This is a genomic window from Nocardia ignorata NBRC 108230 (assembly GCF_001612905.1).
GTDB classification, from domain to species: domain Bacteria; phylum Actinomycetota; class Actinomycetes; order Mycobacteriales; family Mycobacteriaceae; genus Nocardia; species Nocardia ignorata.
On the sequence record NZ_BDBI01000047.1, the window covers coordinates 1 to 55,979 of the forward strand.

Annotated in this window: 60 protein-coding genes (1 of these 60 running past the window's edge); 38 read left to right on the plus strand and 22 right to left on the minus strand. The window is 68.4% G+C overall.

From position 1 onward, the window contains the following. The first annotated feature begins 67 nt into the window (after window positions 1–67). Both nucS and NI2_RS30670 read left to right on the plus strand, forming a co-directional pair. Window positions 68–817: an endonuclease NucS gene (gene nucS, locus NI2_RS30665; protein WP_067498208.1), complete on the plus strand. Its 750-nt coding sequence runs from the start codon at window positions 68–70 to the stop codon at window positions 815–817. 11 nt (window positions 818–828) lie between these two features. Further along, window positions 829–1,122 carry an Rv1322 family protein gene (locus NI2_RS30670; protein ID WP_067498212.1) on the plus strand — a complete coding sequence of 98 codons (294 nt, stop codon included), beginning with the start codon at window positions 829–831 and terminating at the stop codon, window positions 1,120–1,122. 97 nt (window positions 1,123–1,219) lie between these two features. On the opposite strand, the gene NI2_RS30675 is transcribed toward NI2_RS30670, so the two are convergent. Further along, complete coding sequence (locus tag NI2_RS30675) at window positions 1,220–2,224, minus strand: coiled-coil domain-containing protein (protein ID WP_067498215.1); 1,005 nt, start codon at window positions 2,222–2,224, stop codon at window positions 1,220–1,222. 86 nt (window positions 2,225–2,310) lie between these two features. Continuing rightward, entirely contained in the window at window positions 2,311–2,772 is a 462-nt protein-coding gene (gene mce, locus NI2_RS30680; RefSeq protein WP_067498218.1) for a methylmalonyl-CoA epimerase, read from the minus strand. An 89-nt stretch (window positions 2,773–2,861) separates the two neighbouring features. Between mce and NI2_RS30685 the strand changes: the two genes are divergently transcribed. The 3 genes from NI2_RS30685 to NI2_RS30695 all read left to right on the plus strand — a co-directional run bounded on the left by NI2_RS30685 (window position 2,862) and on the right by NI2_RS30695 (window position 5,419). Continuing rightward, complete coding sequence (locus NI2_RS30685) at window positions 2,862–4,046, plus strand: acetyl-CoA C-acetyltransferase (RefSeq protein ID WP_067498221.1); 1,185 nt, start codon at window positions 2,862–2,864, stop codon at window positions 4,044–4,046. A gap of 91 nt (window positions 4,047–4,137) precedes the next feature. Then, a complete protein-coding gene (locus NI2_RS30690) occupies window positions 4,138–4,503 on the plus strand; it encodes a DUF3817 domain-containing protein (protein ID WP_067498224.1) in 366 nt (121 codons plus the stop codon). A gap of 61 nt (window positions 4,504–4,564) precedes the next feature. Next, window positions 4,565–5,419, plus strand: a complete 855-nt coding sequence (locus NI2_RS30695) for a tetratricopeptide repeat protein (protein ID WP_067498226.1) — start codon at window positions 4,565–4,567, stop codon at window positions 5,417–5,419. A 71-nt stretch (window positions 5,420–5,490) separates the two neighbouring features. Here the strand turns inward: NI2_RS30695 and glgB are convergent, their stop codons facing one another. Genes glgB through NI2_RS30710 form a run of 3 tightly spaced genes read right to left on the minus strand, consistent with a single transcriptional unit; the run spans window position 5,491 to window position 10,291 of the window. Then, entirely contained in the window at window positions 5,491–7,647 is a 2,157-nt protein-coding gene (gene glgB / locus NI2_RS30700) for a 1,4-alpha-glucan branching protein GlgB (RefSeq protein WP_067498229.1), read from the minus strand. Then, window positions 7,648–9,648, minus strand: a complete 2,001-nt coding sequence (locus NI2_RS30705; protein WP_067498232.1) for an alpha-1,4-glucan--maltose-1-phosphate maltosyltransferase — start codon at window positions 9,646–9,648, stop codon at window positions 7,648–7,650. A gap of 52 nt (window positions 9,649–9,700) precedes the next feature. Then, a complete protein-coding gene (locus NI2_RS30710; protein ID WP_067498235.1) occupies window positions 9,701–10,291 on the minus strand; it encodes a TetR/AcrR family transcriptional regulator in 591 nt (196 codons plus the stop codon). 77 nt (window positions 10,292–10,368) lie between these two features. On the opposite strand from NI2_RS30710, the gene NI2_RS30715 reads away from it, so the two are divergent. The 6 genes from NI2_RS30715 (at window position 10,369) to NI2_RS30740 (ending at window position 17,304) form a co-directional block, all read left to right on the plus strand. Then, complete coding sequence (locus tag NI2_RS30715) at window positions 10,369–10,809, plus strand: VOC family protein (RefSeq protein ID WP_067498380.1); 441 nt, start codon at window positions 10,369–10,371, stop codon at window positions 10,807–10,809. 245 nt (window positions 10,810–11,054) lie between these two features. After that, window positions 11,055–13,625, plus strand: coding sequence for an alpha-glucan family phosphorylase (glgP, locus tag NI2_RS30720; protein ID WP_067498238.1), 2,571 nt, complete (start codon window positions 11,055–11,057; stop codon window positions 13,623–13,625). A gap of 98 nt (window positions 13,626–13,723) precedes the next feature. Next, entirely contained in the window at window positions 13,724–15,085 is a 1,362-nt protein-coding gene (locus NI2_RS30725) for an NCS2 family permease (protein ID WP_067498241.1), read from the plus strand. A 65-nt stretch (window positions 15,086–15,150) separates the two neighbouring features. Next, entirely contained in the window at window positions 15,151–15,564 is a 414-nt protein-coding gene (locus tag NI2_RS30730; protein ID WP_067498245.1) for an MTB12 C-terminal domain-containing protein, read from the plus strand. 186 nt (window positions 15,565–15,750) lie between these two features. Beyond that, window positions 15,751–16,305, plus strand: coding sequence for a DoxX family protein (locus NI2_RS30735; protein WP_067498248.1), 555 nt, complete (start codon window positions 15,751–15,753; stop codon window positions 16,303–16,305). Between the two features lie 186 nt (window positions 16,306–16,491). Beyond that, window positions 16,492–17,304: a hypothetical protein gene (locus NI2_RS30740; protein WP_067498252.1), complete on the plus strand. Its 813-nt coding sequence runs from the start codon at window positions 16,492–16,494 to the stop codon at window positions 17,302–17,304. Here the strand turns inward: NI2_RS30740 and NI2_RS30745 are convergent. From NI2_RS30745 to NI2_RS30770, 6 genes are all read right to left on the minus strand, one after another. Continuing rightward, window positions 17,275–18,579 (minus strand): glycosyltransferase 87 family protein, encoded by a 1,305-nt coding sequence (locus tag NI2_RS30745; RefSeq protein WP_243750145.1) that lies wholly within the window; start codon window positions 18,577–18,579, stop codon window positions 17,275–17,277. The two genes, NI2_RS30740 and NI2_RS30745, sit on opposite strands and share 30 nt — an antisense overlap. 125 nt (window positions 18,580–18,704) lie before the next feature. Next, a complete protein-coding gene (locus tag NI2_RS30750; RefSeq protein ID WP_067498254.1) occupies window positions 18,705–19,403 on the minus strand; it encodes a hypothetical protein in 699 nt (232 codons plus the stop codon). Between the two features lie 93 nt (window positions 19,404–19,496). Beyond that, the gene (locus tag NI2_RS30755) at window positions 19,497–21,542 is read right to left on the minus strand and encodes an ATP-dependent DNA helicase (RefSeq protein ID WP_067498257.1); all 2,046 of its coding nucleotides are present in this window, start codon (window positions 21,540–21,542) and stop codon (window positions 19,497–19,499) included. Window positions 21,543–21,597: 55 nt separating this feature from the next. After that, window positions 21,598–22,134 (minus strand): DMP19 family protein, encoded by a 537-nt coding sequence (locus tag NI2_RS30760; protein ID WP_067498260.1) that lies wholly within the window; start codon window positions 22,132–22,134, stop codon window positions 21,598–21,600. 9 nt (window positions 22,135–22,143) lie between these two features. Further along, the gene (locus tag NI2_RS30765; RefSeq protein WP_157104702.1) at window positions 22,144–22,707 is read right to left on the minus strand and encodes a nicotinamidase; all 564 of its coding nucleotides are present in this window, start codon (window positions 22,705–22,707) and stop codon (window positions 22,144–22,146) included. Between the two features lie 57 nt (window positions 22,708–22,764). After that, window positions 22,765–24,096: a nicotinate phosphoribosyltransferase gene (locus tag NI2_RS30770; protein ID WP_067498266.1), complete on the minus strand. Its 1,332-nt coding sequence runs from the start codon at window positions 24,094–24,096 to the stop codon at window positions 22,765–22,767. A 43-nt stretch (window positions 24,097–24,139) separates the two neighbouring features. Here NI2_RS30770 and clpS point away from each other — a divergent pair, with 43 nt between their 5' ends. The 10 genes from clpS to rdgB all read left to right on the plus strand — a co-directional run bounded on the left by clpS (window position 24,140) and on the right by rdgB (window position 31,037). Further along, window positions 24,140–24,490: an ATP-dependent Clp protease adapter ClpS gene (clpS, locus tag NI2_RS30775; RefSeq protein ID WP_067498269.1), complete on the plus strand. Its 351-nt coding sequence runs from the start codon at window positions 24,140–24,142 to the stop codon at window positions 24,488–24,490. Between the two features lie 19 nt (window positions 24,491–24,509). Then, the gene (gene aosR, locus NI2_RS30780) at window positions 24,510–25,079 is read left to right on the plus strand and encodes an oxidative stress transcriptional regulator AosR (protein ID WP_067498272.1); all 570 of its coding nucleotides are present in this window, start codon (window positions 24,510–24,512) and stop codon (window positions 25,077–25,079) included. Continuing rightward, window positions 25,079–26,125 (plus strand): P1 family peptidase, encoded by a 1,047-nt coding sequence (locus NI2_RS30785; protein ID WP_067498275.1) that lies wholly within the window; start codon window positions 25,079–25,081, stop codon window positions 26,123–26,125. Before aosR ends, NI2_RS30785 begins: the two co-directional genes overlap by 1 nt. Before the next feature lie 90 nt (window positions 26,126–26,215). Then, window positions 26,216–26,635, plus strand: coding sequence for a M67 family metallopeptidase (locus NI2_RS30790; RefSeq protein WP_067498278.1), 420 nt, complete (start codon window positions 26,216–26,218; stop codon window positions 26,633–26,635). 36 nt (window positions 26,636–26,671) lie between these two features. Beyond that, window positions 26,672–26,947: a MoaD/ThiS family protein gene (locus tag NI2_RS30795; protein ID WP_067498283.1), complete on the plus strand. Its 276-nt coding sequence runs from the start codon at window positions 26,672–26,674 to the stop codon at window positions 26,945–26,947. Window positions 26,948–26,951: 4 nt separating this feature from the next. Further along, on the plus strand, window positions 26,952–27,914 hold the full coding sequence (locus NI2_RS30800) for a PLP-dependent cysteine synthase family protein (RefSeq protein ID WP_067498286.1): 963 nt from the start codon (window positions 26,952–26,954) through the stop codon (window positions 27,912–27,914). A gap of 142 nt (window positions 27,915–28,056) precedes the next feature. Beyond that, a complete protein-coding gene (locus NI2_RS30805; RefSeq protein WP_084477013.1) occupies window positions 28,057–28,761 on the plus strand; it encodes a rhomboid family intramembrane serine protease in 705 nt (234 codons plus the stop codon). Between the two features lie 69 nt (window positions 28,762–28,830). Continuing rightward, on the plus strand, window positions 28,831–29,595 hold the full coding sequence (locus NI2_RS30810; RefSeq protein WP_067498289.1) for a cyclic nucleotide-degrading phosphodiesterase: 765 nt from the start codon (window positions 28,831–28,833) through the stop codon (window positions 29,593–29,595). Window positions 29,596–29,664: 69 nt separating this feature from the next. Further along, the gene (gene rph, locus NI2_RS30815; protein ID WP_067498292.1) at window positions 29,665–30,429 is read left to right on the plus strand and encodes a ribonuclease PH; all 765 of its coding nucleotides are present in this window, start codon (window positions 29,665–29,667) and stop codon (window positions 30,427–30,429) included. 2 nt (window positions 30,430–30,431) lie between these two features. Further along, a complete protein-coding gene (rdgB, locus tag NI2_RS30820; protein ID WP_067498295.1) occupies window positions 30,432–31,037 on the plus strand; it encodes an RdgB/HAM1 family non-canonical purine NTP pyrophosphatase in 606 nt (201 codons plus the stop codon). A gap of 83 nt (window positions 31,038–31,120) precedes the next feature. Here the strand turns inward: rdgB and NI2_RS30825 are convergent, their stop codons facing one another. The 3 genes from NI2_RS30825 to NI2_RS30835 form a co-directional block, all read right to left on the minus strand. Then, on the minus strand, window positions 31,121–31,495 hold the full coding sequence (locus NI2_RS30825; RefSeq protein ID WP_084477015.1) for a DUF3817 domain-containing protein: 375 nt from the start codon (window positions 31,493–31,495) through the stop codon (window positions 31,121–31,123). Further along, window positions 31,492–31,920, minus strand: coding sequence for a transcriptional regulator (locus tag NI2_RS30830; protein ID WP_084477017.1), 429 nt, complete (start codon window positions 31,918–31,920; stop codon window positions 31,492–31,494). Before NI2_RS30830 ends, NI2_RS30825 begins: the two co-directional genes overlap by 4 nt. A 73-nt stretch (window positions 31,921–31,993) precedes the next feature. After that, window positions 31,994–32,950 carry a GlxA family transcriptional regulator gene (locus NI2_RS30835; RefSeq protein WP_067498398.1) on the minus strand — a complete coding sequence of 319 codons (957 nt, stop codon included), beginning with the start codon at window positions 32,948–32,950 and terminating at the stop codon, window positions 31,994–31,996. Between the two features lie 106 nt (window positions 32,951–33,056). On the opposite strand from NI2_RS30835, the gene NI2_RS30840 reads away from it, so the two are divergent. Continuing rightward, on the plus strand, window positions 33,057–33,995 hold the full coding sequence (locus tag NI2_RS30840; protein ID WP_067498299.1) for an NADP-dependent oxidoreductase: 939 nt from the start codon (window positions 33,057–33,059) through the stop codon (window positions 33,993–33,995). Here NI2_RS30840 and NI2_RS30845 read toward each other — a convergent pair. Both NI2_RS30845 and NI2_RS30850 read right to left on the minus strand, forming a co-directional pair. Further along, window positions 33,983–34,858: an oxidoreductase gene (locus tag NI2_RS30845; protein WP_067498302.1), complete on the minus strand. Its 876-nt coding sequence runs from the start codon at window positions 34,856–34,858 to the stop codon at window positions 33,983–33,985. The two genes, NI2_RS30840 and NI2_RS30845, sit on opposite strands and share 13 nt — an antisense overlap. A 39-nt stretch (window positions 34,859–34,897) precedes the next feature. Further along, window positions 34,898–35,818, minus strand: a complete 921-nt coding sequence (locus tag NI2_RS30850; protein WP_067498305.1) for a sigma-70 family RNA polymerase sigma factor — start codon at window positions 35,816–35,818, stop codon at window positions 34,898–34,900. Window positions 35,819–35,930: 112 nt separating this feature from the next. Between NI2_RS30850 and NI2_RS30855 the strand changes: the two genes are divergently transcribed. The 4 genes from NI2_RS30855 (at window position 35,931) to NI2_RS30870 (ending at window position 40,718) form a co-directional block, all read left to right on the plus strand. Then, window positions 35,931–36,563, plus strand: a complete 633-nt coding sequence (locus NI2_RS30855) for a TetR/AcrR family transcriptional regulator (protein WP_067498309.1) — start codon at window positions 35,931–35,933, stop codon at window positions 36,561–36,563. Between the two features lie 68 nt (window positions 36,564–36,631). Beyond that, a complete protein-coding gene (locus NI2_RS30860; RefSeq protein ID WP_243750146.1) occupies window positions 36,632–38,671 on the plus strand; it encodes an MDR family MFS transporter in 2,040 nt (679 codons plus the stop codon). A 59-nt stretch (window positions 38,672–38,730) separates the two neighbouring features. Further along, window positions 38,731–39,360: a PadR family transcriptional regulator gene (locus tag NI2_RS30865; RefSeq protein ID WP_067498402.1), complete on the plus strand. Its 630-nt coding sequence runs from the start codon at window positions 38,731–38,733 to the stop codon at window positions 39,358–39,360. A gap of 149 nt (window positions 39,361–39,509) precedes the next feature. Continuing rightward, window positions 39,510–40,718 carry an FAD-dependent monooxygenase gene (locus tag NI2_RS30870; RefSeq protein ID WP_067498316.1) on the plus strand — a complete coding sequence of 403 codons (1,209 nt, stop codon included), beginning with the start codon at window positions 39,510–39,512 and terminating at the stop codon, window positions 40,716–40,718. 21 nt (window positions 40,719–40,739) lie between these two features. On the opposite strand, the gene NI2_RS30875 is transcribed toward NI2_RS30870, so the two are convergent. Next, complete coding sequence (locus NI2_RS30875; protein ID WP_067498322.1) at window positions 40,740–41,531, minus strand: helix-turn-helix domain-containing protein; 792 nt, start codon at window positions 41,529–41,531, stop codon at window positions 40,740–40,742. A gap of 132 nt (window positions 41,532–41,663) precedes the next feature. Here NI2_RS30875 and NI2_RS30880 point away from each other — a divergent pair, with 132 nt between their 5' ends. Continuing rightward, window positions 41,664–42,089 carry a hypothetical protein gene (locus tag NI2_RS30880; RefSeq protein ID WP_067498325.1) on the plus strand — a complete coding sequence of 142 codons (426 nt, stop codon included), beginning with the start codon at window positions 41,664–41,666 and terminating at the stop codon, window positions 42,087–42,089. 8 nt (window positions 42,090–42,097) lie between these two features. Here the strand turns inward: NI2_RS30880 and NI2_RS30885 are convergent, their stop codons facing one another. The 5 genes from NI2_RS30885 to NI2_RS30905 form a co-directional block, all read right to left on the minus strand. Beyond that, complete coding sequence (locus NI2_RS30885; protein WP_067498328.1) at window positions 42,098–42,838, minus strand: ABC transporter permease; 741 nt, start codon at window positions 42,836–42,838, stop codon at window positions 42,098–42,100. Between the two features lie 36 nt (window positions 42,839–42,874). After that, entirely contained in the window at window positions 42,875–43,561 is a 687-nt protein-coding gene (locus NI2_RS30890; protein ID WP_084477021.1) for a phosphatase PAP2 family protein, read from the minus strand. 25 nt (window positions 43,562–43,586) lie between these two features. Then, window positions 43,587–43,811: a hypothetical protein gene (locus tag NI2_RS30895; RefSeq protein ID WP_084477023.1), complete on the minus strand. Its 225-nt coding sequence runs from the start codon at window positions 43,809–43,811 to the stop codon at window positions 43,587–43,589. Between the two features lie 35 nt (window positions 43,812–43,846). Beyond that, window positions 43,847–44,632, minus strand: coding sequence for an HNH endonuclease family protein (locus NI2_RS30900; RefSeq protein ID WP_067498334.1), 786 nt, complete (start codon window positions 44,630–44,632; stop codon window positions 43,847–43,849). Window positions 44,633–44,781: 149 nt separating this feature from the next. After that, window positions 44,782–45,438 (minus strand): phosphate signaling complex PhoU family protein, encoded by a 657-nt coding sequence (locus NI2_RS30905; protein WP_067498337.1) that lies wholly within the window; start codon window positions 45,436–45,438, stop codon window positions 44,782–44,784. A gap of 103 nt (window positions 45,439–45,541) precedes the next feature. Here NI2_RS30905 and NI2_RS30910 point away from each other — a divergent pair, with 103 nt between their 5' ends. The 11 genes from NI2_RS30910 to NI2_RS30960 form a co-directional block, all read left to right on the plus strand. After that, the gene (locus NI2_RS30910) at window positions 45,542–46,636 is read left to right on the plus strand and encodes a calcium:cation antiporter (RefSeq protein WP_208115428.1); all 1,095 of its coding nucleotides are present in this window, start codon (window positions 45,542–45,544) and stop codon (window positions 46,634–46,636) included. A gap of 198 nt (window positions 46,637–46,834) precedes the next feature. Continuing rightward, window positions 46,835–47,680 carry an MlaE family ABC transporter permease gene (locus NI2_RS30915; protein ID WP_067498343.1) on the plus strand — a complete coding sequence of 282 codons (846 nt, stop codon included), beginning with the start codon at window positions 46,835–46,837 and terminating at the stop codon, window positions 47,678–47,680. Beyond that, window positions 47,680–48,546, plus strand: coding sequence for an MlaE family ABC transporter permease (locus NI2_RS30920; RefSeq protein WP_067498346.1), 867 nt, complete (start codon window positions 47,680–47,682; stop codon window positions 48,544–48,546). Before NI2_RS30915 ends, NI2_RS30920 begins: the two co-directional genes overlap by 1 nt. A gap of 4 nt (window positions 48,547–48,550) precedes the next feature. Further along, window positions 48,551–49,582 (plus strand): MlaD family protein, encoded by a 1,032-nt coding sequence (locus NI2_RS30925; protein WP_243750147.1) that lies wholly within the window; start codon window positions 48,551–48,553, stop codon window positions 49,580–49,582. Next, window positions 49,582–50,586, plus strand: a complete 1,005-nt coding sequence (locus NI2_RS30930; protein ID WP_067498351.1) for an MlaD family protein — start codon at window positions 49,582–49,584, stop codon at window positions 50,584–50,586. The genes NI2_RS30925 and NI2_RS30930 overlap by 1 nt, the downstream gene beginning before the upstream one ends. Continuing rightward, window positions 50,574–51,581: an MlaD family protein gene (locus NI2_RS30935; RefSeq protein ID WP_067498353.1), complete on the plus strand. Its 1,008-nt coding sequence runs from the start codon at window positions 50,574–50,576 to the stop codon at window positions 51,579–51,581. The genes NI2_RS30930 and NI2_RS30935 overlap by 13 nt, the downstream gene beginning before the upstream one ends. Continuing rightward, window positions 51,581–52,669, plus strand: coding sequence for an MlaD family protein (locus NI2_RS30940; RefSeq protein WP_067498406.1), 1,089 nt, complete (start codon window positions 51,581–51,583; stop codon window positions 52,667–52,669). Before NI2_RS30935 ends, NI2_RS30940 begins: the two co-directional genes overlap by 1 nt. Before the next feature lie 29 nt (window positions 52,670–52,698). Beyond that, window positions 52,699–53,718 carry an MlaD family protein gene (locus NI2_RS30945; protein ID WP_084477029.1) on the plus strand — a complete coding sequence of 340 codons (1,020 nt, stop codon included), beginning with the start codon at window positions 52,699–52,701 and terminating at the stop codon, window positions 53,716–53,718. Then, window positions 53,715–54,668, plus strand: a complete 954-nt coding sequence (locus NI2_RS30950) for an MlaD family protein (RefSeq protein WP_067498359.1) — start codon at window positions 53,715–53,717, stop codon at window positions 54,666–54,668. Before NI2_RS30945 ends, NI2_RS30950 begins: the two co-directional genes overlap by 4 nt. A 131-nt stretch (window positions 54,669–54,799) precedes the next feature. Next, window positions 54,800–55,414 carry a hypothetical protein gene (locus tag NI2_RS30955; RefSeq protein ID WP_067498368.1) on the plus strand — a complete coding sequence of 205 codons (615 nt, stop codon included), beginning with the start codon at window positions 54,800–54,802 and terminating at the stop codon, window positions 55,412–55,414. Window positions 55,415–55,476: 62 nt separating this feature from the next. Next, a protein-coding gene (locus tag NI2_RS30960; RefSeq protein WP_067498370.1) for a Na+/H+ antiporter crosses the window boundary here: on the plus strand, window positions 55,477–55,979 show its start. It continues 1,069 nt past the right edge of the window; 503 of the gene's 1,572 nt are visible here — the first part of the coding sequence; its start codon is at window positions 55,477–55,479; its stop codon lies beyond the right edge, outside the window.

Sequence of the window (55,979 nt, forward strand, 5' to 3'; positions counted from 1 at the left end):
AAAGAGGCCCTCCAGCCACGCTGGAGGGCCTTTTTGCGTTCTCCGGAGCGTCCCCTAGAGTGGCCGGGTGCGCCTTGTCATTGCTCGTTGCCAGGTCGATTACGTCGGTCGGCTGACCGCTCACCTCCCGATGGCCCGCAGGCTCTTGCTCATCAAGGCCGACGGTTCGGTGCTGGTGCATTCCGACGGCGGCTCGTACAAGCCGCTCAACTGGATGAGCCCGCCGTGCTGGCTCCAGGAGCGCGACGTCGCCTCGCTGAACCCGCCGGCGGAACTGCCCGAGGGTGTGCGTCCGCTGCGCGAGGAGCCCATGCAGGCACCCGAGAACAACTTCAAGGCCCTATGGGTGGTGACCAACAAGGCCGGCGAGGAACTGCGCATCGCGATCGAGGAGATCGAGCACGATTCCTCGCACGAGCTCGGTATCGATCCCGGCCTCGTGAAGGACGGTGTGGAGGCGCACCTGCAGGAGCTGCTCGCCGAGCATGTCACCAAGCTCGGGGAGGGGTACACCCTGGTGCGCCGCGAGTACATGACCGCGATCGGCCCCGTCGATCTGCTCTGCCGCGACGCCGACGGCGCGACGGTCGCGGTGGAGATCAAGCGCCGCGGCGATATCGACGGCGTCGAACAGCTCACCCGCTACCTGGAACTGCTCAACCGCGACCCGCTGCTCGCGCCGGTGCGCGGAGTGTTCGCGGCCCAGCAGATCAAGCCGCAGGCGAAGACACTCGCCGAGGACCGGGGGATCCGTTGCCTCACGCTCGATTACGACGAGCTGCGTGGCACCGAGAGCAACGTTTTCCGGTTGTTCTAGGAAGCAGTGCCATGCCGCGTCGTAAACCGCGCCAGGAACGCCGTAGCGGCCCGCCGCCGCTCGGTGACGTGTACGGGCGCACCGAGGAGGGACCGGGCGGCGACGAGATCTATGTCGTGCGAACCGTTCTCGGTGCGCGTGCCGTGAAGACCTATCGCTGCCCGGGCTGCGACCACGAGATCGCGCCGGGGGTGGCCCATATCGTCGCGTGGGCCGTCGAGGGCGGTGAGGACGACCGTAGGCACTGGCATCAGGGTTGCTGGAACGGCAGGCGCACACGGGGCATCACGCGCCGCTGGTCCTGAACCAGGCCGAGACGCCGAAAACCGGAGGCCACCTCGATGATTCGAGGTGGCCTCCGGTTTTCCAGGTGTAGACGTGTCGTCGCAGAGTCCGACAGGGTCAGTTGACGTCGGCGCTCTCGCGGTCCTCGTCGACGATGTCCTCGTCGGAGACCTCCGGGATGGCCTTGTTCTGGCGCGAGCCCGAGACGGACTTGTTGTTGCCATTGTTGTTGTTGCTGATCGACTTACGCTCGGGAGCGCCGTCGAGCAGTTCGCTCTCACGGTTGACCGCCGCCAGCATGGCGGGCACCGAGTCGAGCTGACCGCGGATACCGAGCAGCTGGGCCAGGACCCGGCCGCGCAGCACGCGCATCTCCTCGGCCAGTTCCTTCGCGTGCGCGATCTTGCGCTCGGAGGTCTGGGTGGCGGAGCTGATGAGGCGGTTGGCCTCGTCGGTCGCGTCCTTGATCCGCTGGGCGGCCTCGGCGCGGCTGGTGGCCTCGAGCTCCTCCATGGCACGAGTCAGCTTGGTGCGCCGATCGTTCATGGTGGCCTCGAAGTCCTGCTGGGTGGCCTTGCGCTTGGCCTCGGCCTCCTTGGCGAGACGCTCGGCCTCGGCCTGGGCGGCCTCGATGATCTTGGTCGACTCGGTGCGCGCCTTCGCGAGGGTCTGCTCGAACTCGATCTCGAGCGCCTCGCGCTTCTCCTTGGTCTCCGCGAGCAGCGACTCGTACTTGCCACGCATCTCGGTGGCCTGCTGCTCGGCGATCGACACCATCTCGGCAGCCTCGGCCTGGGCCAGTGCGCGAACCTCGGACGCTTCGTCCGAGGCCAGGCGCAGCATGCGCGAGATACGGTCGGACATACCTTCGGCGGTGGTCGGCGGCACGGAGAGCCGGTCGACCTCCTTGCGGAGCTCGTCGATCTCGTCCCGGGCGTCTTCCAGCTGGGCGGCGAGATTGCGGGCCTGCGCGGCGGCAGCATCCCGGTCGGTGGCGGTGACGCGAAGCTCCGCGTCGAAGCGGTCGAAGTAGTTGCGCACCTCGTCTTGCGCATAACCCTTGCGCACAACGGTGAAGGGCAGTGCAACGAAGCGATTGCGATCGGACTCAGGTGACGACATGGCACACAAAATACAGCCTCGAGCGACACGATGGAGACTCGACCGGGAATGTGATCTCGCCGAGATTTCCCGGTCCGACCGGCCTACTAGTGCGTAACATGCGGGTTCGGCTCCACGAGCTCGATCAGCACACCCCCAGCATCCTTCGGATGGACGAAATTGATGCGAGAATCAGCGGTTCCGTGTCGAGGGGCCTCGTACAGCAAACGCAGCCCACGCTCGCGCAGGAAGCCCGAAACGGCCTCGATATCGGTGACCCGGTAGGCCAGCTGCTGCAGTCCCGGGCCGCTGCGGTCGATGAACTTGGCGATGGTCGACTCGGGCGTGAGCGGGGCCAGCAATTGCAGGGCGGTCGCGCGGTCGGCGGCGGCCGGGCACGACAGCATCGCCTCGACGACGCCCTGGGCCTCGTTCACCTCGCGGTGGGTCTCGACCATGCCGAGGTTGTCGGTGTACCAGGCCACCGCGGTGTCCAGGTCGGGCACGGCGATGCCCACATGGTCGACGGCGATGACGTAGTCGGCGGGGATGAAGTTCGCATTGGTCACCCCACGAAGCTAGCGCTACCTGCGTACCAGCCGCCGGTCCGCAGGGGTTACCGTTGAGTACAGGTTCGAACTATGAATGCGAGGCTTGCGTGACCACTTCTGTCATCGTGTCCGGTGCGCGTACCCCGGTCGGGCGGCTGCTTGGCGGTCTGAAGGACTTCAAGGCCTCGGATCTGGCCGGTGTGGCCATCAAGGCCGCCCTGGAGAAGGGTGGCGTCGCGCCCGAGCAGGTCCAGTACGTGATCCTCGGCCAAGTGCTGCAGGCCGGTGCGGGGCAGCTGCCCGCGCGCCAGGCCGCCATCGCCGCGGGTATCCCGATGGACGTGCCGTCGGTGCTCGTCAACAAGGTCTGCCTGTCCGGCATCAACGCGATCGCCTTGGCGGATCAGCTGATTCGCGCCGGTGAGCACGAGATCATCGTGGCCGGCGGTATGGAGTCGATGAGCCAGACCCCGCACCTGCTGCCCAAGAGCCGCGAGGGCTTCAAGTACGGCAATACCACCCTCGTCGACCACATGGCCTACGACGGCCTGCACGACGTCATCACCGATCAGGCGATGGGTCTGCTCACCGAGGACCGCAACGACCTCGACAAGGTGAGCCGCGAGGAGCAGGACGCGTTCGCCGCCGCCTCGCACCAGCGTGCCGCGGCCGCGTGGAAGAACGGTGTGTTCGAGGGCGAGGTCGTGCCGGTGGCCGTGCCGCAGCGCAAGGGCGACCCGGTGTACGTCACCGAGGACGAGGGCATCCGCGCCGACACCACCGTCGAGTCGCTCGGCAAGCTGCGTCCGGCCTTCCGCAAGGACGGCACCGTCACCGCGGGCACCGCCTCGCAGATCTCCGACGGTGCGGCCGCGGTGGTCGTGATGAGCAAGGCGAAGGCCGAGGAGCTCGGGCTCGAGTGGATCGCGGAGATCGGTGCCTCGGGTCAGGTCGCCGGACCGGATTCGACCCTGCAGGACCAGCCGGCCAACGCGATCCTCGCAGCCTGCGCGAAGGAGGGCATCACGCCCGCCGACCTGGATCTGATCGAGATCAACGAGGCGTTCGCCGCCGTCGGTGTCTCCTCGACCAGGAAGCTCGGCTACGACCCGGAGAAGGTGAACGTCAACGGCGGCGCCATCTCCATCGGTCACCCGCTCGGCATGTCGGGCGCCCGGATCCTGCTGCACCTGGCGCTGGAACTGAAGCGTCGCGGTGGTGGCGTGGGTGCTGCCGCGCTGTGCGGTGGCGGCGGTCAGGGTGACGCCCTGATCATCCGCGTGCCTGCCTGATATTTCGACGCGACCGGCCCCGGTGAATTCCGGGGCCGGTTGTGACGGGTGCAACTACACGGTGTCGTAGGTCATGCTGCACAATGGGCGCATGGGTTTCTTTGATCTGCGGTCTGTCGCGAGTCGGTTTCGGTTCTTCGCGGTGCTCGAGGCCATTTCCTGGGTCGGTCTGCTGCTCGGAATGGCGTTCAAGTACCTGCCCGAGGAGGGCAACGAGATCGGTGTGAAGATCTTCGGTCCGGTGCACGGTGGCATCTTCGTGCTGTTCGTGCTGACCGCGCTGCTCACCGCCCGCGAGCTGAACTGGAACTGGAAGACCACCGTCCTGGCGCTCGCCTCGAGCATCCCGCCGCTGTTCACCGTGATCTTCGAGGCCTGGGCCGTGCGCACGGGCAAGCTCGGTGAGCTGAGTGCGAACAGCAAGGGCGCCGCGGCTGCCACCTCCAGCGCTTCGTGACAAACTGGAAACCGTGACTCGACCCGCTTCCCGTCGTCCTTCGCCCGCCGTCGCCGCTGCCATGTCAGGGGCGGTGGATCTGTCCGGTCTCAAGCAGCCTGCCGCCGCTCCGGGTGGCGCGGGCGCGCCGGGTGACCATTCGGTCACCGAGGCCGACTTCGAGACCAAGGTCATCCGACGCTCGATGCAGGTGCCCGTGGTTGTCGCGCTGTACTCGCAGCGCAGCCCGGGCAGCGTCGAGCTGGTCCGCACCCTGGAACGGCTCAATGCCGACGACCGCGGTGCGTGGGATCTGGCCGCCATCGAGGCCGAAGCCAATATGAACATCGTCCAGGCGCTGCGGGTGCAGGGCATTCCGACGGTGATCGCGGTGGCCGGTGGGCAGCCGCTGGCCGACTTCGAAGGCGCTCAGCCCGAACCGCAGGTGCGTCAGTGGCTCGACGCGGTCGTCGAGGCGACCGCGGGCAAACTCGAGGGCAACGGCGCGCAGGCCGAACCCGAGAACGACGACCCGCGCTTCGTGGCCGCCGAGAACGCGCTCGCCGAGGGTGACATCGCCGGTGCCGAAGCCGCCTACGAGGCCGTCCTCGCCGAGGAGCCGAACAATGCCGAGGCCAAGGCGGCGCTGCGGCAGCTGAAGTTCCTGACCAGGGCCCAGCAGATCGACCCGGGCGTGGTCGCCACCGCAGACGCCGATCCGGGCAATCTGGATGCCGCCCTCGACGCCGCCGATGTGGAACTGCTCGAGCAGCGTCCCGAGGCCGCGTTCGACCGGATCATCGCCGTCGTCAAGCGCACCGCGGGCGACGACCGTGACCGGGCCCGCACCCGCCTGCTCGAACTCTTCGAATTGTTCGATCAGGCAGAGCCTTTCGTGATCGCCGCGCGTCGCAAACTGGCCGCCGCGCTGTACTGACGCCCATCGACCACGGGCCGCCCGGCAGTATGCCTGGGCGGCTCGTCGCATATCCGGTCGCGGGAGCGGCCTCAGGCGGGCGCGCTCAGCCAGAGGGCGCTGTGGGGAGCCAGGCGCACGGTGGCCGAGGCGGGGTGGCCGTGCCAGGGGGTGCCCTCGGCCGTGACGGCACCGAGGTTGCCGATACCCGAACCGCCGTATCCGGTGGCGTCGGTGTTGAGGATCTCCGACCAGGAACCCGTGTGCGGCAAGCCGATCCGGTAGTTCTCGTGGGTGGCGCCGGAGAAGTTGAACACGCACGCGACCGCGCTGCCGTCACTGCCCCAGCGCAGGAACGCGAAGACGTTGGCGGCGCTGTCGTCGGCCTCGATCCAGGCGTGCCCGCCGGGGGTGGTGTCCTGCGACCACAGCGCCGGATGCGCCACGTAGGTGCGGTTGAGATCGGCGACCATGGTCGAAATCCCCTGGTGCAGTGGGTTTTCCAGTTCGTACCAGTCGAGGCCGCGATCGTTGTCCCATTCGCGGAACTGGCCGAATTCCTGGCCCATGAACAGCAGTTGTTTGCCGGGGTGCGACCACATGTAGGCGAGCAGGGCGCGCACGCCGCTCGCCTTGGCGAAATCGTCGCCGGGCATGCGCGTCCACAGCGTGCCCTTGCCGTGCACGACCTCGTCGTGACTGATCGGCAGCAGGTAGTTCTCGCTCCAGGCGTAGACGAGCGAGAACGTCATCTCGTTGTGGTGCCAGGCGCGGTGGATGGGGTCGCGGCCCAGATAGCCGAGAGTGTCGTGCATCCAGCCCATGTTCCACTTCATGGTGAAACCGAGGCCGCCCACGTCGGTGCCGCGAGTGACGCCGGGCCAGGTGGTGGATTCCTCGGCGATGGTCACCACGCCGGGGTGGGCGCCGTGCACGGTGTCGTTGAGTTCCTGCAGGAAGTCGACGGCTTCCAGGTTCTCGCGCCCGCCGTAGATGTTCGGTTCCCAGCCGCCCGCCGGACGTGAGTAGTCCAGGTACAGCATCGAGGCGACGGCGTCGACGCGCAGGCCGTCGATGTGGAATTCCTCGATCCAGAAGGTGGCGTTGGCGACGAGGAAGTTGCGTACCTCGTTGCGGCCGAAGTCGAAAACGTAAGTGCCCCAGTCGAGTTGTTCGCCACGGCGCGGGTCGGGGTGTTCGTAGAGCGGGGTGCCGTCGAAGCGGGCAAGCGCCCACTCGTCGCGCGGGAAATGGGCCGGCACCCAATCGAGCAGCACACCGATGCCCGCGTTGTGCAAGTGGTCGACGAAGTAGCGGAAGTCGTCGGGGGTGCCGAAACGCGAGGTCGGCGCGTAGTAGGAGGTGACCTGGTAGCCCCAGGAACCGCCGAAGGGATGCTCGGCCACCGGCAGCAACTCGACATGGGTGAAACCCGCTGCCCGGACGTATTCCGCCAGCTGCTCGGCGAGTCCGCGATAGTTCAGGCCGGGGCGCCAGGAGCCGAGGTGCACCTCGTAGACGCTCATCGGGGAGCGGATCGCATCGGTACTCGCGCGCCGGTCCAGCCAGGCGCTGTCGCCCCAGATGTGGTCGGCGCGGGCCACGACCGACGCGGTGGCGGGTGGCACCTCGGTAGCGAAGGCGAGCGGGTCGGCGTGGTCGACCACGCGACCGTCGGCGCCGTGCACCCGGTACTTGTAGCGCGTGCCCGGACCGACACCGGGAACGAAGACCTCCCACACCCCGGAAGTGCCGAGCGCGCGCATCGGCGCCGATTGCCCACCCCAGTGGTCGAAGTCGCCGAATACCGTGACGCCCCGCGCGTTCGGTGCCCACACCGCGAACGAGGTGCCGTCGACATCGCCGTCGAGAGTGGTGTAGTGGCGGGGATGCGCGCCGAGTACCTCCCAGAGCCGGGTGTGCCTGCCCTCGCCGATGAGATGCAGGTCGAACTCGCCGACGGTCGGCAGGAAGCGGTAGCCGTCGGCGGTGACGACCGTCGGGCCGCCGGGGTATTCGGTGCGCACCCGGTAGTCGTCGATCCGGGGGTACGGCAGGACGGCCGCGAAGATGCCGTGCCCCAACGACTTCAGCCGGTGTTCGGCGCCGCCGACGAGGACGGTTACCGTGTCGGCGTGCGGGCGCAGCACGCGCACGGCGGTGCCGTCGGCGTGGGGATGGGAGCCGAGAACGGTGTGCGGGTCGGGATGGGTACCCGCCGCCAGCAGCATCAGATCGCGGCGCTTCATCTAGAAGCTCCGCCGGAAGGCGAGGGCCGCACGGGCTTCGGCGGGCACCGCGGGCAGGGCGATGATGTGGGCGACCGCGCGTGCCGGGTCGAGCCGCACCCAGTTGCGCTGGCCCCAGTGGTATTCCTCGCCGCTCACCTCGTCGAACACCACCGGGTGGTCGTGCCATTCGCGCCCGATCGCCGGCATGTCCAGGCTGACGTGACCGTCCTCGGCGGCGTAGGGGTTGAGGTTGACGATCACCAGCACCGCGTCGCCGCTGACCGGATCGAATTTCGAGTAGGCGATCAGCGCGTCGTTGTCGACGTGGTGGAAATGGATGCAGCGCAACTGTTGCAGCGCGGGGTGATTGCGGCGGATCTCGTTGAGTCGGGTGAGCCACGGTTCCAGCGACTCCCCACGATCCAGGGCGCCGGCGAAGTCGCGCGGACGCAGTTCGTACTTCTCCGAGTTCAGGTATTCCTCGCTGCCCGGGCGCACGGCCTCGTGCTCGAACAGCTCGTAGCCCGAATACACGCCCCAGGTGGGGCTGAGGGTGGCGGCGAGGGCGGCGCGCAGGGCGAACATGCCGGGGCCGCCGTGTTGCAGGCTCTCGTGCAGGATGTCGGGGGTGTTCACGAACAGGTTGGGCCGGGCCTCGTCGGCCTTGGCGGCCAGTTCGTAGCCGAACTCGGTGAGTTCCCACTTGTGCACGCGCCAGGTGAAATACGTGTAGGACTGTGTGAATCCGCGCCTGGCCAGGCCGTATAGGCGCGCCGGACGGGTGAAGGCCTCGGAAAGGAAGATCACGTCGGGGTCGGTGCGGCGCACCTGCGCGATCAGCCACTCCCAGAAGTCGGCTGGCTTGGTGTGCGGGTTGTCGACACGGAAGATGCTGACGCCTAACGCGATCCAGTGGCGCACCACTCGCAGCACCTCGGCGTAGATGCCGTCGGGGTCGTTGTCGAAATTGACCGGGTAGATGTCCTGGTACTTCTTGGGCGGGTTCTCCGCGAAGGCGATGGTCCCGTCGGGCAGGGTGGTGAACCACTCCGGATGCTCGGTGACCCAGGGGTGGTCGGGGGCGCATTGGAGGGCCAGATCGAGGGCCACTTCGAGGCCGAGTTCGGTTGCCCTGGCTACGAACTCGGTGAAATCTGCCTCGGTGCCGAGGTCGGGGTGGATGGCGTCGTGACCGCCGTCGGCCGAGCCGATGGCCCAGGGTGAGCCGACATCGCCGGGCTCGGTGGTCAGGGAGTTGTTGCGGCCCTTGCGGTTCACCGTTCCGATGGGGTGGATCGGTGGCAGGTAGACCACGTCGAAGCCCATGCCCGCGATGCGGGGCAGGTCGCGGGCGGCCGTGGCGAAAGTGCCGTGCACCGGGTTGCCCTCGGCGTCGCGGCCACCGGTCGAGCGGGGGAAGAACTCGTACCACGAACCGACGAGGGCCCGACGGCGTTCGGCGAGTACCGAGAATTGCTGACCGCGCGTGACCATCTCCCGCAACGGGGTGGCCCGCAGGATCTCGGCGACTTCCTCGGTGAAGGCAGGCGCCACGCGCGCCGGCAGTTGTTCCTCGCTGCGCAGGGCGTTCGCGACGGCGTGCAGCCGCTCGAACTGCCGCTTCGGCACCGCCTGGGCGGCGCGCTCGAACAGGCGGGCGCCGATCTCGAGGTCGTTGGCGAGATCGGCGGCCGACTGACCGACCGACAGCTTCGCCTCGACCGCCGAGCGCCAGGTGGCGATGGGATCGCTCCAGCCCTCGACCCGGTAGGTCCACACGCCGGGCACGTTGGGGGTGAACACCGCGTTGAACACATCGGGTTCGTAGTCGGGCGTCATCCGGATGCGGGTGACGCGCGAGGATCCGGGCGCGCGCACGGCCAGGCTCGCGGCAACCGCGTCGTGGCCTTCCCGCCAGACGACTACCCGAACGGGAAAGACCTCGCCGACCACGGCTTTGGCCGGGCGGCCGCCTGCGATGGACGGGGCAATGTCATCGATGGCAATCCGGCCGCTCACCCATGCCAAGGTACTGCACACCGCGCCCGATCGCCGGGACGAGCGCGCCAGGTCAGGGCAGGGGCGTGCGCAGACCGGCCAGGAGGCGGTCGAGGGCGGCGAGGGCGTCGGGGAGGGAGCCGGGATTGGTGGCCAGCCAGAGGGCTGCCTCGTTCATGGCGCCGGAGAGCAGATGGGTGAGCGGGGTGACCGGCTGCGGTGGCAGCGTGCCCGCGTCGACGAGGGTTTGCAGCGCCTCACCCAGGTGGCGGGCGGAATTGGCCTCGTCGAGGGCGCGCCACTCGTGCCAGCCGAGTACCGCTGGGGCGTCGACGAGCATGATGCGCTGGATGTGCGGGTCGGCGCAGGCGCGCAGGAACGCCGCGCAGCCGGTGGTGAGCTGGGTCCAGGGGTCGGGTTCGGCGTCGGCGGCGGCCGCCACCTGCTCGCCGACCTCCTGCTGCACCTGCGCGAGGACGGCCTTGAACAGGTCGGCTTTGCTCTCGAAGTGGTGATACAGCGCGCCTTTGGTGACACCAGCTGCGGTGACGATCTCCGAGAGGCCGACTGCCGCATAGCCTTTCGCGGAGAACAGCTCCCTGCTCACCCGCACCAGCAGGCGTCTGGTCTCCTCGCGCTGCTGCGCCCGTGCCGTCGAAACCATCGCCGTCCTCCCATTGACCTACCACCGGTATGTGAACTAGCCTACGACATACCAACGGTATGTGAAAGGTGAACACCATGCGGCTCAGCAGCTGTTACCCCGTCCTCGCCACCAGTCGAATCGCAGAATCGCGCGACTTCTACACCACCTGGTTCGGCTTCGAGATCACCTTCGAAGCCGACTGGTACGTGAGCCTGCGCCGCCCCGGCCGCGACGGCGAACCGACCTGCGAACTGGCCCTCCTCGATCCAACCCACCCCACCGTTCCCGCCGGCTACGGCAAACCCGTCCAGGGCCTACTGCTCAACTTCGAGGTCGACGACGTAGACGCCGAATGGGAACGAATGGTCGTCACCGGCGGCCTCCCCGCCGAACTCGACCTACGCACCGAGGACTTCGGCCAACGCCACTTCATCCTCGCCGACCCATCAGGCGTACTGATCGACGTCATCACCGAAACCCCACCCACCCCCGAGTTCGCCGCCCAGTTCACCCCAGGCGCCACAGCAACCGACTGAGCACAGGGAACAACTCCCCGAGAACGGGCCTACGCTGATCCGCGACTCCGCCTGGCCGCCGACACAAAGTCCCCACGCCCGAGTCTGGCGCGAGTCTCCGGAGCAGCAGGCGAGCACATGGGTAACTCCCCGGGAACGGGCTCACCCAGCCATCTCCCCAAAGCTTGCCGCGTCCCCAACTCGCCCCGCGCCTGAGTCTGGCCTGAAGTCGCGGGGAGGCGGACAGCCCAGCTAGTGTTTGGCGGGTGAAGGCACTTCGTCGGTTCACTGTCCGTGCCCATCTGCCGCAGCGGCTCGCCGCGCTGGGTGAGTTGTCGACGAACCTGCGGTGGTCGTGGCACGGCCCCACCCAGGATCTGTTCGCCGACCTGGACCGGGAGCTCTGGCGCACGGTCGGCCAGGATCCGGTGCGGATGCTGGGGGAGGTGCCCGCCGAGCGGCTCGACGAGCTCGCCGCCGACCCCGCCTATCTCGCCCGCGTCGACTCGGCCGCCGAGGGCCTGCGTGACTATCTGAGCAGGCCACGCTGGTTCCAGGAACAGCACACCACCCGGGTGGCCGGGATCGCCTACTTCTCGATGGAGTTCGGTGTCACCGAGGTGCTGCCCAACTATTCGGGTGGGCTCGGGATCCTCGCCGGCGACCATCTCAAGGCGGCGTCGGATCTGGGTCTGCCGCTGATCGGTGTGGGGCTGCTGTACCGGTCCGGCTACTTCCGGCAGTCGCTGTCGGCCGATGGGTGGCAGCGCGAGCACTACCCGGCGCTCGACCCGCAGGGTCTGCCGCTGCGCCTGCTCACCAGCGACGGTTCGCCGGTGCTGATCCATGTCGCCATGCCGGAGGGGCGGGTGCTGCGGGCGCGGGTGTGGATCGCCCAGGTGGGGCGGATCCCGTTGTTGCTGCTCGACTCCGACATCGCCGAGAACGACCCGGAACTGCGCGCGGTCACCGATCGCCTGTACGGCGGCGATCAGGATCACCGGATCAAGCAGGAGATCCTCGCGGGTATCGGTGGGGTGCGTGCGGTGCGGGCCTACACCCGTGCCAACGGCCTGCCCGACCCCGACGTGTTCCATATGAACGAGGGGCACGCCGGTTTCCTCGGGGTGGAACGCATCCGCGAATTCGTCGCGGACGGACTGGATTTCGACACCGCGCTGGCGACCGTGCGGGCCGGGACGGTGTTCACCACCCACACCCCGGTGCCCGCCGGTATCGACCGGTTCCCGATGCCGTTGGTGCGCAGGTACTTCGGCGGAGCCCACGGCGAAACCGAATCCGCCTTGCTGCCAGGGCTTTCCGTCGACCGGATCCTCGCTTTCGGACGCGAGGCCGATCCGTCGGTGTTCAATATGGCGCACATGGGTCTGCGGATGGCCCAGCGCGCCAACGGCGTCTCGCGGCTGCACGGTGAGGTGAGCCGTGACATGTTCGCCGGGCTCTGGCCGGGATTCGACGCCGCCGAGGTGCCGATCGGTTCGGTCACCAACGGCGTGCACGCGCCGACCTGGGCCGCCCGTGAATGGATCGACAAAGCGCGCGAACTCGTCGGCCCCGAACTGGTGGAGGAGGCGCGCGGCTGGGAGAAGCTCAGCGACGTCGACCTCGAGCAGCTGTGGACCACCCGGAACACATTGCGAGGGGTACTGATCGAGGAGGTCCGCCGCAGGCTGCGCGAGTCCTGGTACCAGCGCGGCGCCGCCGAGGCCGAATTGGGTTGGGTGGACGAGGTTTTCGACCCGAATGTCCTCACCATCGGTTTCGCCCGCCGGGTGCCGACCTACAAGCGCCTCACACTCATGCTGCGTGACCCCGACCGGCTGCGCGCCCTGCTGCTCGACCCCGAACGCCCGGTGCAGCTGGTAGTCGCGGGCAAGAGTCACCCCGCCGACGACGGCGGCAAAGCGCTCATCCAGCAGGTCGTCCGCTTCGCCGACGATCCGGCCGTGCGGCACCGCATCGTGTTCCTGCCCGACTACGACATGTCGATGGCCCGCTACCTGTACTGGGGTTGCGATGTGTGGCTGAACAATCCGCTGCGCCCGCTCGAGGCGTGTGGCACCTCGGGCATGAAGTCGGCGCTCAACGGCGGGCTCAACCTGTCTATCCGTGACGGGTGGTGGGACGAGATGTACGACGGCGAGAACGGCTGGTCGATCCCCACCGCCGATGGTGTGCGCGACGAGGTGCGCCGCGACGACCTCGAGGCGGCGGCGCTGTACGACCTGGTCGAACGCACCGTCGCACCCCGCTTCTACGACCGGGACGCGAACGGCGTGCCGGTCCGGTGGACCGAGATGGTCCGTCACACCCTGCAGACCACCAGCCCGAAGGTGCTCGCCTCGCGCATGGTCCGCGACTACGCCGAGCAGTACTACGGTCCGGCGGCCGCGGCGTTCGCGACCGCGTCGGCCGACGACTACGCCGGCGCGGCGCGGGTCGCGGAGTACCGGCGGCGGGTGGAGGCCGCGTGGCCTTCGGTGCGCGTCACCCAGGTGGACAGCGCGGGCCTGCCCGATACCCCGGTGATCGGTGCGGAACTGTCGCTGGACGCGCGCGTGGAACTCGGTGGGCTCGCGCCGTCGGATGTGGTGGTGCAGGCGGTACTCGGGCGGGTGTCGCCCGACGACGACCTGTCCGACACCACGACCATCGAGATGCGGCACACCGGCAGCGACGGCGCGACGGAGCTCTACGAAGTGCACGCGCCGGTTCCGCTCTCGGGCGCGGTCGGGTACACGGTTCGTGTGCTTCCCCACAATCCCCTGCTCGCCACCGACGCCGAACTCGGCGTGGTGGCCGTCGCGGGCGCGTGACTCTACACCCCCGGGCGATCGCGGGTTCTTCGATTCAGTGAACTTTCCGCTACCGTTCCGGGGCATCCTTCTTCTTTGAACCCGCGGACTGGAGAGTCATGGCCAGCGATGTCGTAACCCGCGCCCGGCGGCGCATCGACGGATACTTCGGTATCACGTCGACCGGGTCAACCTTCAAGCGCGAGGCGATGGCGGGCACGGTCACGTTCCTGGCGATGTCGTATGTGCTCGCGGTGAACCCGTCGATCCTCGGCGACGAAGGTGCGCTGGGCGACAAGGGCATTCCGATGCAGGCCGTGTTCACCGCGACCGCCGTCGCGGCCGTGTTCGGCACGCTGGTGATGGGTTTGTGGGCCAAGTATCCGATCGCGCTCGCGCCGGGTATGGGGCTCAACGCCTTCTTCGCCTACACCGTGGTGTTGGGCATGGGCATTCCGTGGCAGGTCGCGTTGTCGGGCACGTTCCTTTCCGGCGTCATCTTCTTCGTGCTCGCGATCACCAAGGTCCGCGAACGGATTCTCAACGCGATCCCGTTGCAGATGAAGTTCGCCGTCGGCGCGGGTATCGGGTTGTTCGTCGCGTTCCTCGGGCTCAAGAACGCGGGCATCGTGGTCAACAACGAGGCGACTCTCGTCTCGCTCGGTGACTTCACCGAGGGCACCACCCTGCTCGCGCTGTTCGGCCTGGTGGTGACCGTGATCTTCCTGGTGATCGGCTGGCACGGCGCGGTGCTCTACGGCATCGTCGCCACCACGGTCGTCGGCATGGTCTCGGGGCTGGTGAAGGTGCCCGACGGTATCGCCGAGATGCCCAAGGGGCTGGATCAGACCTTCGGGCAGGCCATCATTCATCTACCCGACGCGTTCACCGGGCAGATGATCGTCGTCGTACTCACTATGCTGTTCGTCGACTTCTTCGATGCCTCGGGCACGCTGATCGGCGTCGCGAATCAGGCGGGCCTGCTCAACAAGGACGGCACGCTGCCCCGTGCGGCGAGTGCGATGGCCGCCGACTCGGTCGGCACCACCGCGGGCGCGATCATCGGTACCTCTACGACCACGGCGTACGTGGAATCGACGGCGGGCGTGTCGGCCGGTGGTCGGACCGGGCTCACCGCGGTGACCACCGCGGGCTGGTTCCTGATCGCGATGTTCTGCTATCCGGTCTTCTCGGTGATCGCGGGTTCGGCCGAGGTCACCTCGGCCGCGCTGATCGTGGTCGGCGTTCTCATGGCCCGCGCGCTCGGCGATATCGACTGGCAGCATCTCGAGTACTCGGTGCCCGCGTTCATCACCGTCATCATGATGCCGCTGACGTATTCGATCGCCAACGGGCTGGCGATGGGCATGATCTTCTACCCCGTCGTGATGGTCGCCAAGGGTCGGGCGAGGGAGGTGCATCCGGCGATGTGGGCGCTGATGGTGCTGTTCCTCGCCTACTTCTTCTTCCTGGTCGAGTAGGTGCTCCGGGCGTAGGTATGTCTATACTCAGCCTAGGCTTGCCTAACTTTGAAGGAGATTTACCTATGAAGCGCTCGTTCGCTGCCGCGTCCCTGGCGGTTGCCACCCTCTTCGCGCCCGTCACCGCTGCTGTCGTCGCCACCGCGCCCGCCGCGATCGCCGCCCCGGCGACCCCGTCGACCGGTGAGCTGCAAGGCAAGCTGCAGGCCGCCATGAACGGCTCGGCCGCCGAACTCGAGTCGGGCAACGCGAGCGGCCTCGCGGTCGTGAACCAGACGGTCAACCGCATCCCCGGCTACAGCTGGAGCGTCTCCGGTCCGGTCACCGTCGAGGGCGACACCCTGTCGGCCACGCTGAACAGCACCCTCGGTGACTACACCTTCCCGATCCCGGTGACCTGGAAGGATGTCGACGGCACCTGGAAGCTGTCGCAGGAGTCCGAGAGCACGCTGGTGAGCTACGCGACCATGGCCTGGTGAGCTGAAAAGTTCCCGATGGAAGGGTCGCCCCGATCGGGGCGGCCTTTTCGCATTTTTGTGATGAGGATCACGTCTCTCGGGGGGCTGGCGTGAAATAGTGGTCCAGGCCCCAGGGGTTGTGACCGAGTGGGCAATCGGACTCCAGTCCGATTGCGGGATGCTTCGAATCGCAGATGAGGACACGCCATGACCGACACCGCCACGCGCATCGCTCCGAGCACTACCGCAACTACCGACGAAGCCGCCGCGACCAGCATCGGCCTCCTGGTTCTCCGCATCGGCTTCGGCGGTCTGATGGCCGCCTACGGCACCCAGAAACTCTTCGGCTGGTTCAACGGTATGGGCTGGCAGACCACCGCCGACAGCTTCACCGCCATGGGTTACAACCCCGGCGAACTGTTCGGCACGCTGGCCGGTGTCACCGAACTCGTCGGTGGCCTGCTGCTGGTGTTCGGCCTGCTCACCCCGCTGGCCGGCGCCATCGTGCTCGGCACCATGATCAACGCGATCAACGTGATGTGGGCCGGTGGCCTCTTCCCGACCGATCCCGCCGTCCCGGGCTTCACCACCCCGCTGCTGTTCGCGCTCGTCGCGGGCGCGCTGGCCTTCACCGGGCCCGGCCGGTTCTCGCTCGACGCCGGTCGTCCGTGGGCGCGCCACGGCGTGGTGTGGGGTGCGGCGGCCGTCGGCATCGCTGTCGCGGCGGCCGTGCTGACGCTGATCCTCAAGGCTGCGCTCTGACATAGCTGTTCCAGCGGCGCGGTGACTTCGGTTGCCGCGCCGCTTTTTTCGTCATTCGCTGGTCACTTTTTCGATGCCGTGGGTTGCCCGGAGTGTGCGCGGGTGTCGGCGGGGGCGGATAGTCTCGTCGGCGACACCGCTCGCACGGTGTCGACCATCGTCCGCGCGTCGAAGAGGAGAGCTGCGATGAAGGCCTATGACCTGGGGTTCGGGGATTCGGCGGACAAACTGGCCGAGACACCGGGTGGTGAACCGCTCGAGCTGGCCTCGCCGGTGCGCGCCGGGTGGATCGGTAGCGAAGGTCCCGGCATCGATCCGGCGACGTGGCCGCGCGGACCGGTCACCGGGCTGCCGATGATGCACGCGCTCACCCTGCGGCTGCCCGCCGACTTCCAGCGGCGCGGACCCGGCTTCCCGGCGATCGCGTTCTTCCAGGGCGAGGGGCAGTTCGCCGACGCGACCGCTCCGGTCGAGGCCGACGCAGGCTCCGACGACCCGCTGGCGCGCGACCTGGTCGCCACCCGTCTGCACCCGCAACTGAATCTGCTGCACGACGAGATCGGCGGGGTGTTCGCGCTGATCTGGTTGACGGAGAAGGAATTCGAGGCCGGGCCGGTGGCGCCGCCCGCCGATATCCGCCCGCCCGGCTCGCCCGCCGCGAGCGACGAGGGCTGTAATGCCTGGGACGACGTGCACCCGACCATCGGTGTGTGGCTGGCCGAGCGCGTCGACGATCCCAATGTCGGCATCCCGCCCGTCGAGTACGTGCCCGACACCGCCTACCAGGACCCGCTCACCGACGATGCGGGCTGGACCCCGTGGGCCGAACCGCTGTTCGGTCGTTCCCATCTCGGCGGCACCGCCTTCCCCGTGCAGGCGCTGCCCGAGGGACTCACGCCCTACTACCTCGAGATCGAGGAAGTCTCGGGCATGAACTTCGGCGGCGGCAACGCCCAACTCGACCTGGAGTCAGGCGTTTTCGACTGGGCGTGCGGGTAGCTTCTCCGGGATCACCACGGTGTCGACGGCTGTGGCCGCAGGTGAAAAACCTTCGGCCACAGCCGGTTTCGGCGGCCCTCGATACACGTGGACGGCGATGCCCACGAGCACGATCAGGTAGATGACGACGTAGATGTTCAGCAGCGCCTGGTGGAAGGGCCACCACGGTGGCAGCAGGAAGGTACCGACACTGACCCAGGTGGGGGTGTAGGTGTAGGTCCAGGCGGCGACGGCCAGGTAGAGGCCGGCGGCGGCGAGGAACCACGGCAACCGGGTCTGGGCCCGGTGGATCAGATACACCAGCAGCGGCACGAACCAGACCCAGTGGTGGCCCCAAGAATAGGGCGACACCGCGCAGGCGGTGAGGCCGCCCAGGGTCACCGACAGCAGCGGTTCGTCGCGGCGCACGAGCACGGCCGCCAGCCACAGTGCGACCAGCGCCACCGGCACCGCGATCAGCAACCACAACCACACCGGCGCCGGGTCGTGCAGCAGATGGGCGATCGCGCCGCGCAGCGACTGGTTCGACGGATGCACATCGGGGGCGATCCGGCCCGACTGGAAGAACGTGGAGGTCCAGTACTGATAGGAATCGCGCGGCAGGATCAGGCCGGTCAGCCCGATCGTCGCCACGAAGGTGAGTGCGGCGGTGAGCGCCGCCCGCCACCGGCGCTGAGCCGCGTACTGGGCGATGAAGAACAGCGGGGTCAACTTGATGCCCGCCGCGATACCGACGCCCAGGCCACGCAACTTGCTGTCGGGCCCACGGGAGAAGTCCCACAGCACAAGCATCATCAGCCACAGATTGATCTGCCCGTAGTACAGCGTGGTCCGCACCGGCTCGATGAAGGTGCAGGCCAGGCCGATGAGCATGCTGAGCGCGACCAGGCGCGGCGTCACGCGGTAGCCGAGCATCCGCCAGCTCTGCAGTACACAAACCACAAGAACTACCAGGTTGAGCACCAACCAGACCGAGGTGACCAGGTCCCACGGCACGAGTAGTAACGGCAGGAACACCAGTGCCGAGAACGGCGTATAGGTGTAGAGCAGGCCGTAGTGGGTCGGCTCGATGTAGAGCGCCTTGTCGTGGAGCGCTCGCCAGCCGCCGTCGCGGTAGATGTGCACGTCCAGGCCGCCGGCGAGGATGCCGCCGCTGTTCATGTGCGGGTCCATGGTGGTGAACAGCAGCGTCACGCCGAGGGCTGCGGTACCGAGTAGCAGGATGAGCGTCAGGGTGATGCGCGGCAATTCCGCGCGTCGAGATCTCTCCGCCACGGCCGTGTTACCGGCCGGCTCGCGTCGTATGCACGACTAAGAACCTACCGCGCCGGTCCCCGGGGGTCGCCCTCGGTAGGCACCGTCTATCAATTGGACACTGTAGAACCGCGCTGACCTGCGGCTCACGCGTGCAGGGTGAGCATGGTGTCGGCGCCGTGATGGAACTCGTAGCGAGTCTTGCGTAACGAGGTCCGGATACCCTTGTCGTGCAGTTCGGTTCGCAGGTGGGCGATCAGGTCGTCGAGCGGGGCACCGGTGTAGTCCAGTAGCGGGTACACCCTGGTCTCGACCGTGGCCACCCGGGTGAGTTCGAGTAGGGCGGCCAGGTGGAAGTCGGCGTCGAGCCGGTCGGCGTAGCTGAACAGCAGGTGCGAGCTCAGCGCCAGATCGAAGGAGCCGTCGGCGCACGGCAGCGAGGGCAGGCGTCCGGCGAGGTAGCGGTGCGGTGCGGCGCACACGTCTACGGCGAAACGGGCGGCGGCCGCGCGGCGCATCGCGGCCTGCTCGGCGGTGCCGCCGTACCAGTCCCAGCGGTAGCGGCCCGCGTGACGGTGCGCCCACGCCACCGCGCGCTCGGTTTCGGGGACGGCGCGGGCGGCCAGTTCGCCTGGCTCGCTCGCGTAGATGGGGTCGATCGCGGTGACCTCGGCACCGAGGGCACTGGCCTCGGCGGCGAAACTCGCCGCGCCGCCGGGGCAGTCGAGGATGCGTCGGCCGGACAGGTCGTCGTCGGACAGGCAGAACATCGCGCGGTACTCGGCCAAAGATCTTGCGCTGACCAGAAATTCGTCGAGTACCTCGCCATCGGCGTGGTGCGTCATCACCCAACCGTCTCACGGGTCACATTCACCTGGTAGTGATTTCGCCGGTGTGGTCACCCGGATTGCACGACTCGCGGTGAAAAACTGTGCCGCTCAAGCGGATGCGGTGAGCCTGCGCAACGCCTTGGCTACCACCTGGGGGTCGGTGGTCTCCCAGTACGGCGGCAGCGAGGCTCGCAGATAACCGCCGTAGCGGGCGGTCGCCAGGCGCGAATCGAGGATGGCGACGACCCCGCGGTCGTCGACACTGCGCAGCAACCGGCCGGTGCCCTGGGCGAGCAGCAGCGCGGCATGGTTGGCCGCCACCGCCATGAACCCGTTGCCGCCACGCGACTCGACCGCGCGCTGACGGGCGGTGAGCAGCGGGTCGTCGGGGCGGGGGAACGGAATGCGGTCCAGGATAACCAGACTCAGCGAGGGGCCGGGCACGTCGACGCCCTGCCAGAGGGTCAGGGTGCCGAACAGGGACGTGGCCGGGTCGTCGGCGAACTTGCGCACCAGCGCGCCCATCGAATCGTCGCCCTGGCACAGCACCGGGGTGTCGAGCCGTTCACGCAGCGCCTCGGTGGCCGCCTTGGCCGCGCGCATCGAGGAGAACAGGCCGAGCGTGCGCCCGCCCGCGGCGGTGATGAGCTGCTCGATCTCGTCGAGGTAGGTGGGGGAGAGGCCGTCGCGGCCCGGTGCGGGCAGATGCTTCGCGACATACAGGATGCCCGACTTGGCGTGGTCGAACGGGGAACCGACGTCGAGGGAACTCCAGCGCACCGACTCGGCGTCGGCCGGTGGAGTCGCGCCGTTGGCCAATGCCGGATCGGTCTTGCCGGAGGACTGCGAGGGCAGGCCCCAGGTGATGGCGAGACCGTCGAACGATCCACCGATCTGCAAGGTCGCCGAGGTGAGGATGACGGTCGCGGTGCCGAAAAGCCTGCTGCGCAACAATCCACCCACCGACAGCGGCGCCATCCGCAGGGTGCGGCGCGCGACACCGCGCACCTCGTCGGCCGAGAGCCAGATGACATCGTGGCGCGCGGCCGGATCGGACTCCTCGAACGCGGTGAGCGCGCGCACCGCCGCGTCGTGCACCTCGTCGAGCGCGGCGACGGCCAAGGTCTTGGCGGCGGCGTTGTCCGGGTCGTCCTGGGTTTTCACGCTGCCCTGCGGTGCGAGCGCGGTGCGTGCGTTCCAGGCGGCATCGCGCACGAGGGCGAGGACGGGGGCGATGCCGTCGGGCAGCTGGTCCCAGCGACCGGCAGGCAGGTCCTCGATGGCCTGATGGAAGGCTTCGGCGGCGCCCTCGAGCCGGTCGACCTCGCGCTCGTCGACCAGCTTGGTACAGCGGCGGGCGGCGGCGCTGATGGCGGGTGCGGCCAATTCGGCGGTGGCGACGCCGGTGACCCGGTCGACCAGTTCGTGCGCCTCGTCGATGACGACCACATCGTGCTCGGGCAGGATCTGGATGCCGCTGATTGCGTCGATGGCCAGCAGCGCGTGATTGGTGACGACCACATCGGCCTGCGCCGACTCCGCGCGCGCCTTCTCGGCGAAACAGTCCTGACCGAACTGGCAGCGGGTCTTGCCGAGGCACTCGCGCGAGGACACGCTCACCTGGCGCCAGGCCCGATCGCTCACGCCGGGGGCGAGTTCGTCGCGGTCGCCGGTCTCGGTGTCGGAGGCCCACTCGTTGAGGCGCTGCACCTCGCGGCCGAGGCGGGAGATGGCGAAGGCGTCGAACAGCTCCGCCTCGCCGCCGGTGTCCTCGGGGATCACGCTGTTGATCTTGTTCAGGCACAGATAGTTGTTGCGGCCCTTGAGAATCGCGAACTGTGGCACGCGACCGAGCGGTTTGGTGAGCGCCTCGGCCAAGCGAGGCAGATCGCGGTCGACGAGCTGACGTTGCAGCGCGATGGTCGCCGTGGACACCACGACCGTTCGCCCGGTGCGCACCGCGTGCCGCAGGCTCGGCACCAGATAGGCCAGCGACTTACCGGTGCCGGTCCCCGCCTGCACGGCCAGGTGTTCCTTGGTGTCGATCGCGTGGTCGACGGCGGTGGCCATGGTGGTCTGCCCGGTGCGCTCGGTGCCGCCGAGGGCATGCACGGCGGTGGCGAGCAGGTCGGCGACGGGGGGGAGTTCGGGCACGGGGGCCAGCTTATCCGTGGGGTCGGACAGGTTCGCTCGTGAGCATCGCCTCGGCTCAGGGTTCGCGGATGAAGTCGTCCAGGTTGGCTCTGATGTAGTCGAGGACTCGTTGTTCGAAGTCTTCTGGCTCGTTGATGTCGTAGATCTCGTCGGGGTCGTCGGCGCGGTCGCCGGTGGGGCGGCGGATCTGGTCGGGTTCGGCGAGGGTGCGGTGTTCGTCGTCGAAGAAGCGGTCGAGGGGGTCGTCCGGGGAGTCGGGGGAGGCGTCGCGGGCGGCGAGGACGGCGGCGGCGGCCAGGCGTGGCATGCCTGCGGCGCGCAATGCTCTTGTGGCCCAGGGGAGTTCGGTGCGGCGAGTGCGCAGGTAGGTGCTGAAACCGGAATCCAGGACCGTGGTGTGCAGGCTCGTCAGGGCCAGCAGGTGGGCGAAGGCGGGCGGCAACTGGCCGAAGGCGCCGATCCCGGTGCGGTGCAGATCGTCGGCGGCCGGGTTGGCCCAGAAGACGATGTCGGCGGCATCGTGAATGCTGTCGACCTCGGCCAATGCCTGGGTCAGCCTGTCGCGCGCCTGCGCCGGGAAGCGATAATCCACACAGTGAGCCTAGGCGGGCACCTCACCGCTCAGCTCGACACCCGCGTCGCGCAGGGTGGTGAGCGCGGTGGCGGTGGTCTCCGGGGCGACGCCCGCGGTGAGGTCGAGCAGGACGGTGGTGTCGAAACCGGCGGTGCGGGCATCGAGGGCGGTGGCACGCACGCAGTGGTCGGTGGCGATGCCGACCACGTCGACGTGGTCGATGTCGCGGGCGCGCAACCAGTCGGCGAGGGTGGTTCCGTCGGCCGACGCGCCCTCGAAACCCGAATAGGCGGCGCTGTATTCGCCTTTCGAGAACACCTCTTCGACCAGTCCGGTGTCGAGAGCGGGATGGAAATCGGCGCCCGGCGTACCGACCACGCAGTGCGGCGGCCAGGAGTCGACGTAGTCGGGGTTGTCGGAGAAGTGGGCGCCGGGGTCGACGTGCCAGTCCCTGGTCGCCACGATCGCGTCGTACTTCTTCGCGGCGACATGGGAGCTGATGGCCGCCGCGACCCTCGCGCCGCCGCGCACAGCCAGCGATCCTCCCTCGCAGAAGTCGTTCTGCACATCCACGATGACCAACCCGCGCATCACACTGTCCTCCCGATCATTGCGTCCATACCATTGTCCCCTCGCGTTCGCGAGGTGTCAGCCGAGGAAGGTGGTCGGGATGGCGGGCTCGCCGTCGGAGAGCTTGAGGCCCTCCCACGGCAGGCTCACCAGACCCTGCGCGACCAGCTCCCGGCTGCGTGCCAGCGTCGCGACGCCGTCGACCGTCTCCCCGCCGCGCACCAACGGCACCTGGAGCTCGCGCACCTGGAAACCGTTGGTGGAGGGCGCTTCTCCCGCAGCCGGGTAGACGATCTCCTCGACGATGGTCCCGGTGGCCCGCGCCAGCCGCACCGCCTTCTTCGCCCCGCCACGCGACTCCTTGTGGCTGCTGCGTTTGGCGACCGGGATCCCGTCGACCTCCACGAGTTTGAACACCATGCCCGCCGTCGGCGCACCGGAACCGGTGACCAGGGAGGTGCCGACGCCGTACACGTCGACCGGTTCGGCGCGCAGGGCGGCGATGGCGTACTCGTCGAGATCGCCGGAGACGACGATGCGGGTGCCGGTGGCGCCGAGCGCGTCGAGCTGGTCGCGCACCTGACGGGCCAGCACACCCAGCTCGCCGGAATCGATCCGCACGCCACCCAGTTCGGGCCCGGCCACCTCGATGGCGGTGGCGACGCCACGGGTGATGTCGAAGGTGTCGACCAGCAGCGTCGTCCCGATGCCGAGTGCCTCGACCTGGCTGCGGAAGGCGGCCGCTTCATGCTCGCCGTCGGCGCCGCTGTGCAGCAGGGTGAAGGCGTGCGCGCTGGTGCCCGCGCCCGGCACACCGAAGCTGCGCACCGCCTCGAGGTTGGAGGTCGCGTCGAATCCGGCCAGGTAGGCCGCTCGCGAACTCGACGGCGCGGCCAGTTCGTGGGTGCGCCGCGAACCCATCTCGATCATCCGGCGCCCGGCCGCGGCGCTGACCATGCGGGCGGCGGCCGAGGCGATGGCGCTGTCGTGGTTGAAGATCGACAGGACAAGCGTCTCGAGCACCACACATTCGGCGAAGCTGCCGCGCACGGTGAGGATCGGTGAACCGGGGAAATACAGCTCGCCCTCGGCGTAGCCGTCGATATCGCCGGTGAAGCGATAGTCGCGCAACCAGTCGACGGTCGCCGGGTCCAGGAATTTCTCGGCGATCGCCAGCTCCTCGGCGCCGAACCGGAAGCGGGTGAGGGCCTCGAGCAGCCGCCCGGTGCCCGCGACGACGCCGTAGCGGCGGCCGTGCGGCAAGCGTCTGGCGAACACCTCGAAGGTGCACCGCCGCCGCGCCGAACCGTCGGCGAGCGCGGCGGCGAGCATGGTCAGTTCGTACTGGTCGGTCAGCAGCGCGGTGCTCGCTGACCCGTCACGGATCTGCACACCCGAAACTCTAGTCACGGCGGGTGTTGTATCTGGGTGGCCTCGTCGTACCCTGGGGTTTATGGCCCTGTGCAATTCCGTTCGAGCCGGCGCCGTCACCGACGCCGTGAACGCCGCACTGTCGGCGCCACAGGCGACGCCGGAGGCTACCGAATACACCGAGATCCTGGAGGCCGAGGACCGGCCGTGGGTGACCGTCGTGTGGGACGACCCGGTGAATCTCATGCACTACGTCACCTACATATTCCAGAAGCTCTTCGGCTACAGCAAAGCCAAGGCGACCGAGTTGATGCTGCAGGTACACAACGAGGGCAAGGCCGTGGTGTCGTCGGGTTCGCGCGACAAGATGGAACAGGACGTACGCCGCCTGCACGCGGCGGGCCTGTGGGCAACGATGCAGCGCGACGACTGAGCCTGAGTAACCTGGCCCTGTGCGCAAGTGGAGCAGAAAGAACTCACTCGGTGGTCTCAAGCTTCGATCCGAAATGGACGAGCACGAGGCCACGGTGTTGCGCTCCCTGGTCGCGGCGGTCTCCGGCCTGCTCGCCGACCGCGCCGCCGAGTCGCCCGAGGACGAACTCGCGGCGCTGACCGGGCTGCGCACCGGCAACACCACCCCGCCCGACGACCCGCAACTGCTGCGCCTGCTGCCCGATTTCCACCGCGCCGAACCCGGTTCGCCCGACGCCGAACGGGCCGACCTCAACAGCGCGCTGCGCAGTCTGCACGAACCCGAGATCATCGACGCGAAACTGGCCGCCGGCCGGGTGGTGATGGACAGCTGCCCCGAGGACGGCGGCAAGATCGTGCTCACCCCCGAGCAGGCCGACGCCTGGCTCACCGCCCTCACCGATGTGCGCCTGGCACTGGGCACCCTGCTCGACATCGACGACGACACGCCCGACCACTTCGACCCCGATGATCCGCGCGCCCCGCATCTGGACGTCTACCACTGGCTGACCTGGATGCAGGATTCGCTGCTGCAGGCATTGGCGCCCTGATGCGCGGCGTTCCCGGTCCACGCAACGCGATCACCGACGTCACCGGTGTGCTCGTCGGTCATCATCATGTGCTCGACGACGAGGTGAGCCTGGGGTCGGGTGCCGCGACGGGGTGCACGGTGGTGCGGTTGCCCGGTGGTGCGGTCGCCTCCGTCGACGTGCGCGGCGGCGGGCCTGGCACCCGCGAAACCGACCTGCTGGACCCGGCCAATACCGTGCGCCGCGTCAACGCGGTGCTGCTCACCGGTGGCAGCGCCTACGGTCTGGCCGCCGCCGACGGAGTGATGCGCTGGGCCGAGGAGCACGGCGAGGGCATCCCGATGAGCCCGACCGACCCGAGCCGGGTGGTGCCGATCGTGCCGGGCGCGGTGATCTTCGACCTGCCGGTCGGCGCGTGGGACATCCGGCCCGACGCGGACTTCGGTTTCCGCGCCGCCGAGGCCGCCTCGACGGACTTCGCCCGAGGGACTGTCGGTGCCGGGGTGGGCGCGCAGGCGGGTGCGCTCAAAGGCGGAATCGGTTCGGCCAGTGTGGTTCTCGACAACGGGGTCACCGTCGGCGCGATCGTCGTGGCCAATCCGGTCGGTTCGGTGGTCGACCCGCGCACCGGTCTGCCGTGGGGTGCGGGCACCGACGGGCCCGACTTCTTCGGCCTGCGGCACGGCACGCCCGCCGAGCTCGCCGCCCTGGCCGCGCTGCCCGGTAAGAGCACTGTGCTCAACACCACGATCGGCGTCGTCGCCACCGACGCGGTGCTCGACCCGGTCGGTTGCCGCAGGCTGGCGGCCACCGCCCACGACGGCCTGGCCCGCGCCATCCGGCCCGTGCACTCGCCGCTCGACGGTGACACCCTGTTCGCGGTGTCGACCGGTGCCGTGCAGGTACCTTCGGGTCCGCTACCTGCGGCTTTCCCCTCGGATCTGCTGCTGCTCGACGAGTTGTGCACCGCCGCGGCGGTCGTCGTGGAACGGGCGGTCGTCGATGCCGTCCTCGCCGCCACTTCCGTCGCGGGCATCCCCGCCTACCGCGACTTGTTCCCGCGCTGAACCCGGCGCGCAGGCGGGACCGGAATTCGGTCGGGCGGAATACCCGAATAGGGTGTGGGCGTTGTGCCGGATTGTGGAAAGGGTCGACAAGTGCTGGTGATCAGAGCCGATCTCGTTGACGCGATGGTTGCCCACGCGCGCGCCGACCACCCCGACGAGGCCTGCGGTGTGATCGCGGGCCCCGAAGGCAGTGATCGCCCCGAACGCTTCGTCGCGATGATCAACGCCGAACGCTCCCCGACGTTCTACCGGTTCGATTCCGGGGAACAACTGCGGGTATGGCGGGAGATGGACGACGCGGACGAGGTGCCCGTCGTCGTGTACCACTCGCACACCTCCACCGAGGCCTACCCGAGCCGCACCGATATCTCCTACGCCGGCGAACCGGACGCGCACTACGTACTGATCTCCACCCGCGATCCGCACGAGCACGAACTGCGCAGCTACCGCATCGTCGACGGCGAGGTCACCGAGGAACCGGTGCGCATCGTCGAGTCCTACGACGCCTGACAACCCGAGAACAAGTCACCACCCCGAGGAGTCCCCATGCCGGTAACCGTGTCCATCCCGACCATCATGCGTGGTCTCACCGGAGGTGAGAAGCGAGTCCAGGGCGAGGGAGACACCCTGTCCGCGCTCATCGACAACCTCGAGGCCAACCATCCCGGGCTGGCCGAGCGGCTGCTCAAGGACGGCAAGCTGAACCGCTACGTCAACATCTACGTCGACGACGAGGACGTGCGTTTCGCCGGCGGGCTCGACGCGGAAGTCCCCGCCGGAGCGTCGGTCACCATCCTGCCCGCGGTCGCCGGCGGCGCGTGACCTCGTGGCCCGCTACGAATCGCTGATCGCGACCCTCGGCAACACGCCGCTCGTCGGACTGCGCACCCTCTCACCGCAGTGGGACGGTGACGACCACGTCCGGCTGTGGGCCAAGCTCGAGGACCGCAACCCCACCGGGTCGATCAAGGATCGCCCCGCGTTGCGGATGATCGAACAGGCCGAGGCCGACGGGCGGCTCACGCCCGGCTGCACCATTCTGGAACCCACCAGTGGCAACACCGGGATCTCGCTGGCCATGGCGGCCAAGCTCAAGGGGTACCGGATCGTCTGCGTGATGCCGGAGAACACCTCGGTGGAGCGACGTCAGCTGCTCACCATGTTCGGTGCCGAGATCATCGATTCCCCGGCCGCCGGTGGGTCGAATCAGGCTGTGGCGCTTGCCAAGCAGATCGCCGAGGAGAACCCCGATTGGGTGATGCTGTACCAGTACGGCAATCCGGCCAACGCGCTCGCGCACTACGAGACCACCGGGCCCGAACTGCTGGCCGACCTGCCCGAGATCACGCATTTCGTGGCGGGGCTCGGCACCACCGGCACTCTGATGGGCACTGGTCGGTACCTGCGTGAGCAGGTGCCCGATATCGAGATCGTCGCCGCCGAGCCGCGCTACGGCGAGCTGGTCTACGGCCTGCGCAACATCGACGAAGGCTTCATTCCGGAGCTCTACGACGAGAAGGTGCTCACCACCCGGTTCTCCGTCGGCCCCTACGACGCCGTGCGGCGGACCAGGGAACTCGTCGGCGAGGAAGGGATCTTCGCGGGCATTTCGACCGGCGCGATCCTGCACGCGGCGCTCGGGATCGCGAAGAAGGCGCAGAAGGCCGGGCGGCGGGCGGATATCGCGTTCGTGGTTGCCGACGGTGGCTGGAAGTACCTGTCGACGGGGGCTTACGACGGGACGCTCGACGAGGCCGAGGAGAAGCTCGAAGGGCAGCTCTGGGCGTAGCCCTATGAGGTGTGGAGCCGGGTGCGTTTGTGAACGTGCCCGGCTCTTTCCGTCCGTTCGATGGGATCTACCGGAGCAACGCGAAGGGCGTGCGGCGGTACCCTCGTGGGGTGGGCGACGTCGGCCCGGCCGTTTGGAGGCGATGACAGTGAGCGGTGGGGTTGGGGCCTCGTTCGATCCGGAGCGTGTTCGGGGACTGCGCAGTGGCGGTTCAACTGGGCGTCGGGGTGGGTCGGTGGTGTCGGCGGCGGTGGGGATCGTCGGGTTCGTGGTGGCGCTGTTCGTCATCGAGGGCGTCGATATGGTGCTCTCCTACGATCGGCCGCCTGGGGCCGCGAACGAGCTCGACGGTGCGGGGATCGAACCACGTGCGGTGAGTGGGCTCGACGGGATTCTGTGGGCGCCGCTGCTGCACGGTGGGTGGGACCATTTGCTGGCCAACAGCCTGCCGTTGCTCGTGCTCGGGTTCATCGTGTTGCTCTCGGGGATCGGGCGCGGTGTCGCCGCCACGGCGATCATCTGGGTGATCGCGGGGGTGGGGACCTGGCTGACGGGGCAGACCGGAAGCGTGCACATCGGTGCGTCCTCGATCGTTTTCGGGTGGCTCACCTATCTGATCTGCCGGGGATGGTTCGCGCGCAATGTCGGGCAGATCGTGGTGGGGCTGGTGATCTTCCTGATCTACGGGTCGATGCTGTGGGGCGTGCTGCCCACGGACCCCCGAATTTCTTGGCAGGGGCATCTTTTCGGGGCGGTGGGTGGAGTGCTGGCGGGCTGGGTACTCTCTGGTGATGAACGTCGACGCCGCCGTGAAGCATCGGTCGGCCGCGCACTACCAACGCGGTAACCGGGGATCCGGTCTGGAGAATGGGGGGATCCTGCAGTGAGTACCAGCCCGTCGTGGCAGCATGAGGGCATGCGCCTTACCGTCCTCGGGTGCTCGGGCAGTGTGTCCGGCCCGGACTCCCCAGCGTCGGGGTACCTGTTGACCGGCCCGGATATGCGTCCGACCGTCATCGACTTCGGGCCGGGCGTGTTCGGCGCACTGCAGAAGCACCTGAACCCCGGCGATGTCGACATCTTCCTCACGCATCTGCACGCGGATCACTGCCTCGACCTGCCCGCCCTGCTCGTGTGGCGTCGATACCACCCCAATCCGCCGACCGGCAAGGCCCTGGTCCGTGGCCCGTCCGACGCTGCCTTACGCATCGGCAACGCCTCGGCCGAGATCGGTGGCGAAACCGACGACTGGTCCGACGTGATCGACTCCCAGGCGTGGACCGAGAACGTTCCCGTTCCGTTCGGCCCCGGTCACACGGTCGAAGCCCGCCGCATGTACCACCCGCCGGAGTCCTACGGCCTGCGCATCACCGCCGCGAGCGGCCGCGTATTCGTCTACACCGGTGACACCGCCATGTGCGACGCCGTCGTCGAACTCGCCCAGGGTGCCGACGTGCTGATGGCCGAGGCGTCCTGGACCCACGATCCCGCGAATCGTCCTCCGGGCATTCACCTTTCGGGCACCGAGGCGGGCGAGATCGCCACCCGCTCGGGCGCCAAGGAACTGCTGCTCACCCATATCCCGCCGTGGACCTCGCGCGAAGACGTCATCGCCGAGGCCAAAGCGGCCTTCGCGGGCCCGGTCCACGCGGTCGCGCCGGGGGAGACCTTCGACCTGTAGCGCCACGGCCCCGGCACCTCGACGAGGGGCCGCGAACACGGACGCACGCCGACGGGCATAATCCCTACCGTGTCGAGACGAGCCGATGGTAGGGCGGATGACGAACTCCGCGAGGTCAAGATCACCCGAGGATTCACCTCGCACCCGGCCGGGTCGGTGCTGGTGGAATTCGGGCAGACCAGGGTGATGTGCACCGCCAGCGTCACCGAGGGGGTGCCGCCGTGGCGGCGCGACTCGGGCCTGGGCTGGCTAACCGCCGAATACGCGATGCTCCCCGCCGCCACCCACACCCGCAGCGGGCGTGAGTCGGTAAAGGGCAAGGTCGGCGGCCGCACCCAGGAGATCAGCAGGCTGATCGGCCGCTCGCTGCGCGCGTGCATCGACCTGGCCGCGCTCGGCGAGAACACCATCGCGCTGGACTGCGACGTGCTGCAGGCCGACGGCGGCACCCGGACCGCCGCCATCACCGGCGCCTACGTCGCGCTGAGCGACGCCGTCACCTACCTGGCCGCCGCGGGCAAACTGGCCGACCCGCAGCCGATCTCGTGCATGATCGCCGCGGTGAGCGTCGGCGTCGTCGACGGCCGGGTGCGCCTGGACCTGCCGTACGAGGAGGATTCGCGTGCCGAGGTCGACATGAACGTGGTCGCCACCGACACCGGAACCCTCGTCGAGATCCAGGGCACCGGCGAAGGCGCCACCTTCCCCCGCTCCACCCTGGACAAGCTGCTCGATTCGGCGCTGGTCGGCTGCGAGGAGCTGTTCGCGATCCAGAAGGCCGCCCTCGCCCTGCCCTACCCGGGTGAGCTGCCCGAACCGGCGGGGAAGAAGTAGCCGTGGGCACGCGCGTGCTGGTCGCCAGCCGAAATGCCAAGAAGCTGAAGGAATTGCGCCGCATCCTCGACGACGCGGGCGTCGCCGGGATCGAACTGGTGAGCCTCGACGACGTGCCGCCCTACGAGGAGGCCCCCGAAATCGGCGCCACCTTCGAGGAGAACGCGATCGCCAAGGCGCGTGACGGTGCTGTCGCGACCGGATTGCCCTGTGTGGCAGATGATTCCGGCATCGAGGTGGATGCCCTCAACGGGATGCCCGGTGTGCTGTCGGCCCGTTGGGCAGGCCGCCACGGCGACGACGAGGCCAACAACGCCCTGCTGCTCGGTCAGCTCGGCGACGTCCCCGACGGACGGCGCACCGCCCGCTTCGTCTCGACCTGCGCCCTCGTCCTGCCCGACGGCACCACCACGGTGGTCCGCGGCGAATGGCCCGGCACCATCGCCCGCGAACCACAGGGTGAGGGCGGCTTCGGCTACGACCCGCTCTTCCACCCCGACGGCGGCCCCCGCAGCGCCGCCGACCTCACCCCGGCGGAAAAAGACGCCGCCTCCCACCGAGGCCGCGCCCTCACCCAGCTCCTCCCCGCCTTGGCGGCCCTGGCCTGAGTTCCGAGATCACCACGCTCTGATGGTGGAAGCCACTCGGCCGATGCCGCCACCAGGGCGTGGTGATCGTGGGTCCAGGAACCTCAGAGGTTGTACTGGGCTTTGACGTCTTTGGCGTTGCGGTGCTCGACGAAGAAGGAGAGCAGGGGGATGGTGCCCGCGATGAGGGTGCCGACGGTGCGGGCGATGGGCCAGCGGACCTTGACCGCGAGGTCGGCGGTGACCAGCAGGTAGGCGAAGTACACCCAGCCGTGCACGAGCGCGATCCAGCGCGGGGTGTCCATGCCGAAGCCGTACTGGGCGATCATCTCGGCGGTGAGCAGCAGCAGCCACAGACCGGTGAACCAGGCGAGGGCACGGTAGCGCAGCAGCGCGGAGGCGATCTTGGCGTTGCCCGCCGGTGCGCCGGTAGCCGGTTTGTCCAGCGACGGTGCGGTGGTGGTGTTGTTGTCGGTCACCCGGCGTTCCTCTCAGGGGCGTGCAGACCGGCGGCGCGGGTCTGCGCATCGATATCGCTGGCGTGCAATCGCGCCAGGTACTGGTTGTAGGCGGCGGTCTCCGGGTCGTCCGCGGCGGCGGCCTTGGGCCGTTCCGGCAGGATTCCGGCCGGAATCTCGCGCGGCGCCTCGGCCTTGCTCGCGCGCGGCGCGGCGGGCTCGCCCGCCTCACGCTCGAGACGCACGAACCTGACGTAGGCGAACACCGCGAACGCCGCGAACAGCGGCCACTGCAGCGCGTACCCGAGGTTCTGCCCGGTTCCGGTCGCGGAATCGAACCGTTCCCACTGCCACCAGGCCAGTGCGAGACAGCCGAGCGCGACCACGACGACCAGCGCGATCAGCGCAGGCCGGTTGTACGCCGGGCGGGAAGGTCGATCAGACACACAACCACGGTACCCGCCTACTACACGTTGCGTAGGGGCAGGTCGCGGCCCACAAACCCGGTCGAGGCAGGCGTCACAGCTGCGCGGCGCGGAAGGTGTGGCGGTAGGTGGTGGGGGAGACGCCGATGGTGGTGGCGAGGTGCTGGCGCAGGGAGGCGGCGGTGCCGAGGCCGGACTCGGCCGCGACGCGGTCGATGGGCAGGTCGGTGGCCTCGAGCAGGTGACGGGCCAGGTCGACGCGCTGGCGGGTGAGCCACTGGCCGGGCGGGAGGCCGGTTTCCTCGCGGAAGCGGCGGCAGAAGGTGCGCACGCTCATCCGGGCGTGGGCGGCGAGTTCGGCCAGTGACAGGGGGCGGTCGAGGTGGGTGAGCGCCCAGGCGCGGGTATCGGCGGTGCTCGCGGTCCCCGATTCGGGCATCGGCCGATCGATGAACTGGGCCTGACCGCCCTCGCGCCACGGTGGCACGATGCACAGCCGCGCCACCCGGTTGGCGACGGCGCTGCCGTGGTCGCTGCGCAGCAGGTGCAGGCACAGGTCGATGCCCGCCGCGCTGCCCGCGGCGGTGAGGATGCGCCCGTCGTCGACGAACAGCACGTCGGCGTCCATGCGCACCCGGGGGAACTCGCGGCGGAACCGTTCGGCCTGGTTCCAGTGGGTGGTCGCGGGTCTGCCGTCGAGCAATCCGAGCGTGGCCAGTACGAAGGCCGAGGTACAGAAGCTCACCACCCGGGTCTGCGGGCGCCGCAACGCGTCGGCCACCTTCTCGGGTAGGCGATAGCTCGCGTGATCGTCGCATTCGTTGAACGGCGGGATGACGACGATGTCGGCGTCGTCGAGCGCACTGCTGTCCCACTCCACCGCGATCGTGAAGTCGGCGTTCGTGCGTACCGGCGCACCGTCGAGGCTGCAGGTGCGGATCTCGTAGAGCGGGCTGCCGTCCGCCGCGACCGCCGTCCCGAAGATGCGGGCCGGGATGCCGAGTTCGAAGGGATACACGCCGTCCAGGGCCAGAACCACCACGCGCTGCATGGCAAGATCCTTGCACATATTGGCTTCCCTGCCACTCGTCGGCTTCCTTGACGCCCGGCATTGTCGTTCCCGTACGGAAACGGCAACGCGCACAGAAGGAATCGACATGCGGGCAATCGGACAGGACACCTTCGGCGGACCCGAGGTGCTACGGGTGATCGACGTCGACCGGCCGGAACCCGGCCCGGCGGAAGTGCTGATCCGGGTACACGCGGCGGGTGTGAACCCGACCGACTCCTGGCATCGCGCCCTTGGCGGGCTGCGGGGCGCGATCACCCCGCTCGGTTGGGATGTGTCCGGTGTCGTCGAGGCGGTGGGCCTCGGCGTCACCTTGTTCGCCCCGGGCGACGAGGTGTTCGGCATGCCACGACACCCGCACCCGGCCGCAACCTACGCCGAGTACGTCACCGCGCCGGCCCGCCATCTCGCCCACAAGCCCACGAACCTGAGCCATCTCGAGGCGGGCGGGCTGCCGCTGGTCGCACTCACCGCGTGGCAGGCGCTGGTCGACACCGCCGATGTGCGGCCGGGACAGCGTGTGCTGGTCCACGCCGCGGCGGGCGGTGTCGGTCAGGCGGCGGTGCAGATCGCGAAAGCGCGCGGTGCCCATGTGGTCGGCACGGCGCGCGGCGACAACCACGAATTCGTCCGCGGCCTGGGCGCCGACGAGGTGATCGACTACACCACAACGGCTTTCGAGGAAGTGGCCCGCGAGATCGACGTGGTGGTCGACACCATCGGCGGCGAATACGGGCCACGCTCGCTGCGCACGCTCCGGCCGGGCGGCATCGTGGTCTCCCTCGCCTCACCCGCCGAGGCCGCGCTCGCCGACATCGCGCGTCCGCTGGGGTTGCGGGCCCAGTTCATGATCGTCGAGGCCGATCGCACCGGCATGCTCGCGATCGCGGATCTGGCCCGCGAGGGCGCCCTGCGTGTGCACGTGGACACCGTGGTGCCGCTGGAGTCGGCGAGCAAGGCGCACGAGATCGCCGACACCCAGCGCACGCGGGGCAAGATCGTGCTCGAGGTCGCTCAGAATTTGTAGGCGACGCCCGTCATCCGCTCCGATTCCTCCCAGAGGCGCCGTGACAGTTCGGGATTGCGCGACAGCGAACTCGACGGGCACGCCTCGACCGGACCCTGCGACTGCATGAGCCGGTTCGGACCCCAGTAGACGGTGGGATCGGCATCGGGTTCGGTCGCGGCGAACAGGGTGGAGTGGGCGGCCTTGGCAGGCGGGTGGCCGATGAGGCGGATGACGGGCTTGCTCACCCGGTCGAGCAGGGTTTCGGTGCGGGCGAACAGGTCGGTCGCCGAGACTCCGGGGTGCACCGCGTAGGACTTCTGCTTCGCACCCGCCTCGCCGAGGCGGCGCTGCAGTTCACGGGCGAACATGAGGTTGGCCAGCTTCGCCTGCGCGTAGGCGAGATTGCGCTGGTAGCGACGGTTCTCGTAGTTCAGGTCGTCGATCCACAGCTTGGGGGTCTGCTTGTGGGCGATGCTGGCCAAGGTCACCACCCGGTCGCGGACGCGGTCGAGCAGCAGGCCGGTGAGGGCGAAGTGCCCCAGATGGTTCACCCCGAACTGGGTTTCGAATCCGTCGGCCGTCCGTGAGAACGGCACGTTCATCAGGCCCGCGTTGTTGACGAGCACATCGAATTCGCTCTGCTGCTCGGCGAATTCACGCACGGAGGCCAGGTCGGCCAGATCGAGAGCGGCCACCCGCACGTCGCCGGGGATGGCGGCGGCGATCGGTTCGGCCTTGGCCTTGTTGCGACAGGCCATGATCACGGTGGCGCCCTTGGCGGCCAGCACCTTCGTGGTCTCGGCGCCGAGGCCGCCGTTGGCGCCGGTGATCACGAAGGTGCGGCCGGTCTGGTCCGCGATGTCAGCTGGTTTCCATGCCATGCCCCGACCTTACTCTTGAGTAAGATCGATCGGAAGTGGTCAGCCGAGCAACCCGGCCAGCGTACGGGCACACGCGGGCCTGCGCAGCTTGGTCATGGCCTTCGCCTCGATCTGCCGGGCCCGCTCCCGGGAGACGCCCAGCTGCGAACCCACTTCCTCCAGTGTGCGGGCCTCACCGCGATCGAGGCCGAAACGCAGCCGGATGACGTCGGATTCACGCTCGGTGAGCCCGGCCAGCGCCGCCTCGACATACCCGCGGAGCATCCGCTCGGCGACCAGCTCGGCAGGTGGGGGCGCGGTGTCGGGCAGTACCGAGCCGAGTTCGGTGTCCTCCCCGAGCGGTGTCTGCAGCGACACCGGTTCCACTTCGTGGCGCAGGGCCGCCGTCACCTGGGCGACGGTGAGTTCGGCCCGCTCCGCGATCTCCTCGGCGGTGACCGCCCGGCCGAGCTCGTGGGTCAGCTCGCGACGCACCCGCACGACTTTGTGCAGGACATCGGCCACATTGGACGGCAGCCGGATGGTCCGCCCCTGGTCGGTGAGCGCGCGACCGATGGACTGGCGGATCCAGTAGGTGGCGTAGGTCGACAACTTGAGCCCGCGGCGGTGGTCGAACTTGTCCACCGCGCGCATCAGCCCGAGGGTGCCCTCCTGGATCAGATCGAGCAGCGACATCCCGGTGTTGGTCGGGAAGCGCCGGGCGATGGACACCACCAGGCGCAGATTCGCCCGAACCATATGGTCTTTCGCGCGCTGACCATCGAGCACTGTGCGCTGCAACTCCTTCCGCCGTGACGCGGAGAGCTCGACTCCCGCCGAAGCGTTCTCGTCGAGCTCTGTGCGGGCCTCGACACCCGCGGCGATTCGTGCGGCCAGTGCGTATTCCTGCTCGGCCGTCAGCAGGGGTGTGCGGCTGATGGCGGTGAGGTAGTCGCGGATGGGATCGGCGGTGACAGTCAAGGAGGCTCCCGTTCGGCGAAGGAATGTCGCTCGCGGCGACGAACACAAACTTAGGTCGAACATAAAAATATGTCAAGAACAATTTTGGGACGAGTTCAGTTACGCTGAGGACATGACTACGCAGCAGGGGTTACGGGCCAGGAAGAAGCAGCAGACCAGGGAGCAGATCTCGCATCGGGCCACGGAGTTGTTCCTCGAACGCGGCTTCGACAAGGTGACGATCGCCGAGATCGCCGCGGCCGCCGACGTGGCGAAGATGACCGTCACCAACTATTTCCCCCGCAAGGAGGACCTGGCCCTCGACCTCGGCTCGGCCTACGTCGAACAGCTCGCCGCGATCGTGCGCGAGCGCGCCTCCGGCCAGTCCGCACTGGCCGCTCTGCGCGGCGCCTACCTCGCCGCCGTGGCCGCCCAGGACCCCGTGATCGGTTTCAGCGGCGCGCCGTTCGCCAAGATGATCACCGACAGTCAAGCCCTCACCGCCCGGTTACGGGAGTTCCACGACGAGCGGGAGGCGGCGCTGGCCCGCGCACTCGCCGAGGAGACCGCCGCCGCGCCCGACGACATCACCCCTCGGGTAGCCGCCGCACAACTGGCAGGCGTGCATCGCGTGTTGTTCGAGGAGATCCTGCGTCGCACCCTCGCGGGCGAGTCGGGCGACGAGATCGCCGCTGCCCTCACCGATTACGCCGAGGTCGCCTTCGACGCGCTCGAACCGGGGCTGGCGAGCTACGCCGTGCGCTGAGATATCTCCTCCGATTGCTGCCGTGTCACTGGGCTCTCGCCGGGCGCGGCAACGCCCATACTGGGGCCATGCCGGATGGTGTTGCTGTAGACGAGCCCGTCGCGCCGATGAGCAAGACCAAGATCAATCTCGTATTCGCCACGGTGGTGCTCGGCATGCTGATGGCCGCGCTCGACCAGACCATCGTGTCGGCCGCGCTGCCCTCGATCGTCGCCGATCTCGGCAGCGCGGGGCACATGGCCTGGGTGGTCACCTCGTACCTGCTCGCCGAGGCCGTCGCGACCGTGCTCGCGGGCAAACTCGGTGACCTGTTCGGCCGCAAACTGCTGTTCCAGATCAGCGGCATCATCTTCATCGCCGGTTCCGCGCTGGCGGGCATGGCAGGCGGCATGCCGATGCTGATCCTCGCGCGCGGTATCCAGGGCGTCGGCGCGGGCGGGTTGATGGTCACGTCGATGGCCTTGATCGCCGACACCATTCCGCTGCGCGAACGCGGCAAATACCAGGGTGCGCTCGGGGCGGTCTTCGGCATCACCACGGTTCTCGGTCCCACACTCGGCGGGCTGTTCACCGACCACGCGAGCTGGCGCTGGTGTTTCTATGTGAACGTCCCGGTGGTCGTCGTGATGCTGGTGATGGCGGCGCGAACGCTGCCCAAACTCGCCGCCCGGACCCGGCCGGTGATCGACTATCTCGGCATCGGCCTGGTCGCCGTCGGTGTGTCGGCGCTGATCCTGGGCCTGGAATTCGGTGGCAACGAGTATCCGTGGGGTTCCTGGCAGATCATCGGGCTGTTCGTGCTCGCCGTCGTGCTGCTCGCCGCGTTCGTGCGGGTGGAGAACCGGGCGAAGGAGCCGATGCTGCCGATGCGGTTGTTCCGCAGCCGGGTGTTCACGGTGTCCTCGGTGCTCAGTTTCATCGTCGGTTTCGCCATGCTCGGCTCGATGACCTACCTGCCCGCCTACCTGCAATACGTCGACGGTGTGTCGGCGACGGTGTCGGGTGTGCGCACCTTGCCGCTGGTCGTCGGCCTGTTCATCACCTCGATCTTCTCCGGCCAGGTGGTCGGCAAGACCGGCCGGTACCGGTATTTCCCGATCGTGGGCATGGCCGTGCTCGCCGTGGGCCTCGGTTTGATGTCGACGATGGACCGGCACACCAGCGTGTGGCTGGAATCGCTGTACATGCTGATTCTCGGCGCGGGTCTCGGGCTTGGCATGCAGGTGCTCACCATCGTCGTGCAGAACACCGTGCCCTACGCCGACCTCGGCACCGCGACCTCCGGTGTCACCTTCTTCCGCACCCTCGGCAGCGCGTTCGGCACCGCGGTGTTCGGCACGCTCTACAGCAACGAGAGCAAAACCGCCCTCGCCGAGGCGATGCGGGCGGCACCCGGCGTCCCGCCCGAGGCGGTGGCGGATCCGAAACTGCTGCGTGAGCTGCCCGTCGAGCAGACCGCGCCGATCGTCGACGCCTACGCCCGCTCGATCGACCATGTCTTCGCCTGGGTGGTTCCCGTGGCGCTGCTCGGTTTCGTCGTCGCCTGGTTCCTGCCGCAGGTGCGGCTGCGCGACAGCGCGCGCCACGGCGCGGGCGATGTGGGGGAGGGGTTCTCGGTGCCGGACTCGCACGACCGGGTGGTGCAGTTGGAACGCTCGGTCGCGGCGACCGTCCGCAAGGCGCGGGCGAAGGGTCCGATCATTCCCGAACTCATCGCCGCCTCGGGCAGCCGGTTGAGTCCGGACACCGCGTGGGCGTTGGGCCAGGTGTACCTGTACGGCAAACAGGACATGCCCGCCACCGTGTACGGCATCGCCTACCGGCACCGGCTCCCGGTCGAGGTGCTCGCCCCGGTCTTCCGGCAGGCGGCCGACGCGGGACTGTTGCACGCCGAGGCGGGCACGCTCGCCCTCACCGACACGGGTCGCACCGAGGTCGACACCTTGCGCGCCGGGTGGCGGCGTTGGCTTGGTGACCGCCTCGACGACTGGAACTGCGAGGACCCCACCGATCGGGCTTTGCTCGACGAGGCACTGTCGAAGATCGCCGCGAAACTCCTGGACGAAGGTGTCGACGGCGATCGGGGGGCCAAGGTCTATTCCGGTTGACCACGCCTTGTCACCGATTACTCGTAGACGTATATTCGTAGACGAGTAAGGAGGTGGCCGTGGCGACGAAGCGCAAGGTGAACAATCTGCTGGCCCTGGCCGTGCTCTCGGTCATCGTGCAGCGCCCGATGCACCGCTACGAGATCGCCGCGACCTTGCGCGCGCAGGGCAAAGACCGTGACATGGACATCAAGTGGGGTTCGCTGTACACGGTTGTGCAGAACATGGCCAAGGCCGGTTTCCTCGAAGTCGTCGGCAGCGAGAAGGAGGGGGCGCGGCCCGAGCGGGTGATCTACCGGATCACCGACGCCGGCCGCGCCGAAATGGCCGACTGGACACGCGAACTCCTCGCCGAACCCGAACCCGAACACCACCGGTTCACCGCGGGCCTATCGATCCTGGCGATTTTGCCGCCCGATGAGGTGATCGACCTGCTCGGTACCCGCGTCGCCAGGCTCGAGGAAACCATCGCCCGCATCAGAAGCGACCTCGGCGCGCTCAGCCTGCCACGCCTGTTCCTCGTCGAGACCGAATACGGCCTGGCGATGCTGGAAGCCGAGGCTCGCTGGGCGCGCGCGCTGCGCGAGGAGCTGGTGGCAGGCACGTTCGACGCGCTCGACCAATGGCGGCAGTGGCATGCCGACGGCATGCCTGCCGGAAGAGCCCCGGCGGAGAGGAGCGAGGACTAACACAGCATGTGAAGACCCCGAGCCCGGTGGCGTGCGGCAACACCCCACCGAGCCCGGAGAACCGTCCCGAAACCAGGCGCACCCGGCCTCGAGGCTGGCAACCACAGGATAGCTGGGTGACGTCGGAAATCCCGATCTGGAGATCACCCATGTCCATTCGTTCCGCCCTGATCATCGGCGGTGGCATCGCCGGACCCGTCGCCGCGACCGCCCTGCGTAAAGCTGGCATCGACGCCCATGTCTACGAGGCCTATTCGGGCCCGTCCGAGGGCATCGGCTCCGGGCTGGCGCTGGCACCCAACGGCATCGCCGCCCTCGACATCCTCGGCGCCGGTGACCCGGTGCGCCGCATCGCCTCACCCGTGTCCGGGATGCGCCTGCTTGTCGGTGGCCGCATGCACGAGCTTCCGACGCTGTCGGATCAACCGCCGTTGCAGCTGGTCGACCGTGGCGAGCTGCACCGCACACTGCACGACCATGCCGTCGCCGCCGGGGTGCCGTTCACCTACGACAAGCGCCTGATCGGTGTCGACGAACACGACGACGGCGTCACCGCGCACTTCGCCGACGGGTCGAGCGCGACCGCCGATATCCTCGTCGGCGCCGACGGAATCCGTTCCACCGTCCGGGGTTTGATCGATCCGTCCGCACCCGGTCCGCACTACACCGGCATGCTCGGGTTCGGGGCTCAGGTCGACTTCGACATCGACGTTCCCGACGACACCATGGTGTTCGCCTTCGGCGCCAAGGCCTACTACCTGTACTGGAAAGGGGCCGACGGCCAGATCGCATGGGGCGCGAATCTGCCGAGTAAGCAGTACCTTTCGTTCACCGAGGCAAGGGCGAAATCACCCGAGTACTGGCTGCGGATCCTGCGCGACACGTACGCGCCCGACACACCGGGCGGTGAATTCGCCCGCCGCACAACGGCCGACACACTCGAGATCACCGGTGCGCTGCACATCATGCCGCCGGTGCCGCACTGGTATCGCGATCGACTGGTCCTGGTGGGTGATTCGGTGCACGCGCCGTCGAACAGTTCCGGCCAGGGCGCGTCGCTGGCCATCGAGAGTGCGGTCCAACTGGCCCGCTGTCTCCGCGATATCGACTCGCCCACAGCCGCTTTCGCCGCCTACGAACAGTTGCGGCGGTCGCGGGTGGAAGGCATCACGGCCCGGGCCGCGAAGGTCAATCGCAGCAAGACGCCGGGTCCGGTCGCCCGCAAGGTGATGAACGCGGTCATGCCGCTCATGGTGCGGACGGTGATGAACCCGGAGAAGACGATGGGCGCCGAACGTCGCTATCGCATCGACTGGGATGAGCCGGTGCAGCGCGAAATAGCCTCGGCTGCTTCCTGATCCGTGCGCGGCGCTGTGGCTTCATCGCCGTGATGCTCGCAGACGCAGGATGCGGGCGGACTCCTCGTCTGCGGGCAGGAACGCCTCGAGATGGAGCTCGGCGAGGGTGACATCGGTCGCGGTGGCGAACGAGGTGAGAGTGGTGATCAGGCGAAGGTCACCGCCGTCGGTGCGCAGGTGCAGCGGGACGGCGAAGCCGATGTGATCGGGCCCAACGGCGACGGCCGGCAAGTATCCTGACAGTTCCTCGATGAGCGCGTCGACGGCGGGGTCGGGGGTGTGGGCGGCCCGGGTGCGCAGTGAGTCGATGATGTGCCTGCCCCATTCGGGCAGGTTGCGCACTCGCGGCGCGACCCCGTCGGGGTGCAGCGCCAACCGGAGCACGTTCATCGGCGCACGTAGCAGGTGGTCGGCCACACCCTCGGTGAACAGGTCGAACGCGGCATTGGCCGTGACCAGTTCGCCGCGTGGGCGGGCGACCAGCGCCGGATACGGCAGGTGCCCGTCGAGAACAGCGGTGAGCGCCTCCCGTACCGGCGCCAACTCCGGTGCGGCCAGATCGCTTTCTGGAAATACCGGGGCGAAACCGGCGGCCAGCAGCAGGTTGTTGCGATCACGCAGGGTCAGCTCGAGTGATTCGGCCAGCCGCACCACCATCGTTCGACCCGGCTGGGACCTGCCCTGTTCGAGGAAGCTCAGGTAGCGCTGACTCGTCTCGGCGCGAATCGCCAGGTCGAGCTGGCTGACCCGGCGCAGGGTGCGCCAGCGCCGCAGTTGCGGTCCGAAGGCGGTGCTGGTCTGCGCGATCGTCATGGTGCGAGTCAACCGCGCACGAGTACCCTGCGCCATTCCCAGGAGGGAATGAACTGCGGCCCCGAGGTGCGCCCGTCGTTCATTCCCCGCAGGGAATCGCGCCGCGCCGCCCGGCTCGACAGAGTTGTCGCCATGAGCGACAACGACATCGCCACCCGCTACGTGGCCCTCTGGAACGAAGCCGATCCCACCACCCGCCGCAAAATGGTCGAGGAGCTGTTCGCGGTCGACGGTGCGCAGTACCTGGTCGACCCGCCGGCGGAGGTGCGAGCGGCCGCAGCCGATCTCGCGATCCCGGCCCCGCCGCTCGCGGTGCACGGCTACGACGCACTCGACAGCCGGGTCACCCGCGCCTACGACATGTTCCTGGCCGATGGCGAATCCGTCTTCGCCGCGGCCGGGCCCGCCGTGGAACTGCCCGCGGGCACCGTCGGCGTCGCGTGGACGATGAACCGTCGCGACGACGGCACCGCCCAGGGCGGCGGCTTCGATCTGCTCGCCCTCGACGCCGACGGCCGCATCGTGACCGACCACCAGTTCATCGAGGGATCACGATGAATGCCGGATCAGGGGCGCGGGCGGCGGACTAAGGCGCGCGCGACCAATTCGAGCGTCACCGCCACCGCGCACGCCTCCGACAGCATCAACCCGATCAGCACGAGCACCTGTACCGCACCGGCCTGCGCGGCGGACCCACTGGTGAGCAGCACACCGATGAACGCGCCGGGCAGGGTGACCAACCCGACCGTTCGGGCCTGGTCGACACCGGGGATCAGCGCGTCCGTCGCCGCGCCCGTGAGCACCATCTTGCGGGCCGGGCGATCGGTGAATCCCAGACTCAGAGCCGCCTCCACCTCACCCCAGCGCTGGCCGATGGCATCGAGCCCGCGCCGGGCCGCCAGCGAGGTGGAGGTCATGGTGCCGCCCAGCAGGATGCCGCCGATCGACACCAGCGTGACGCCGTGGATCGGCACCGCGCCGCTGAGCAGGGTCGCCGGCATCACCGCCGCGATCCCGGTCGCGACGGCCGACCCGAGCCAGATCCCGGAGCGGCCCGCCTGCGCCCGCCGGACGGCGGTGAATACGGCCGCGCCGAACATGACCAGCAGCACGAGCGCGGCCGACCACAGATGCCGGAGCGCGGCCGCGAGAATCAACGCGATCAGACCCAGTTGCAGCACCGCACGGAACGCGGCCTTCGGTACCACGAACGGTGTACCGATTCCGGTGAACCGGTACACCAGTGCCGCCGCGACCACCATGGCCACGCACAGCACGATCAATGCGACGCTCGGTTCCACCGTCATCAGCGAACTCCTTGCCAGATGAGCGGCACGCGCCGACTAGGGGCGGGTCGTGCTGCGCGCGTGCAGGCGGATGAACAGGGTGACGCTCAGTGTCAGCCAGAGCAGACCGACGATCCAGCCCGCCAGCACGTCGGTGGTCCAGTGCACCCCGAGATACACCCGCGACAGCCCGACCGCGATCGGGAAAGCCACCGCCAGGCCGATTGCGGTGCGGCGCACCCAGACCCGGCGCAGGCGCGGGACGAGCGCGATCGCCACCACCCCGACCACCGCCGCCGACCCGAGCGAATGTCCCGACGGATACGACAGACTCAGCTCGGTGACCAGCCGTGACTCCATCGGCGGACGATGCCGGTCGACGATCCGCTTGATGCCCCACACCAACGCGCCCGCGCCGAGCGAGGTGACACCGACCAGCGCGGCCACCGGCAGATCGCGCCGGGCGAGTAACCAGATCACCGTGACGAGGGCCAGAATCGTCATCGCCACGGTGCCGCCGAGGTCGGTGATCACCCGCGCCACCGTGGTCAGCGGTTCGCCGCGGTGCGCGATCATCCAGTCGAGCACCCGCACATCCCACGGTGTGCCGTCCATATTGCCGGCGACCACCCAGGTGAGCAGTCCGAACAGGGCAAGGGCGGTGGCGACGAGCGCGGCCGCGAGCGGTATCCGGTGGCCGAGCCCGGACCAGGCGACCCGGGGGGAGTGGTAGTCGATGGGCATGACTACCAGATTGCCAGCCGGACGCTCAGGCCTCGAAGACCACCGTGTTCCCGGCCACGTCGCGGGTGCCCGCCACCTTCTTGATCGCTTTCACGAGGTCGGCTACGCACTCCCAGGTGCGCGGCGGTTCGGCCTCGATATTGCCGATGGTGTACCAGGTGTCGGTGCCGCGGTAGCGGACCAGGCCTTTACCCGCGTCGTCGAGCATGACGTCGAGCTCGCCCGACACCGTCCCTTCCTCTTCGGTCATGACGGCGCATTCGGCGGTGATCTCGATGGGCTCGCTTATTTGAACTCTCCTCGGCGGAGGCAGTCGTCGACTGCGGTGCGCAACGCGGTGTGCTCGGCGGTATCAACGGTCAGTGCGTACTTTATCTTGACCTTCACGTAGTGCTCGATATAGGCACACCGGAAGTTGCCGGGCGGCAGGTAGTTCGCGGGGTCCTGGTCGCCCTTGGACCGGTTGGCCGACGGGTCGGCGGCGACCAGGTTCATCGCGTCGTTGGCGATGCGGCGGCGGGTGTCCTCGTCGCGGTCGGCGGCACCGGAACGCCAGGCCTCGGCGAGGGCGACGATGTGTTCGGCGTCGACCTTCGACGGGTCGGTGATGAACTTGTAGGGGCCGAGCTGCCCGGTCTTCTTGTCGATGAAGCCGTAGCGGTCCTGCCAGCCGGCCCCCGAAGGCACTGTCAGTTCACAGGTTTTGGGGTCGAGGGTGACCTTGCCGGTGGCGTCGCGCAGCATCATCACGTCGCGGCTGGTGCATTTGGTGTACGTGGCGAGGTCGCCGGTGAAGCCGTGTTCGGGCTTGTTGGTGTCCCAGTGCGGGAACTTCTCGCGGGTGTAGCCCGTCATCGGACCTTCCTTGGCGACGACGAGGGTGGCGACCAGATCGCCGATCTCCTTGCCCGACACCGTGGCCGCGCCCGCGGAGCCGGGGCCGGGCGCGGTCGGATTCACCTTGTCCAGCAGCGAATTCGCGACTGTCACCACCAGCGCGACAACCATCGCGGCGGCCAGTGCGAGCACTGCGCGCCCGACCGGTGAGCCGCTGATCGAGGACCACTTCATGCCCGTACCACCTGTGCCTTCGTCGAACTGCGAACCGGCACAACCTACGGGGCGAACACCGGTCCGTCGGTCATTGTCGCCTATGACATTCGGCACAGGCCAGGGCAAACGGATTGCAGCTCAATAGCGTTCGCCTATCACGTACCCGCTCAGTCGGGTAGCGAACCGGATTCGGTGGGAATTCCGGTGTCCAGGAAGCGGATCAGCCGGGCGATACGGGCGGCGTGATCCACGCACCGCTGGAACTGGCTGCCCAGCAGGGCCAGATCGATGGCGGCCGCGGTATCGATACCGGCTTCGGCTGCGGTGAGTACGGAGTTCAGCTGTTTGAACAGGTCATCCATGGCGGCCGCGTCGGAACCGTCGTCCTCGACGAATCGGCCCGTGGCGACCGAATCACTTACCCGGGCAACACATTCAGCCGCGAGGCCGCCCATCGCCACCAGTGCCTGCATCACCGGCGCCGGTGCGACGGCGTCGGGGTGAGCGCGATACACGTACTGTCCCGCGGCTTCCGTGCGCCGCCCGATGCGCGAGAGTTCACCGGCCACCTGGATGGCCGTGACCACGTGGCGCAGGTCCCGGGCGACCGGCGCCTGCAGGGCGAGTAGTGCCATGGTGCGTGACTCGCAGGCGGCGAACATCTGCTGTAGCCGCTCGTCGAGCGCGAAAACCTCGTAGGTGGCCGCCAAATCGGCGCCCGCCAGGGCCTCGGTGATCCGCTCGGTCGCGTCATGGGCCAGCCGCGACATGTGGGTGAGTTCGTTGGACAGCGCCAAGAGCTCGAGGGTGAACTGGGTCCGCACGCGCTGAATTGTTCCCCATCGCAGCGCGACTGTGAATCCATCGGCGTATGTTCGCGGCCGCGCATCCGGCCGCTGGTGCCGGGCACCTGGAACGATGGAGATCATGATCGCCGCATTGACGACCAGATGGACCCTCTTCGTACCGATTCTCGCCGCGCTCGTCCTCGCCGTCACGTGGGGGCGCGACATACCGGGCGTGGTGGTGGCGGTGGTCAGTGCCGTGCTGGTCGGGGCGGTGCTCTCGGCGGTTTATCACGCCGAGGTGGTGGCCCATCGGGTCGGCGAACCGTACGGTGCGCTGATCCTCGCGGTGGCGGTCACCGTGATCGAGGTGGCCCTGATCGTCACCATGATGATCTCCGGTGGTGACAAGGCGGCGTCGCTGGCTCGCGACACGGTCTTCGCGGCGGTGATGATCACCTGCAACGGCATCTTCGGTCTCGTGCTGCTGGTCGGCGCGCTGCGGCGTCGGATAGCGGTGTTCAATCCCGAGGGCACGGGCGCGGCCCTGGCGACGGTGGCCACTTTGGCGACGCTGAGTCTGGTGCTGCCGACCTTCACCACGAGCAAGCCCGGCCCGGAGTTCTCACCGGCGCAGCTCGCCTTCGCCGCGGTCGCCTCCCTGGCGCTCTACGGGCTGTTCGTGATGGTGCAGACCGTGCGTCACCCTGACGATTTCCTCCCGGTGGAGGCCAGCGGCGCGATCGACGAGGACGAGGGGATGCACGCGGAGCTGCCGTCGAACCGGATCGCCCTGATCAGCCTGGGCATGCTCGTGCTCGCTCTGGTCTGTGTCGTCGGCCTGGCGAAGGTTGTCTCGCCCGCGCTGGAGTCGGGCATCGCCTCGGCAGGGCTGCCCCAGGCCGCGGTCGGTGTGGTGATCGCGATGCTCGTGTTGCTGCCCGAGACGCTGGCCGCGGTCAACTCCGCGCGCCGCAACCAAGTGCAGATCGGTCTGAACCTGGCGCTGGGTTCGGCGATGGCCAGCATCGGGCTCACGATTCCGGTGATCGCGATCGCCACGATCTGGCTGAGCGGACCACTGGTCCTCGGTCTCGGCGCGACCCAGATGGTGCTGCTCGCGCTGACCTTCGTGGTCGGCACGCTGACCGTTGTGCCAGGTCGGGCCACCTTGCTGCAGGGCGGTGTGCACCTGGCGTTGTTCGCGGCTTTCGTGTTCCTCGCCGCAAGCCCGTAGGTGCGGTGGCGCGGATCACAACCCGCGTGATCCTGTCATCGAAACAGTGGAAAAGCGACGAGGGTCACCCACCCGAAATTTTGTTGTGACGCAGAGTACCGGTTAGCTTGCTGGAGTTGGCACCGACGCCGAAGCCAGAGAGTGCGGTATGAATTTCACCCTGCCCCGCGCTTCGCAAGCGGGCCGGAGGCATTTCTGATGTCGACCGATCTGCATTCCGCGAAGACGGATTCCGCTACCCAGATCGTCCGCGAGAACTTCACCGCCACGGTGGTGTCGTCGCTGCGGACCTTCGGGCGTGCGGTCGACCTCGCGCAGGAGTCGGTCACCGGCACCGTCGCCGACGTGGCCCGCCGCCAGTTCCAATGGCGCGAGACCCTCGTGCAGGCCTGGCGCCTCATCACCGTGACCGCCATCCCGGCCGTGCTCATGGCGATCCCGTTCGGCGTGATCGTCTCGGTCCAGGTGGGCAACCTCATCCACAGCCTCGGCGCCGACTCCATGCTCGGCGCCACCGGCGGCCTCGGCGTCATCAAGCAGGGCGCCCCCATCGCGACCGGCTTCCTGCTCGGCGGTGCGGGCGCGGCGGCCATCGCGGCCGACCTGGGCGCCAGGACCATCCGCGAGGAGATCGACGCGCTCAACACCATGGGCATCAGCCCGGTGCACCGGCTGGTGATCCCGCGCATGATGGCGATGCTGATCGTCGCCCCGATGCTCAACGTGCTCATCATCTTCGTCGGCGTGCTCGCCGGGTACGCGGTGGCGGTCGGCGGTCAGGGCGTGACGCCCGGCAGCTACTGGTCCACCTTCGGTTCCTTCGCGACCGCGGGCGATGTCTGGGTGTCGCTGCTCAAGGCTTTGATCTTCGGGTTCCTCGTCGTCGTCATCTCGTGCCAGCGCGGCCTCGAGGCCAAGGGCGGCCCGCGCGGTGTGGCCGACGCGGTGAACGCGGCGGTGGTGCTCTCGGTGGTCTCGATCGCGATCGTGAACCTGCTGGCCACCCAGATCAGCGCCATGTTCCTGCCGACGAAGTTGGCGTGATGGCTGCCTCCTCCTATCTCCCCACCTCGCTGCACTGGCTGCGAACACCCGCGCGCCTCGGCAGACGGATCGTCGGCGCGGGCGAATCGCTCGGCTTCGTCGCCGTGTTCGTCTGGCAGGTGCTGTCCTCGGTGCCGCTGACGCTGCGCCGCTACCGCGACGAGACGCTGCGCGCGGTCACCGATATGACCTGGGGTCGCGGCTCGATCATCGTCGGCGGCGGGACCGTGCCGATGATGATCGTGCTCGGGCTGGTGATGGGCGCCTCGGTCGGCGTCGAGTCCTTCGCTTCGCTGGACATGCTCGGCATGGGCCCGGTCACCGGCGTCATCTCCGCCTACGCCACCACCCGTGAGCTGGCCCCCATCGCGGCCGCCATCGGATTCGCGGCCCAGGCGGGCTGCCGGATCACCGCCGAGATCGGCTCGATGCGCATCTCCGAGGAGATCGACGCGATCGAGGCGCTCGGCCTGCGCTCGGTGCCGTTCGTGGTCACCACCCGCGTGATCGCCGGCGCCATCGCGATCGTGCCGACCTTCCTGATCGCGCTGATCCTGTCCTACGGCGCCTGCCGCGGCCTGCTCACCATGGTCTACGGACAGTCGGCGGGCGTGTACGACCACTACTTCTTCCAGTTCATCTCCGGCTTCGACATGATCGCGGCGGTCATCAAGGTCGCCGTGTTCGGCACGGTCGTGATCCTGGTGCACAGCTACTTCGGGTTCTTCGCCACCGGCGGACCCGAGGGCGTCGGCATCGCCTCGGGTCGCGCGGTGCGGGCCAGCTCGGTGGCCATCGTCGCCATCGACATGGTGCTGTCGATCATGCTGTGGGGCTTCAACTCGGCGATCAGTTTTACGGGGTGAGCTAGTGCCGAATTACGGAATGCCCGGCGTCGCGGCGAATCGGCGCACCTCGCGCCTGACCGGTGTCGTCATCCTCGCGGTGATCGCGGTGGTCGCGCTCGGCTACATCACGTACTCCAACGTTCGCTCCGAGGAGGGGCTGCGGATCGCGCTGCGCACCGAGCACCTCGGTGACGGCATCGAATCGGGCAGCCAGGTCCGCGTCGACGGCGTCACCGTCGGCGAGGTCGCCGAGGTGATCCCCGGCGAGCGCGGCACCCAGCAGATCGCGCTGCTGCTCGACGAGAACCGCCTGCACGGCATCGACGACAGCCTCGCCATCGACTACGCGCCGACCAATCTGTTCGGCATCGCCGAGATCGAACTGCGGCGCGGCCCCGGCGGGGCACCGCTGCGGGCAGGCGCGGTGCTCGATCTGACCGGCCAGAACAATGCCCGGGTCTACGACGCGACCATGAGCGCGATCCTGCGCAGTCTCTCGCAGGTCGGCATGACCGTGACGAGCCCGCAGATGGCGACGGTGATCTCCCAGCTCGCCGCCGACTTCAAGGCCTTCACCCCGCTGGTCCAGGCGCTCATCACGGTGGCCAAGACCATCGCCGACAACCAGGACGTCGCGCCCTCGGAACTGTTCGGCAAGCTCGGCCCAGCCTTCGACGGCGGCGGCCAGTTCGCCGGCGCGACCATGCAGGTGATCGACCAGCTCAGCGAGATCAAGGTGACCCAGACCGACAAGGATCGCTACGACATCGGGGTCGGCGTGATCGGCGGCAGCCTGCTGCCCGCCCTGACCACCACCTTGAGCACCGCGGGCGGCCACCTCGCCGAGTCGACCGACATGCTGGCGCCGATGCTGCTCGCGCTGGCGCAGATGTCGCCGAATTCGCGCCATACCGGCGCCGAACTCACCGCGCTGCTGCGGAACCTGCGCGGCGCCATGCCCGACGGCCCGGACGGCCCCGTGCTCAACCTCGATGTCGAGCTCAGCGGTGTGCCCGCCATCGCGGTCCCGCTGTTCGGAAAGGGCGGTGCGTGATGAAGATTCGCGGTGTCGCACTGCGCCTCGGCGTGTTCACGCTGGTGATGGTCGCCGTGCTCGGTCTGGTCTTCACGCTCATCAAACGTCCCGTCTCCGGTGACACCAACGCCCACGACGTGCTGTTCACCGACGCCAACGGCCTCAAGGTCGGCAACGACGTGCGCATGTTCGGTGTGCAGGTGGGCAAGGTCGAGAAGATCGGGCTCGAGGGCGACAAGGCCAAGGTGCGCCTGACGGTCAAGACCGATACGCCGATCTACGACAACTCCAAGCTGGCCATCCGCTACCAGAACCTCACCGGCCAGCGCTATGTCGACCTGCAGCAGGCGCCCAACCCCGGCACCCGCATCGCCGCGGGCGCCCGCATCGGCGCGCACATGACCGTGCCGTCCTTCGACGTGACCAGCCTGTTCAGTGGTCTCAAGCCGGTGCTCGCGACGCTGTCGCCCGAGGCGATCAACCAGTTCACCGCGAGCATGCTCGCCGTGATCGAGGGCGACGGCAGCGGCCTCGGCCCCGCGCTCACCGCCATCGACGAACTCGCCTCCTACGCCGAGAACCGCCAGCAGGTGATCTCCACGCTCATCCGCAACCTGTCGGATCTGGCCGACCGGCACGGCGGCCGGGTCGGTCACCTGCTGCCGCTGCTGGCCCGGCTCACCGACATCTTCGAGGCGATGCAGCGCAATATCGGCGGCGTCGCCGACTTCGCGATGAGCGCGCCCTCGGTGCTCGCGCCGGTCGACCGGCTGCTCGCCTCGCTCGGCCTGGTCGAGGGCGGCGGCGCCGATGTCGACGCGATGATCCGCGCCCTTTTCCCGAATCCGCAGGAGGCCGTGGAGGTTTTCGGCCGCCTGCCCGGTCTGTTGGCCACCGTCGACTCCTCGCTCTCGCGCGGTTTCACCGACTTCACGCCGCACTGCAGCAACGGCGCCGCCGAGGTGCCCGCGCCGCTGCAGGTGCTGATCGCCGGACAGAAGGTCACCGTATGCAACCGCTGAAATTCTTCTCCGGTGATCGCCCGATCCTCGACGAAGCGGGCAAACGCGCCCGTGAGCTGCGGATGGGCATCATCGGCCTGACCGCCGTGGTGCTGTTCATCATCGCCGCGGGCGTGGTGTACGTGGTGCCGCTCGGCAAGAACACCTACACCGCCGAGCTCACCGAAGCCCAGTCGGTACGTGAGGGCGACGACGTGCGCCTGGCCGGTATCTCGGTCGGCAGCGTCACCGACCTCGAACTGAAGCCCGACAAAGTGATCATGCGGTTCACCGTGAACAACGATGTGTTCGTCGGCGATCAGACCTCCCTCGACGTCCGCATGCTCACCGTCGTCGGCGGCCACTACGTCGCGCTGTACCCCGCCGGTTCGGAGCCGCTGGGCGATGAGGCGATTCCTGCCGACCGAATCCGCCTGCCCTACAGTCTGATCGAGACCTTCCAGGACGCCACCGCGCCGCTGGCCGCCGTCGACGGCGCGACGGTTCGCCAGAATCTGGCCGCCGCCAACACCGCGTTGCAGAACTCGCCGGAGGCGCTGCGCACCACCTTGGACACGGTCGGCAAGTACGTCGACATGCTCGACCGCCAGCGTTCGCAGGTGTCGAAGTCCATCGCGATCCTCGACGAGTACATCTCCATGTACGACGGCGCCAAGTCCGATCTCGGCAGGCTGATGAACAACGTCAACCTGCTCGAGGACGTGCTGCTGAGCAAGCAGGCCGAGGCGGCCGAGGCGGTCCGGCTGCTCGTGTCGGTCGTCAACCGCCTCGCCACCCTTGCCCCGGGCTGGGAGTCCACCTTGAAACCGCAGGCACAGGCGCTGGCCGACGCACTACCCCGGCTCCAGGAACTCACCGGCCGGTTCGAGCCGGTGATCGCAACGGTGCACGAATTGCAGACCAAGTTGTCGCAGCTGGTGACGCCCGAGGCCGGCGTGGTCGTCGACCAGTCGGACGCACGGGTGTGCGTGCCGCTGCCGGGGAAGGCGTGCTGATGCTGAAAAAGCTCCTCGGATCGCAGGCGTTCATGTCGATCGCCGGTGTCGCGGTGCTCGTCGCGCTCGTCACCGGCGGCTACTTCATCGCCTTCGATCCGTTGAAGAAGACCGAGTCCTATTGCGCGCTCATGCCCGACGCGGTCGGCCTTTACCCGGGCAACCACATCACCATGCGCGGTATCTCCGTCGGTGAGGTGACCTCGGTCCGCAACGAAGGCCCGAAGGTGCGTGTCGATTTCGAGGTCGACGCCGAATACCCCGTCTACGCCGACGCTTCGGCGACAACTGTCGCGTATTCCGTTGCGGCGGATCGCAATCTGGCCGTGCTGGCCAGCGGCAAGGACACCCGCAAGTTCGAGGGCGGCTGCATCACCAAAACGCTGACGCCCAAGAGCATCACCGAAACCCTCACCGCCCTGGCGAGCCTGTCCGAACAGCTCTCGGGCACCAACTCGGGTCAGCCGACCGCCCTGGTCGACGGCCTCGGCGCCTTGGACCGTGCCACGCAGGGCACCGGCCCGACCGTCAACGAGCTCATCACCGAACTCGGTTCGGCGATGAACAAGCCGGACGCCGACATCGGCCATCTCGCAGGCCTTTTCGACGCCTTCGCGTCGGTGTCCAATCGCGTCGCCGCGAACTGGGGTGACCTGCAGTCCATGCTCACCCGGCTCGCACCGCTGCTGAACATGGCCTCCGACGACCTGCTCGGCCCCGCCACCTCGCTGTTCGACGGGCTCGGCGAACTGCTGCCGATGCTCAACGACCTCACCACCATCCTCGGCGATCCGCTCATCGGCACCCTCGACGGCGCCGTCCCGCTGGTGAAGATGTTGCGCGCCAACGTCGGTTCGCTGCGCGATGTGGTGCTGAAACTGCCCGCGCTCACCTCCGCCTTCCAGAGCGCGGCAGGTGGCACCGCAATCACCTACGCCCCGCCGAAGGTCGCCCTGCCCACGGGTGAGGCCGACCAGGTGTGCGCCGCCCTCAACGCGGCGCTGCCGGGCCAATGCCCCGATCCCGCCGCGGGATTGACCGATGTGAACCTCGTGCAAGTAGTGCTCGGAATGGCAGGTGCCCGATGATCAGGTCGCGAAAGAGTATGCGTCGCACCATGATCGCGCTAGTTGTAGCCGCCGGTCTCGCCGTCGGCGGCTGCGGTTTCGATCCGGCCGATGTGCCGGTCCCTGGATCGTCGGTCAGCGGTGACACCTACCGCGTCCACATCGAGTTCGCCAGCGCGCTGAACCTGCCGTCGAAGTCGAAGGTGATCGCCAACGGCGCCGAGATCGGCACCGTCACCGACGTGCGCGTGGTCCAGCCCGCCGACGCGCCCGCCGGTCGCGGTGGTTACGTCGTCGTCGAGGCCGACATCCTCGAGTCGGTCTCGCTGCCCGCATCGACCATCGCCGAACTACGCCAGGACACCATTCTCGGCGATATCCACGTCGCGTTGACCACGCCCAAGGACGGTTTCGGTCAGCTGCTGCGCGACGGCGGGACCATCCCCATCGAGCGAACCAAACCCCCTGTGCAGCTGGAAGACACGATGGCGACCATGGCGCTGTTCGTGCAGGGCGGCGCGATCGGTCAGCTGCAGGACATGATCGCCCGGGTGAACTCGGTGATGCCGCAGGATCCGCGTGAGACCGCCCGCATCTCGGCGGTGATGGGTGCCGACGCCGCCGACCTGGCCGCCAACCTCGACCAGGTGGACCTGCTGGTCAACGGGCTCGCCGCCAACGCCGAGATCATGCACAACATCGAAGGCGAACTCACCGATATCCTCACCCCCGAGGCGGTGCGCGCGCTGTCGGGCACCCAGGACTCCATCGCCAAGACGATGGTCATCTTCAACGCCCTCGGCCCGCTCGCGCACTCCATGGCTTGGCTCGCGCCGCTGGCGAATTCGGGTGACGCGGCCGCGACCGCCTTCCTGCCGCTGCTGATCGGCACCTCGCCCGACCTGCGGAACCCGACCAATATGGCCCTGCTCACCGACCTGTTGCGCGACAAGATCATTCCCTTCGCCGAGCGCGGCCCGAAGGTGAACGTCACCGGAGTGCAGGTCTCCGAACAGGAGCAGCTGGACCAGATCGTGACCGCCCTGCGGATGATCGGAATGGTGCGATGAAGATCGGAGCACTCGCCTCGCTCAGCGGCATCGCCGCCATCACCGTGCTCGGCGCGACCTATCTGACCTTCGGGGTGGTGCGCGTCGACCCGCTGGCCGACTACACCGAGGCGTCCCTCGAGGTCGCCGACTCGGGCGGCCTCAGCGTCGGATCGCCGATCCTGCTGACCGGCATCGAGATCGGCGAGGTCACCGCCGTCGACACCGACGCGCGCGGGGGAGTGCGCGTGGGTTTCCGCGTGGGTGCCGACCACAAGGTGCCGATGAGCAGCATCGTCACCATCGAGCACCTGTCCTCCCTCGGTGAGCCGTACGTGCAGTTCGTGCCGCCGAGCACCGACGGGCCGTACCTGACCGACGGGCAGCGGCTGGCGGGGGAGAACGTGCGAACCCCGATGTCGATTCCCGAGGTGGCGCGCCTGGTCACCAAGACCGTCGAACAACTCGACCCGACGGTGGTCGACTCGCTGGTCGGCACGCTCGGCACCGCCATGACCGGCACCGAGAACGTGATCCCCGAACTGGCCCGCGCCGGCGACCTGCTCGCGGCGGCGATCATGAGCCGCGCACCCGCCATCGCCGAACTGCAGAACAACTTCGAATACGTCTCCGGTGACATCGCCTGGGCCGGTCCGGCGACCTCCGCCGCCGCGCCCGCGTTCGTCCGCCTGAGCCAGGTGATCGACCAGTTCGTCGAATCCGTCGGCCGCGCCACCGAGGGCGACCCGGAGATGTACCTGCGCGAGGGTGGGCTCGTCCCCGTCCTGAACGAGTTGGTCGCGAAGCTGAACGAGATCGGTCCCGAGCTGTCGGCCCTGCTGCCCGCGCTGCGCCCCCTCACCGAGGCTGTCACCGCCACCGGCCCGCAGCTGGATCTGAGCGCGCTCGTTTCCCAGGCACTGCACAACACCGACGCCGATTCGGTAAAGGTAAGGGTCGCGATCAAGTAAATTTTCGGCAACCGCTGTGTATAGGTATCGTCCCTGCACAGTGACAGTGGACCGAACGCGGTCGGCCTTCGAGCAACTCTGCGGTAGCCTCCCTGAACGAGGGAGTCCAAGTCCGCGGCGAAGGCGGTGCGATGGCAGGCAGCAGCGAGGGCCCCGACGAGGAGCCCGCCAGCAGTACCCGGACGATCGCGATAGCGGCGGTGCTCGCCGCACTGCTCGCCCTGGTGGTCGCCGTCGGTTTGGTGCTGCGCGCGAATCAGGGCGACGACGACAACTCCGAGGTCGATCCGATGGGGTCGAACGGTCTGTCGGTCGACGGTCAGCAGGTCAGCGACACGGACCCGAACCCGCCGTGGCCTGCCAGGCGTGTGGGCGGCAATTGCTCGGCGGGTGGCATCGTCGCCCGCTGGCAGGTCGACGACGACGGCAACTGGCGCTGCACCGCAGGCGCCCCGGACACGCCGGCCCCCACGACTCCCGCCCTGCCACCACCCCCACCGCCGGAACCGGTCCCGGTTGAACTCCCACCGCCGCCACCCCCGGTCGAAGCTCCCTACGAGCCGCCGCCCCCGGCTTACGAACCGCCGGTCTACGACCCACCTCCGCCTCCTGAGCCGGTCCCGGCGCCCGAGCCCATCCCGGTCCCCGAGCCCGCACCTCCGCCACCACCCCCACCACCGGCCATCCAGCTCCCGTTCCCCCTGCCCCCGATCCTGCTTCCACCGGCAGCGGCGACTCTCGGCTGAGCTGCGCGAGCGGCGGCGGGTCTGCCGCGTCCGCGGCCCGCGGTCCCCGACACTGGTCAGTTATGGACCAGTTGGTGCTGATTCTGGTGATCCTGCTCGCCGCTGTGCTGGCCGAAGCCCTCGGCGATCGCTTCGGACTCGCACCCTCGATCCTGATGACGGTGTTCGGCTGCCTGCTCGCCCTGATCCCGGCGGTGCCGAGCCTGAACATCCCGCCCGATCTCATCCTCCCGCTGGTCCTGCCACCACTGCTCTACGCCGCCGCCCGGCGCACGTCCTGGCGTCAGTTCGCCGAACAGTGGCAGGTCATCGCCCTGCGCGCGGTCGGACTCGTCATCGTCACCGCCCTCGCGGTCGCGGTCGTCTTCCACGCCTGGAATCCGGCGGTCGCGGTGGCGGCGGGGGTGGTGCTCGGCGCGCTGGTCGCCCCGCCCGACCCGGTCGCGGCCATGTCGATGGCGGGCCGGCTCGGGTTGCCCCGGCGCCTGATCGTCACCCTCGGCGGCGAGGGCCTGTTCAACGACGTCACGGCGATCGTCATCTACACGGTCGGTATCCAGGCGGT

Excerpts from the sequence above, each read along its gene's own strand:
- NI2_RS30740 (WP_067498252.1), top strand. The coding sequence starts at position 16,492 with ATGAAGGCCTATGACCTGGGGTTCGGGGATTCGGCGGACAAACTGGCC.
- NI2_RS30885 (WP_067498328.1), bottom strand. The coding sequence starts at position 42,838 with ATGACGGTGGAACCGAGCGTCGCATTGATCGTGCTGTGCGTGGCCATG.
- NI2_RS30670 (WP_067498212.1), top strand. The coding sequence starts at position 829 with ATGCCGCGTCGTAAACCGCGCCAGGAACGCCGTAGCGGCCCGCCGCCG.
- glgB (WP_067498229.1), bottom strand. The coding sequence starts at position 7,647 with ATGAAGCGCCGCGATCTGATGCTGCTGGCGGCGGGTACCCATCCCGAC.
- NI2_RS30935 (WP_067498353.1), top strand. The coding sequence starts at position 50,574 with ATGCAACCGCTGAAATTCTTCTCCGGTGATCGCCCGATCCTCGACGAA.
- NI2_RS30765 (WP_157104702.1), bottom strand. The coding sequence starts at position 22,707 with ATGCGCGGGTTGGTCATCGTGGATGTGCAGAACGACTTCTGCGAGGGA.
- NI2_RS30875 (WP_067498322.1), bottom strand. The coding sequence starts at position 41,531 with ATGACGATCGCGCAGACCAGCACCGCCTTCGGACCGCAACTGCGGCGC.
- NI2_RS30930 (WP_067498351.1), top strand. The coding sequence starts at position 49,582 with ATGAAGATTCGCGGTGTCGCACTGCGCCTCGGCGTGTTCACGCTGGTG.
- NI2_RS30835 (WP_067498398.1), bottom strand. The coding sequence starts at position 32,950 with ATGCAGCGCGTGGTGGTTCTGGCCCTGGACGGCGTGTATCCCTTCGAA.
- NI2_RS30715 (WP_067498380.1), top strand. The coding sequence starts at position 10,369 with ATGCGGCTCAGCAGCTGTTACCCCGTCCTCGCCACCAGTCGAATCGCA.
- NI2_RS30940 (WP_067498406.1), top strand. The coding sequence starts at position 51,581 with ATGCTGAAAAAGCTCCTCGGATCGCAGGCGTTCATGTCGATCGCCGGT.
- NI2_RS30910 (WP_208115428.1), top strand. The coding sequence starts at position 45,542 with ATGATCGCCGCATTGACGACCAGATGGACCCTCTTCGTACCGATTCTC.
- NI2_RS30920 (WP_067498346.1), top strand. The coding sequence starts at position 47,680 with ATGGCTGCCTCCTCCTATCTCCCCACCTCGCTGCACTGGCTGCGAACA.
- NI2_RS30735 (WP_067498248.1), top strand. The coding sequence starts at position 15,751 with ATGACCGACACCGCCACGCGCATCGCTCCGAGCACTACCGCAACTACC.
- NI2_RS30725 (WP_067498241.1), top strand. The coding sequence starts at position 13,724 with ATGGCCAGCGATGTCGTAACCCGCGCCCGGCGGCGCATCGACGGATAC.
- NI2_RS30915 (WP_067498343.1), top strand. The coding sequence starts at position 46,835 with ATGTCGACCGATCTGCATTCCGCGAAGACGGATTCCGCTACCCAGATC.
- NI2_RS30950 (WP_067498359.1), top strand. The coding sequence starts at position 53,715 with ATGAAGATCGGAGCACTCGCCTCGCTCAGCGGCATCGCCGCCATCACC.
- NI2_RS30785 (WP_067498275.1), top strand. The coding sequence starts at position 25,079 with ATGCGCGGCGTTCCCGGTCCACGCAACGCGATCACCGACGTCACCGGT.
- NI2_RS30795 (WP_067498283.1), top strand. The coding sequence starts at position 26,672 with ATGCCGGTAACCGTGTCCATCCCGACCATCATGCGTGGTCTCACCGGA.
- NI2_RS30710 (WP_067498235.1), bottom strand. The coding sequence starts at position 10,291 with ATGGTTTCGACGGCACGGGCGCAGCAGCGCGAGGAGACCAGACGCCTG.
- clpS (WP_067498269.1), top strand. The coding sequence starts at position 24,140 with ATGGCCCTGTGCAATTCCGTTCGAGCCGGCGCCGTCACCGACGCCGTG.
- NI2_RS30895 (WP_084477023.1), bottom strand. The coding sequence starts at position 43,811 with ATGACCGAAGAGGAAGGGACGGTGTCGGGCGAGCTCGACGTCATGCTC.
- NI2_RS30805 (WP_084477013.1), top strand. The coding sequence starts at position 28,057 with ATGACAGTGAGCGGTGGGGTTGGGGCCTCGTTCGATCCGGAGCGTGTT.
- NI2_RS30890 (WP_084477021.1), bottom strand. The coding sequence starts at position 43,561 with ATGCCCATCGACTACCACTCCCCCCGGGTCGCCTGGTCCGGGCTCGGC.
- NI2_RS30690 (WP_067498224.1), top strand. The coding sequence starts at position 4,138 with ATGGGTTTCTTTGATCTGCGGTCTGTCGCGAGTCGGTTTCGGTTCTTC.
- NI2_RS30955 (WP_067498368.1), top strand. The coding sequence starts at position 54,800 with ATGGCAGGCAGCAGCGAGGGCCCCGACGAGGAGCCCGCCAGCAGTACC.
- NI2_RS30855 (WP_067498309.1), top strand. The coding sequence starts at position 35,931 with ATGACTACGCAGCAGGGGTTACGGGCCAGGAAGAAGCAGCAGACCAGG.
- NI2_RS30845 (WP_067498302.1), bottom strand. The coding sequence starts at position 34,858 with ATGGCATGGAAACCAGCTGACATCGCGGACCAGACCGGCCGCACCTTC.
- NI2_RS30900 (WP_067498334.1), bottom strand. The coding sequence starts at position 44,632 with ATGAAGTGGTCCTCGATCAGCGGCTCACCGGTCGGGCGCGCAGTGCTC.
- NI2_RS30675 (WP_067498215.1), bottom strand. The coding sequence starts at position 2,224 with ATGTCGTCACCTGAGTCCGATCGCAATCGCTTCGTTGCACTGCCCTTC.
- NI2_RS30750 (WP_067498254.1), bottom strand. The coding sequence starts at position 19,403 with ATGACGCACCACGCCGATGGCGAGGTACTCGACGAATTTCTGGTCAGC.
- NI2_RS30695 (WP_067498226.1), top strand. The coding sequence starts at position 4,565 with ATGTCAGGGGCGGTGGATCTGTCCGGTCTCAAGCAGCCTGCCGCCGCT.
- NI2_RS30860 (WP_243750146.1), top strand. The coding sequence starts at position 36,632 with ATGCCGGATGGTGTTGCTGTAGACGAGCCCGTCGCGCCGATGAGCAAG.
- NI2_RS30945 (WP_084477029.1), top strand. The coding sequence starts at position 52,699 with ATGATCGCGCTAGTTGTAGCCGCCGGTCTCGCCGTCGGCGGCTGCGGT.
- NI2_RS30870 (WP_067498316.1), top strand. The coding sequence starts at position 39,510 with ATGTCCATTCGTTCCGCCCTGATCATCGGCGGTGGCATCGCCGGACCC.
- NI2_RS30730 (WP_067498245.1), top strand. The coding sequence starts at position 15,151 with ATGAAGCGCTCGTTCGCTGCCGCGTCCCTGGCGGTTGCCACCCTCTTC.
- NI2_RS30880 (WP_067498325.1), top strand. The coding sequence starts at position 41,664 with ATGAGCGACAACGACATCGCCACCCGCTACGTGGCCCTCTGGAACGAA.
- NI2_RS30810 (WP_067498289.1), top strand. The coding sequence starts at position 28,831 with ATGCGCCTTACCGTCCTCGGGTGCTCGGGCAGTGTGTCCGGCCCGGAC.
- NI2_RS30840 (WP_067498299.1), top strand. The coding sequence starts at position 33,057 with ATGCGGGCAATCGGACAGGACACCTTCGGCGGACCCGAGGTGCTACGG.